Genomic DNA, 54831 nt, shown 5'->3' with positions numbered 1-54831 from the left:
GGCCGTGACGACATCGCCGACGCCCTGGACCCGGTCATCGAGAAGGCCATGGGCGCCCTGGTGAAGTCCGCCAAGACCATGGGCGACCACGTCGGTGAGACCCTGCCCAAGGCGGTCAAGCAGATATCCAAGGACCACAGGAACAACGACGACGCCATCCGCGACCGCCTCGCGCGGCAGCGCAAGGGCGACCATGACGACACCAACGGCGGGTCTCAGCAGCGCAGAGCACCGGGCCCCGACGCCCACACCAGGCCCAATTCGGTCAGCGATGCCAAGGGCGATCCCCGCGCCAACAGCGTGTCCCTGGACAAGACCGTCTGCAAAAACGATCCGGTCGACGTCGCCACGGGCAAGACGCTGCTCCCGCAGACGGACCTCGTCCTGCCCGGGGTGCTTCCGCTCACGCTGCGCCGAACCCATGTATCGACCTACCGCTACGGTCAGTGGTTCGGGCCCAGTTGGGCGTCCACCCTCGACGAGCGCATCGAGGTCGACGTGTACGGCGGCGGAGCCATCTGGGCTCGTGAGGACGGCTCTCTGCTCATCTATCCGCGGCTGCCTCGCCCCGGCGGCGAGCAGGTCTTCCCTCTGGAGGGCGACCGGCTTCCCCTGGTCCATGGCGGCGTCGACGGTGACGCGACCACGTACGAGGTGCGCGACCCTCACGGGGGTCCGGTCCGGAGCTTCACCGGCAACCCGTACCGGTCCTCGACCGCCTACTGGCTGTCTGCGGTCGAGGACCGAAATGGCAACCGCGTCGACTTCGCGCGCCGCGCCGACGGTGCCCCGACCGCCGTGACCCACTCGGGTGGATACGTCGTCCAGATCACCGCGACCGAGACCCGGGTGACGGACCTGGCTGTCCGTGGCCCTGGAGGCCCGACCACGGTCGTCGGCTACGGCTACGACCAGGCTGGGCGCCTCACCGCTCTGACCGGCCCGGATGGCACCGACGGCCCCGTCATGTACTTCACGTACGACGGTGATGGCCGCGTCACCTCGTGGACCGACCGCAATGCCTTCACCTTCCGCTACGTGTACGACGCCGAGGGCAGGGTCGCCGGCACGGTCGGCCCCGAAGGCACTCTCACGTCGACGTTCACCTACGACGTCCACCCTGAGACCGGGCACCGTACAACCCGTTACACCGACTCCACCGGCGCCACCAGCGTTCTGCACCTCAACGACCGCCTGCAGGTCGTCGCCGAGACCGACCCGCTCGGCCACACCACCTACCTGACCTGGGACGCGTACGACCGCCCGCTCACGCGCACCGACGCCCTGGGCCACACCACCGAACTCACCTGGAGTGAGGAAGGCAACCTGGTCGGGGTACGGCTGCCCGACGGCACCACGGCCACGGCCCGCTACGACGAGCGGAACATGCCCGTGGAGATCACGGGGGCGGACGGGACCGTGTGGCGGCAGACCTTCGACGGCCTGGGCAACTGCACCGGCGTCCAGGCTCCCGACGGGACGGTGAAGCGTTTCACCCACGACCGCACGGGCGCCATCGCGACCATGACCGACGCCCTGGGCGGCACAGTCCGCTTCACCTCCGACGCCGCCGGTCTCACCCTGGAGGTCAGCGACGACGAGCACGGCGTGACGCGCGTGCAGCGGGACCATCGCGGACGCCCCCTCCGCATAGTCGATCCGGTCGGCCAGGCGCAGGAGTTCGTGTGGGACAACGACGACCGCCTCCTCGCCCGAACCGCCACGGACGGAGCCCGTGAGAGCTGGGCCTGGGACGACGAGGGCAACTGCACGGCGTACACCGACGCCGCCGGCGGCGTCTGGGGCACTGCGTACGGCCCCTTCGACAAGCCTCTGGTCCGACTCGACCCGGACGGAGCCCGCCACCAACTGCGCTACGACACCGAACTACGCCTCGTCGAAGTCACCAACCCGCTCGGGCAGAGCTGGAGCTACACCTACGACGCCGCCGGCAACATGGCCGCCGAGACCGACTTCGAGGGACGCACCAGCCACTACCACTACGACGCGGCCAACCGGATCACGCGACGCGTCAACCCCGCCGGACAGACCGTCACCTACACCTGGGACGCCATGGGCCGGCTGACCTCAGACGACGCAGACGGCGCCCTCACCAACTACGTGTACGACACTGCCGGGGCGCTCGTCGAAGCCCGCACCGCGACATCCACGCTCAGTATCGTGCGCGATGTCATGGGCCGACCGCTCAGCGAAAGCATCGACGGGCGGACTCTCCGGTACGCGTACGATCCGGCCGGCCGCCGCATCGCGCGCACCACACCCACCGGCGCCGTCACCAGCCTCGCCTACGACCCCGCAGGCCGGTGCTCCTCGATGGCTGTGGACGGGAACGCCCTCACCTTCGGGCACGACCTCCTCGGTCGCGAGGTCTCCCGGGTCTGGGGCGATCCATCCACCCCGGTGAGCCTGACAACCACCTGGGACGACGCCGGCAGGCCGGCGGCGCAGAGCCTCGGCGCCGGAACTGTCCCCTCGCCCCTTGTCACGCGCGACTATTCCTACCGCGCCGACGGTTTCCCCGTCGCCATCGGCGAAAAGACCGCAGACACGGACCGACGCGTCAAGCAGATCACCATCGACCCGATGGGCCGGCCCCTCACCGTCGCCGACGACGGCTGGACGGAGCAGTACGCCTACGACCGAGCAGGCAATCAGGACGCAGCGCGGTGGCCCACCCGAGCCGGGCGTGGCGAGGCCCGCGGCCCGCGAACCTACGCCGGCACCCGTCTCCTCACCGCGGGAGCCCTCCACTACACACACGACGCAGCGGGCCGGGTCGTCGAACGCCGCCGCACCCGCCCCTCGCGCAAGCCCGACCTCTGGCGCTACACCTACGACGCACGGGACCGTCTCACCTCCTGCACCACACCCGACGGCACCCTGTGGACCTACACCTACGACCCCCTCGGCCGCCGCACCGCCAAGCACCGCATGGCAGACGACGGGCAAACCTCGGTGGAGACCATCCGCTACACCTGGGACGGAACCGTCCTCGCCGAACAGATCGACGAGGCCACCGCAACCGTTCTGACCTGGGAATACGATGGACACCGCCCGCTCGTCCAGTACGAACGCAGACTCCTCGACGACGCCGAGACCGACGCGCGTTTCTTCGCCATCGTCACCGACCTCGCCGGCACCCCCACCGAACTCGTCTCCACCACCGGCGAGACGACCTGGCGCAGCCGATCGACCACCTGGGGGACCACAGGGTGGAACCGCGACGCCACCGCCTACACCCCGCTCCGCTTCCCCGGACAGTACGCCGACCCTGAAACGGGCCTCCACTACAACTTCCACCGCCACTACGACCCCGACACCGCCCGCTACACCACCCTCGACCCCCTCGGCCTCGCGCCCGCGCCCAACCCGGCCACCTACGTCGCCAACCCCTGGGCATCCACCGACCCACTGGGCCTCGCCCCCAAGCGCTGTAGCTTCGACGCCTACGACTGGGGCGACTCGACGAGCGGGTTCGGCGGCAGCGTCCGCTACGGGCGCCTCGACCACCTGGGCCGCCCCACAGGTGTCTACGCCTCCATACGGCCCGAGATGCTCAACAAGGGAACCGAGGCCGGCACCTTGCGGACCCCCGGCTGGCGCGGCAACGGCAACGACTTCAACGAGGCCCGTGGCCACCTCTACGCCAACCGCCTCGGCGGTCACGGAACGGGGAAGTTCGCCCATCAGAATCTGGTGACCGAGACGCAGACCCCCACCAACACGCCCGAACAGCGGCTGTCGGTAGAGGCGGTGATCTATGACCAGGTCAAGAACAATGACGAGGTCGTCCAGTACAACGTGGTCCCCAAGTACGCGGGCAGCAACCCGATCCCCCACGAAATCCACTTCACGGCGTACGGCAGCAAGGGTTTCACCTTCACCTACATTCTTGAGAACCCCGCCGCGTACGTCAGAACCGGCGTCTAGCGCTCACGACGAATCGTTCCGGAGAAACGCATGCCCCGCACCACACCCTCGCGTCCAGCCGATGTCGAGGAGCTCTTTCCCGGCCTCGCCGAGTTCCGGCGGACAGCGACGCGACTTCACCCGCGCCCCGGAGACCCGAAGGCACAGGACAGCTCCGTCGCAGGCCCCATGCTGTGGCCGGCCGACGAACCCTGGCCGATGTGCACCGCCGTCCACCCCAAGGGAACCGGGCACCTGCTGGCCGACGTCCGACTCGCACGCCGTATCCATGCGGCTTCGGAGGGGCGGAAGAAGACCGAAGAGGAGATCGCTCTCCTCGCCACCCTCCGGGACGGGCTGCACGACCCCGGCATCGGCGACGCGGACCCCATCCCGATGCTGGCCGCCGCGCAGCTGTGGGCACGGGACATCCCCGACCTCACCGGGCCCCCGGGGTACGACCTCCTCCAGGTCTTCTGGTGCCCGTTCGAGGCGCACGGCCCCGACGCGAGCGTAGACGTCGTATTGAAGTGGCGCCGCAGCCAGGACATCGGTGCCGTACTCAGCGAACAGCCCGAGCCGCTTGTCGTCGGCTCACCCGAGTGCGTTCCCCAGCCCTGCGACCTCCACCCCGAGCAAATCGTCGAACACGAATACCTCGGCCTGCTCCCCGAGGATCTGCAGGAAGCCATCGCGACGTGGGAGGAGGAGCTCCTCGAAGAGGACGAGCAGGAGGCGGAAGCGGACTTCCCCACCGAGTACTCCAGCGACCTGTCCCTCGCCCCGGGCTGGAAGGTCGGCGGCTTCGCCACCTGGCACCTCACCGACCCGCGCGCCGTCGACTGCACCGTGTGCGGCACTTCCATGCCCCCGCTCCTCACCGCCCACCATGTCGAGTGGGATCCCGCCTCGGAGAGCTGGGCTCCCCTGGAAGATCGCCGCCCCGATCTGTACCGGCACGTCATCACCCCCACGGGCGTGTATCTGGGGCGCGGTTACCTGCGTGTCCACACCTGCCCCACAGACGCGTTCCACCCACATCAACTGAGCTTCCAGTAGCAGCGGGGAGAGGCCTCCCGCAGCCGCGTCAGGTGCCATGCCCGCATGCCCGATGCAGCCTTCCCACTGCAGCAACCGCCGAGCAGAAGAGCCGCGGACGCGCCGGCGGTCGTGGGTGGGGAACCCGGTGGCCCGTCCGCTTCTTCGGCCAACTCCATGGTCACCGTCGCCGTGGACGGCCTGGACCAGCAGATCGACATCCGTGCTCCCGGGCCGCTCCGGTTCCGTCCAGGCGGGAGGATCGGCATCCGCGTCACCGGCGAGGCCGGCTTGCACGAAGACAGGCCCTAGGAGAGGGCACTGTCAGGGGCGGGCAGGACCTGTTCGGCCCAGATGACCTTGCCTTCCGGTGTGTACCGGGTGCCCCAGTGCTCGCTGAGCTGGGCCACCAGGAACAGTCCGCGGCCTCCCTCGTCCGTGGTGGCGGCATACCGCAGATGCGGGGCGGTACTGCTGCCGTCCCACACCTCGCAGGTCAGAGTGCGATCGCGCAACAGGCGAACGCGAACTGGCGCGGCGGCGTACCGTATGGCGTTGGTGATGAGCTCGCTGAGGATCAGTTCTGTCGTGAAGGCGAGTTCCTGCAGGCCCCACTCCTCGAGTTGCCCGGCCGCGAGGCCGCGTATGGCGCCGACCTCGCTCGGGTCGAACGGCACATCCCACTCTGCGACCCGGCTGGGGCCCAGAGTCCGTGTCCGGGCGATGAGCAGCGCGATGTCGTCGGCCGGCCGGCCGGGGAGCAGGGCGTCGAGTACGGCGCGGCGGCTGGCTTGCGGGTCTCGGTCGGGGTGGCTCAGCGCCGTGCGCAGCTTTTCCACGCCCACTGAGATGTCCCGGCTCCGCTCCTCGACCAACCCGTCGGTGTACAGGACGAGCTGACTGCCTTCCGCCAGGTGCAGTTCCATGGTCTCGAACGGCATGCCTCCCAGCCCCAGCGGGGGGCCGGCCGGCAGCTCCGAGATCGTTGTCGTGCCGTCCGGGGCGACCACAAGCGGTGGCATGTGTCCTGCCCGCGCCATGGTGCAGTTCTGGGAGACCGGGTCGTAGACGGCGTACAGGCAGGTCGCGCCCATGACACCGGCGTCCGAGGGCGCGCTGTCGCCTTCCTGGTCCATGCGCTGGACGAGGTTGTCGAGACGGGCGAGGAGTTCGTCGGGCGGCAGATCCAAGGAGGAGAAGTTGTGCACGGCCGTGCGCAGCCGCCCCATGGTGGCCGCGGCGTGCAGGCCGTGCCCGACGACGTCTCCGACGACGAGCCCGACGCGGCTGCCCGACAGCGGGATCACGTCGAACCAGTCCCCGCCCACTCCGGACTGGGCGGGCTGGTAGAAGTGCGCGACGTCCACCGCGCTCTGCTCGGGCAGACCCTGCGGCAGCAGGCTGCGCTGGAGCGTCACGGCGAGATTGTGTTCGCGGGTGTAGCGGCGGGCGTTGTCCATGGTGACCGCGGCGCGGCCGACAAGCTCCTCGGCCAGGGACAGGTCGTCCTCGTCGAAGGGTTCCGGCTTCTGCGACCGCCAGAAGTTGACGATCCCGAGCACGACACCCCTGGCCTTCAGCGGAGCCGCGATGAGCGAGTGGATGCCGTAGTCGACGATCAGGGACGTCCGCGGCGGGTCCTGGGCGTGCCAGCCCGGCGCGTCGTGGAGATCGGGTACGAGTTCGGCCGTGCCCGTACCGTAGCCACGGGCCTGCGGTGTGGACGGCAGGAAGTCGATCAGTGCGCCGAGCGGGTACAGCGGGTGATCGGATCGGATGCCGCTGACCGCCGTGCGCCGCATGTCGGCGCCCGGGCCGGGCTCGTCGCCCTTCAGTACCGAGTCGGCCAGGTCGACCGTGACGAAGTCCGCGAACTGGGGAACGGCGACGTCGGCCAGTTCCTTCGCGGTGCGGACCACGTCGAGGGTGGTGCCGATGTCACCCCCGGCGTCGTACAGCAGCTTGAGCCGCTTGCGGGCCGTCTCCGCCCGGCTGCTCAGGAGTTGCATCTCGGTGGAGTCGCGGATGGTGACCGCCGAGCCATGCGGGCGGGTGGGCCGCTGATTGACCACGAGCAGCCGGTCCCCGGCCTCCAGCACCTCGTCGGTGGCCACCCGGCCGGACAGCAGCAGTTCCGCCATGCGGCGATCCATGCCGACCTCGTCGACGGGGCGTCCTTCGGCGTCGTCCGACAGGCCGAGCAGCCGTCCGGCCTCGTCGTTCGCCAGGAGTAGTCGTCCTTCGCCGTCCGTGATCAGCACCCCTTCGCGGACGGAGTGGAGCACCGCGTCGTGGTGCTCGTACATGCGGGTCATCTCCTGCGTGCCGAGCCCGTGGGTCTGGCGGCGCAGTCTTCGGCTGATCAGCGCCGTGCCGACGGTGGCCAGAGCCAGACCGATGGCGATGGCCAGGAGGATGACCGGGAGCTGACGGTCGGCGATGCCGGTCACGCTCTCCACCGTCAGACCTGCCGAGACGAGGGCGACCACCTCACCCTCGGGCGAGGTGACCGGGACGATCGCCTGGATCTCCTTACCGAGCGGCCCTTCCACACTCTCGGTGTACACCTCGCCGGCGAGTGAGGGCTCGATCGTGCCGACGAACCGCTCGCCGATGCGGTCGGGCTGGGGGTGGCTGTAGCGGATGCCGTTCGTGTCCATCACCACGATGAAGTCCACGCCTGCGTCCTTGCGTGTCTCCTCGGCGAGGGGCTGCAGGATCGCGGACGGGTCCGGCGAACTCAGCGCGTCCTGCAGGCCCAGGGAGTTCGCGAAGGTCTGAGCCACGGAAACCGACCGGTTGCGCGCTTCACGGTCGATGTCGTACCGCGACTGCAGCACCAGAGCCAGGAGGGCCCCGGCGGCGAGCAGCACCACGATCGCCACCTGAAGGACGAAGACCTGTCCGGCGACGCTTCCGAATCTTCTGCCTAGGTTCGACCGCACCGGTACGCCGGGCACGAGAGACGAGACGGGCTCACAACCCCAGTTGTAGCACCTCCCCGAGGCCAGGGCTCCTGGCGTTCACGGTGCGCATCTGGGCAACTGCACAAGGTTCCCTCCCTCGCGAGTCAGGGGGATGGGCGTCGATCCATGATCTGGGGGACGAGGGCGTCCAGGTCGAGGTGCGCCACGTCCAGGTCACGGCGCCGATCCGGTGTCCTCCCGTGCGATGCGGCCCAGCAGGGGGGCCGCCCAGTCCGGGAGGGCGGAAGCCGTGGGGCGGGGCGGGCGGGGGTCGGCGGTGATGCCGATGCCACCCGCCGGGTCGCCGTACACGAACCGCTGCGACCACGCGAGCCACGAACGGACGAACAGGTTCGCGCTCCACGCCAGGGCCAGCGCACCGCGCCGCTCGGGAACCTCGTACCAGTAGCTGGTGAGCACGACCGCGCGGGAGACCGCCTCGTCCGGGTCCCCCGGCCGGGAATCGGCGGTGAGCCCGGCGGCCAGCACCGACGCCGCGAACCGGTTGTCCGCGAGCAGTCCGCCGCCGTCGCAGACGACCGCGTCCAGCAGGTCCGCCGGGAGGTCCACGGCGGCCGACTCCAGCCGCGCCAGGAGTGCGGCCGACCCCGGATCACCGGCGGTCTCGGGGCCGGGCACCACCCTCAGGTCGGCCGGCAGCCGCTCGTCCGCCGTGCGGGTGGCCAGGAGGTGCACGTACGCCAGCGCGCGCAGCGTCTGCCAGCGGCAGAGCGTGTCGAGCAGGGCGATCCGGGAGCCACGGAAGGCGAGCCGCACCGGCCAGGCGACCGCCCGGACCTCGTCCCCCAGAGCCCGCAGCCCCGGCGGCACCGGGGCCGGGAAGACCCGGTTCTGACCGGGGTCGTAGGACGGCTCGGCGCGGTAGCCCGGCAGGCCGGGTACGGGGTTCGGGGGTGTACCGCTGCGGTTACCCATTCCTTCGTCGTCCTTCGGTGTCCGCCACTTCGCCGTGTCCTCGCCGTCCCGCGGAGTGATGTAGTGGGAGAGGTCCTCCGGGTCGAGGTGGTACGCGTGGATCATATGGTCCAGGCGGATGATGGCCACCGGCCTCGACGGGTCGAGGCTGCGGTCGATGATGATCCGCGCCCCCGTCGCGCCGTCGACGTAGTGGGCCGGCGACCGCGGATGGCCCCGCAGGTACTTCTGGCCCGCCGCGTCGCGCGTGAAGCCGATCCGTCGGCCGGACGTGGTCAGCGCGTCGCGGCGGCCCGCGGCGTCGTAGGTGCAGGCGAGGGTGCGGCCGTCGACCTTCTCCTCGAGGAGCCGGCCCGCCCGGTCGCGCAGCCGGGTCAGCACGCTCTCCCCGCGCACCGCGACGGCGAGCCGGTCGAACACGTCGTACTCGTGCGTCGTCACCGTGCCGCCCGCGTCCTTGCGGACGGTGTGCCCCAGTGCGTCGCGGTCGGAAGCGATCCGCTGCCCGAGGGCGTCGGTGCGGGTGACGAGCCGGCCGGCCGGGTCGTACACGTAGTCGAGCGCACGGCCGTCGAAGGAATGGACGGTCGAGGGCAAGCCGCTGCACCGGACCGGCCCGGACGGCGGCCGGCGCTCGTGGACGTACGACGGTCGTAGCCGAATCGGGTGACCGTCCCGTCGGGGCGGCTGACCGAGGTGCGGTTCCCGCGCTCGTCGTAGGTCTGGCGGACGACCGAGCCGTCCACGGCGACGACCTTGACCGGCCGGCCGAGCTCGTTGTACTCGGCTCGCGCCTCCCGGCCGTGGCGCCGGACGTACGAGACCAGGCGGCCGGCCTCGTCGTAGGCGTACCGGGTGACCGCGCCGAGCGGGTCTCGTGGACCGACACGAACGACCGCCGCTACGCGTAGGCCACGACGATCTCGACCGGTGCGTCGCGCCGGGCGGCGAGGCGGGCCACGTCGGGGACGGCACTCGGGCCCCCGACGGTTCCGGGAGGAACGAGCTGGTTCTCGCCTACTCGCCGGAGTCCGGTACGTTTTATGTACGCACCGCCTTCCCGTGCCCGCCGTAACATGCGCCACGTGATCTCGAAACACGACGAGTTCCTCACCCAAGGCGCGGTGGGGCTGCTGCTGCGTATCGCCGTGGCGTCGCGCAACCCGGGGGCCGCGCCGCTGGAGGACGAACTCCAGCGCCTGTCCCGCTTCCTGCTGGATTCCAGGGCGACGTCAGCGGCGATGCCGCCAGCGGTGCTGGCCTCCCTGCTGGACCTTCTGGCCGACGAGGTCGGCACCGAGGTGTTCGAGACCAGGCCCACCGAGTACCGCCAGGCACTGGCGTGGGCGGCCGGTGACGATCCGCCGACGGACTTCCTGCGTTCGCTGGCCGATCTCATCCGGGAACGCCAGTTCCGCTCCTACCCGGATATGACAGAGCTGCCGTTGTCCGGCTGGGAGGCGAGCGGACGGTTCTCGCTGACCTCGGCCTTCGTCTCGTCGATGGTCTCGGGGGAGTACGACAGCGTGGACGAGGCCTTGGACGAGATCCTGACCAGTGAGCACCCCGACTGCCATGAGCGACTCGGCGACCTCGCCGGGGAGTTGCAGCGCATCCTGTACCTGTTCCGCACGCGCGCCGAGTTCGACGCCGCCTTCGCCACCGTCATGCCTCACGTGACCCACGCACGCGTCCGCTACCTCCTCGACGCCGTCCACGCCCACTTCGCCGAGCAGCACTGACCCACCGCACCGACCCACCACCCCATCGCCCCGGAAGGAGCCGCCGCCATGCCCATCGATCCGAACCTCGCCGTCGCGGACGAGGACCTGAAGCGTCTCGCCGACGACCTGGACGCCATGCGGACGCACATCGACGGCCAGGTGCGCCGGATGGACGCGATCGTCGACCGGGCCGAGGCGCGGTGGCGCAGCGAGGCGGCGACGGCGTACCGGAAGCTGCACCGGGAGGCCGGTGCGGACGCCGTGCGGGTCCGGGAGATCCTGGAAGTCCTGGCGCAGGCGGTGCGGATGAGCCGGGACGGCTTCACGCGCCAAGAGCTGGACACCCTGCGGCGGTTCCGGGCCGAGATGAAGAAGGTCGACATCGACGCCGAGGTACGCGAGCTGTCCGGCGAGGGCACGGGCGGCGCAAGCCCCGGCGGCGCGGTGGCGCCGACCAGCAGGATCATCGGCATCTGAACGCGCATCCGAACATCCGTAAGGCAGGGGGAATCGTGAACGACGACGGCTCGATCACCGTCGACCTGGTCGCGCTGCGTGAGATAGCCGGCGACCTCGAGGACATCGTGAGGACGCTCAACGAGCGCCTGAGCGCGCTGTACGACCGCACGGTGCCGGTCGTCCTGGCCTGGCAGGGCGAGGCGCGCGAAGCCTTCGTGGACGAACTCGACCGCTGGGACCGGCAGATGGAGGACCTGCAGGCCGCGCAGAAGTGGCTGCACGCCGTCGTCACGACCGGGCACGCCAACTACTCCGCCGCCCAGCGGGCCACCCTGCGCGGTTGGGGCGGGGCCTGACATGACGACACCTCCCGCACCCTCCGCGACACCCGTCCTCGCCCGCGCCGACCGCGCCGCGACCTTCCCGGACCGGGCGACCGCCCAGTGGGCCACCCAGCAGGTGATCACCCTGAACGAGCAGCTCATCCACCGCTGGCTCGCCCAGTCCACCCGGCAGAGGCTCGTGATCGAGGCCGCCTGGCCCTCGCGGACCGATCCGGTGGGCACGCTGCTCACCACCGGGATGGCGCTGGCCGGCCAGGAGCCGATCCCGGTGCGCGCCGCCCGGGTCGTGCTCCGCCGGACCGTGTCCGGCGAGCCCGGCGCCCAGCCCTTCACCGTGCACTCCGCCCTGCCCGTCGACCTGTAGAGGCCACCGTGTCCCTGAACCCCGCCGAGCACGACCGCAAGTACGGCGAGCTCGACCAGGTCGTCCGCGCGCACCTGGGACTCGGACCGCACGCCCCCGAGGCGGTGGCCGGCTATCTGCGGCAGACCTGGCGCACCCGGCCCTGGGCCATCGCCGTCGCGGCCGAGCAGCTCCGCGTCTACGCCGACAATCCGCCGGGGCGGCTGCGGTTGCGGCTCGGCGAGTACTACCGGCTGCCCGACGTGGCGCTGCCGCCCGAGGAGATCCGGGACTGGCTCAGGGGCCTCGCCGACCGGCTCGACGAGAGCCTGGCGAACGGCCAGGCGCCAGCTCCTGCCGCGCCCGCGACGCCATGGGAGTGGCGGGCCCGCTTCCCCGAGCTGGCGCAACTGCTCGGCGGCTGGTTCGCGCAGGACATGCCGGACGAGTTCGGCGACCACGAGGCCGCGCTCGACGACTACCTGGCGGGCACCGACACGGGGCTCGTCGCCCAGCTGACGGGCGAGCTGCACGACCTCCTCGCCCTCGGCCTCGACGAGGACGGCCTGGCCCTGGCGCTGGTGACGCTCGGCGCGGAGGTCGAGCCCCCGGTGCCGTTCACCCCCGGCGCCTGGCTCGCCACGCTCGCCGTCCGGCTGCGCGGCTGACCGTCCGCCCGCGCTCCGGTCCCGGCGGGCAGCCGCCGGCCGGTGCGGGTACCCGCACCGGCGGACAGGGACCACGGCTGCGGTGTCGGTCCCCTGAACTATCCTTCCCGCCATCGCCCACCGACCGACTGTAGGGACCACGAGACTTGACCGGCCTGCCTGCTTTTCCGCTGCCCTTCCACGCCGCGCGTTCCCTCGCGTTCGCGACACCTCGAACGCTGCGGGAACTCCAGATGATGGAGTGCAGCGCGCACATCCGGGCGAAGCCGGGGTGGTTCGACAAGATGAACGATGCCGGCATCGTCGCCCGGTGGACGCGAGAAGCGGTCGCCCAGGGCCTCACCGAAGCACAGGTCCGTTACGTGCTCGACGAACTCGTGCACTACGCCGCGCTGCGGGACGGGCGAACCGGCATCGAGGTGTCCGCCGTCGACGGGGTGTGGCAGTCGGACACACTGGTCGACGACAAGCTCGGATCCCGGCTGCGCGAGGCGGTGCGGGTCCTGGAGCAGGTCCCCGAAGCAGAGCGGGACTGGCATCCCGGATCCGACGGCCAGGTACTGGATCTGGTTCATCCCTCGCTGTTCTGCCTGGTGAGAGAGGTGAGCGGCGCACCCGAGCGGGCGTGGCGGAACCCGACGGACCGCTACTCGAAGCACGAGTTCTCGGAGAAGTTCCAGTGGCTGCCCACGGACGTCGAGGTCGGTGACGCCGGCGATGTCGCCTTCCGCTCGTACGTCAACAACGTCCACCCCGAGACTCATCACGAACTGGCCGCCGTCCTGCCGGACCTGTTCGCGCGCATGCGCCCGCTGCTGGAGAACGTGCTCACCGATCTGCGCCACCCGCGGCCCCTGCGGATCGACGCCGATCCCTACGGGTGGTACGACTCGGAACCCGAGCATCCGGACCGGTCCTCCTACGGTGATGCCGCGGCCTACGAAGAAGCCCGCCATGCATGGGAAACGGCCATGGACGACTGGTGGGAGAACCGCCGCCCGGTCGTCCCGGACGCCCCGTCCTTCACCGCGCCCGAGGCGCCCGGCGAATCCGCCCGAGTGGACCTGCGGGGCCGCCGTCTCCAGGTCATCGTCAAGCTGGCCACCGTCCATCTCACGCCGGACAAGCCCGAGTACGCGGGTGGTTCCTGGCATGTCGAGGGGATGTTGAACGAGCGCATCGTCTCCACCGGCATCTACTACTGGGACAGCGAGAACATCACCGAGAGCCGGCTGAGTTTCCGGGCCGCACTCGACGACCCGAACTACGAACAGAACGACGACAACGGCCTGCGTGAGGTCTACGGACTGGAGGACGAGGACGCGCTGAACCAGTTGCTGGGATCGGCGTCGACGCCGGCGGGCCGCTGCCTGGCGTTCCCGAACGTCCTGCAACACCGCGTCGGCTCGTTCCGCCTCGCGGACCCCACCCGCCCGGGACACCGCAAGATCCTCGCGTTCTTCCTGGTGGACCCGTCGGAGACGATCGTCTCGACATCCGATGTGCCACCGCAGCAACCGTGGTCCGACACCTCGACCATGACGCGTGAACAGGCCGAGGAGTACCGCGAACAGCTGATGCAGGAGCGCAAGTTCTTCGTCGACGAGCACAACGAGCAGCTCTACGAACGGGAATTCTCTCTCTGCGAGCACTAGGGCCTGTCTTCAAAGTAGCGCCGGTCGGGCTCGCGGTGTCCGGTGCCGTGCATCGCAAGGCGGAGGAGCGTCCGCGTACTGGACGTACTCGGACGCTTCGACAACGCAGCGAGGCGCGGTGCCGGGCGCCGCGAGCCAGGCGGGACTTTGAAGACAGGCCCTAGGGCCGTCCGGCGAGGGGATGCCCTCGCGTCTCGGCGCGGCGGAACCTACGGTTTGTGGGTAACCCAGAGCAGTTCCGCCGGCCAGCGGTGTGCCCAGTCGGGTGGGTCGGTCTCGTTGTAGCCGTTGGGTGTTCCGAGTTCGGGGCGCGGCTCGATGAGGTCGTCGATGACGAGACCCGCGCCGCGCAGGACCTTGACCCAGCCGCCGTAGGTGAGCTGATAGCTGGTCGCGCCGTCGCCTTCGGCGATGGTGTCCAGCCCGAAGTAGTCCTGCTGCAGCGTCGTGGTCACGCGGCCGGCGGCTTCGTCGTAGCAGGCTTCGAACCATGGGCCGGCGACGTTGAACACCAGGCGCCCGCCTCGGCCCAAGACGCGCGCCGCCTGCGGGACGGCCAGGTGCGGGGGTGCCCAGCTGAGCCCACCGAAGTCGCAGAACACCAGGTCGAAGCTCTCCGCGGCGAAGGGGAGTCGTTCGGCGGCGCCTTGCACCAGCGGGTAGCGGTCCGCTCCCATCGCGCGGGCCGCTGCCGCGAGTTGGGCTTCGGACAGGTCGAGCCCGACCACGGTGGCGCCCTCGGCGGCGAGCGCCCTGGACCACTGGCCGGCGCCGCAGCCGAGTTCGAGGACGCGCTTGCCGGTGACGTCCCCCAGGGCGTGCAGGTGCGCGTCGGGGATGGAGTACATGCCCCACAGCCGCGGTGCGGCGCCGATCTGCGGGTCGTGCTCGCGCTGGTAGGAGCTGCTGATCCGGTTCCAGAGCCGCCGGTTGGCGGGGATGCTGTCCACGTGCCGACTCCAGCACTGCCTGCCGGGTGAGGTCAACCCGATGAGTGCACCGGCCGGCCCTCGCCTCGGTCCGGCCCCGGCTCGGCCCGTGGTCCGGCGGACGAGCCCTCGGGCATCTCCATCGAGGTCGGCCACGCCGGCACACTGCCGACCGTCGTCGCCGCGGACCGGATCGGCCGGCAGCAGCGGCTCGATCCGGTCCCCCGGGCGTGTGCCTACCGGGCGTCGACGAGGGCGACGGCCTCGGCGAAGTCGGCGTACGCGGGCTCGAAGGTGCGGGCGGCGACGAGGAACATCGAGCGGTCCGTCAGGGCCCGGGCGAGGCGTACGGGGTCGTCGGGCAGGCGGCGGGCGAGTGCCACGCCTTCGTCGAAGTACGGTGTGAAACGCTCCTCGAACCGATAGGGGTGGTCGCCGTCACGGATGGCCGCGCGGATGCTGATTCTGCGCTGCACGTCCACCAGTTCGGGCAGTGGGCCGGCCCCGCGCAGTGCCTCCGCCTCCGCTTCGAGCCCCGGCTGGGTGCCGAGGAAGGAGACCCGCGTGGCGCTCGACCGCCTGAGGTCGGTGCCGAACGGCGGCATCGGGGACTCGGCGCTCGCGGCCGGTTCGTCGGCCCGTCCCGACAGGGCGAACAGGGTGACCCACCACCCGAGGATGCTGCTCCATTCCTTCTGCTCGCCCGTCGTCGCCAGCTCCTCCAGGACGGTCAGGGCCTCCCGGCGGCCGGCCGCGGCCTCCGCCGCGTGCCCGGCGGCCTCGCGCATCCGGGAGTGGTGCACCAGCTCCCAGGTGAGGATGGCCGCCGCCGTGCGCTGCCCGGCGGCCTCGCGCCGGGTCCGGTCCAGGAGCTCGCCGAAGACGGCCGACGCCTCGTCGCGCAGGCCGGCGCCCTCCAGGTTCGCCGCCCACTCGACCATGTCCCAGAAGGAGTGCTCCGGTCCGCCGTTCCGGACCGCCTTCTCGTTGAGCTTCGCGGCCTCCCGGAACCGTCCCTCCTCGGCCAGGACCTCCGCCAGCCGCCGGCTCTGTCCTGCCTCGGCCATCTCCTCGCAGGCCGCGCGCCCCTCGGCTCGGCGTCCGAGAGCGAACAGGGCCCTCTGGTAGGCGTCCAGGGCCCTGCGCAGCCGTTCCGCCCGGGCCGGCGCCCCGGCGTGGATCCTCCGCGCGGCTTCGACCGCTTCGGCGGTCAGCGTCAGATCCACCTCCGGGTCCCGGCTGCGGTAGCTCATCGAGAGGAGCGCGTCGACGAGCTTCGGCAGATACGCCTTCGGGCTCACCTCCGCCAGAACCCGGTACGCGTGGACCTCTTCGAGCGGGCGCAGCCGGCCGGAACCCAGCAGCAGCACCCGTGCCCGCAGCACCGCGTCGTGATCGAACTTCCCCATGTTCCCCCTGTTCTCCGGGTGATTCACGAAGGAGATTCTGGGAGTCGGGGAGCGGACCGGACAAGCCTCGCGAACTGTGCGTTCCGTCCTACGAAAAACGGCTCTGACCTGTCATGATGGACATGCTTCGTCGCTCCGCCGAATGTCCGGCCGACAGCGACGGGAACTGCCCACGACACCTCGTCCCCTTCCGTGGACGGCCGGCAGCCCGCCCCCTGGGCCGCTCACCCGGAAGTGCCCGTCGACTCCTCCGTGGTCCCGGCCGCCGGACGGGCCGCGGTGAGCGTACAGACGCCGTCCCGGCACCGGCGCTCCAGACGGCCGCGCGAGACGGTCTGGGCCAGCCCCACCATCCAGCAGGTGGGGCAGCCGCGGAAGGCGATCAGGGCCAGCGGGGCCGCGAGCAGGGTCGCCGGGCCGGCCACGGGGACCAGGGCGATCGAGCCGATGATCAGTCCGAAGCCGAGGGCGCCGCGCGCCAGATGGCGGGGGACCGACCTGCTGGCGAAGTCCGGTCCGGGCGCCGCGGAGCGTGGGGTCGGCCGGGGTTTCGCATCCGGTGCGGGCTTCTCGGTGTGCACGCGGTTCACGGTGTTCACGGTCATGCGTCCTCTCCTCCGGGACGGTCGACGGACTCCAGCGCGTGACGCAGCGCCGCGCGCGCTCGGTGCAGCCGGGACTTCATCGCGGCGTCGCTCAGGCCGAGCGCGTGGGCGACGGTCCGGCCGGGCAGGCCCTGGACGTCCCGCATGACCAGGACCTGCCGCTGGTCGCGGGGGAGGGCGCCGACCGCGGACGCGATCCTCGCCACCTCCTGCCGGTGCAACACCGCCTCCTCGGCGGACGGTTCCGCGGGCGCCTCCTCCTCGGCCGGTGCCCGGTCGACGCGTCGCGCGACGAGCAGCCGTACCTGCCGCAGGCATTCGTTGCGCACGATCCGGAACATCCAGGAGGCGAGCGCGCCCGAGGCCCGCAGGGTGCCGATCTTCCGGTAGAGGATGATCAGCGCCTCCTGCGCCGCGTCCTCGGCGTCCTGCGGCGAGGCGCACAGCGACAGCGCGAACCTGCGCACATGGGGCTGCGATTCCAGCACCACCGTGGTGAGCGAGGTGAGGTCGCCGTCCTGGGCGGCTCTGACCAGGCGTTCGTCGGGCCAGGCGAGGTGTCGTCGTCGGTTCATTCCCTGCTCGTTCCGGAGTGCGTGCCGTCCGCGGACGCCGTTCAGTGCCGGCTCCGATAGCGCCGCGCCAGGTGCCACGCGCACGCGCCCACGAGCAGGACTCCGATCACGACGAGGCCGGTGACCATCATGAGTTTCCCTCCTGGTTCCACCGGCCCGTTCGGCCGGTACGCATACAGGAGGCGGACGGGACCGGAAAGGATTCACCGACGGCCGGACTTTCTCGAAACGTCCAGCCACCGCGTGGAGATGGCGGAACGCCGGACCCGCCTTCGTGCGCGCACGGGCGAGGCCCGGCGGGGAGGCCGCCGGGCCGCTGTGCCGGGAGGGCGCGCGGGCGGGTCAGCCCACGAGGTGCTGCTCCCGCGACGGGCGTCCCGCCGACGAGTCGCGGGGCTCCGGGAGCCGCTCGCCCTCGACGTCGATGTTCGGCAGGACCCGGTCGAGCCAACCGGGCAGCCACCAGGCGGACTTGCCGAGCAGGGCGAAGAGCGCGGGCACGACGGCCATCCGGACGACGAAGGCGTCGCAGAGGACGGCGGCGGCGAGGCCGAATCCGATCATCTTCACGAAGTCGTTGTCCTCCATGACGAAGCCGGAGAAGACGGCGGCCATGATGATCGCGGCGGCGCTGACGACCCGGCCGCCGTACCGGAAGCCGGTCACGACCGCCTCGCCGGGGCGCGCGCCGTGGGCGTACGCCTCGCGCATCCGGGAGACCAGGAAGACCTCGTAGTCCATCGCGAGACCGAAGACCACGCCGATCATGAAGATCGGCAGGGTGCTCATGACCGGGCCGGGGTGGTCCACGCCGACGAGATCGGCGAGCCAGCCCCACTGGAAGACGGCGACGACGGCGCCGAGGGCCGCACTCACCGACAGCAGGAAGCCCAGGGCCGCCTTGAGCGGGACGAGCACGGAGCGGAAGACCAGCATCAGCAGCAGGAACGCGAGCCCGACGACCAGCCCCAGGTACGGGAGCAGCGCGTCGTCCAGGGTCCGGGAGAAGTCGATGAACATCGCCGTCTGCCCCGCGACCATGATCGCGGACGCGCCGGTCCGCGTCTCGAGTCCGTCCGCCCTGTCCCGCAGGGAGCGCACCAGGTCCTCGGTCCTGGCGTCCGTCGGGCCGAAGTCGGGGACGAGGGTGACGAGGGCGGTGTCCGCGGCCGGGTTGACCGTGACGGGGGAGACGGTCGCGACTCCGGGAACCGTCTGCAGTGCGGCACGCACCCGCTCCGCCGCCGTCTTCGCGTCCTCCGCCTCGACGGTGATGGTCAGCGGCCCGTTGAAGCCGGGCCCGAAGGAGTCCGACAGGAGGTCGTACGCCTTGCGCTGGGTGGTGTCCGGGGCCATCGTGCCCTCGCCGGGCAGGCCCAGTTCGAGGCTCGCGGCGGGGACGGCGAGGGCGCCGAGGCCGAGGACGCCGGTCAGCAGGACCGCGACGGGACGGCGCAGCACGAATCCGGCCCAGCGTGCGCCCAGGTTCGGTTTCGCGCGGGCCGCGCGCTTGGCCGCCCGGCGCTCCTGACGCTTCGACAGCGGCTTGCCGGTGTGCTGCCTGCGGTCCCTGCGGGCGAGGACCTTGACGGGGGCGAACCCGAGGAGTGCGGGTACGAAGGTGATCGCGACGAGTACGGCCACGGCGACGGTGCCGGCCGCGGTGAGGCCCATCGTGGTGAGCATCGGGACGTTCACCACGGCGAGCCCGGCCAGGGCGATGATCACGGTGAGCCCGGCGAAGACGACGGCCGAACCCGCGGTGCCGACCGCGCGGGAGGCGGCGTCCACCCGTTGCCTCCCCTCGGCGATCTCGGAGCGGTAGCGGGAGACGATGAAGAGGGCGTAGTCGATGCCGACGGCGAGGCCGATCATCATGGCGAGGGTCGAGGTCGTGGACGACAGCCCGAGGGTGCTGCCGAGCGCGGTGATGGCGCCGATGCCGATGCCGACACCGAGCACGGCCGTCAGCAGGGGCATCCCGGCGGCGACCAGGGAGCCGAAGGTGAGCAGCAGGACGACGGCGGAGACGAGGATGCCGAGCTTCTCGCCGGTGCCGTTCATCGCCTGCTCGATCTCGACGGCGTCGCCGCCCGCCTCGACGACCAGACCCGTGGCCCGGGCCCGCTCCATCGTCGAGGTCAGACCGTCGTGCGCCGCGTCGGTGAGTTCGGTGGCCCGCGCCCCGTACGTGACGTAGGCGTAGGCGGTCGTACGGTCGCCGCTGACGGCGTTCGTCTTGAACGGGTCGGCGACGGCGACCACTTGAGGTGCCTTTGACAGGCCGGCGACGAGCGCTTCGACCTGGGCGGTGCGGCGGGGCGAGGTGATCTTCTCGGAACCGGGGGCGCGGATGACGACGCGGGCGGCGGCGCCGTCCGCGCGGGCCGCGGGGAACTTCTCCTGGAGGAGGTCGAACGCCTTCTGCGACTCCGTACCCGGCATGGAGAACGTGTCGGCGGGAGGCGGCGGGGCGGTGGAGGCCGCGAAGCCGACACCGACCAGGGCGAGGAGCCACAGCAGGACGACCAGACCTCGCCTTCGGAAGGCGAAGCGGCCTAGTGCGGAGAGGAAGGTAGCCACGGTGAGCGAGTCCTGTCGGGTGAGGTCGGGCGGTGGTCACGGGGCGCGGCGGTGGCGTCCGCGGGATGCGGTCGCGCAGGTCTTCGCGGGGTTCCGTCGGCGAAGGTGCGGGTCCGCAGGCGGGGCTGACGGTGCCTCACGGCTCCACTGCCGCACGGCTGGATGGCTTCACGGCTTCACGGGGCGGCCGAAGGCGGAACGCGCCCACAGGTAGCCGACGAGGCCGAGGCCGGTGCACCAGGCGAGCGACACGTATCCGCTGGTGCCGATCCCGGTACCGGTCAGCAGGCCGCGCAGGGTCTCGATGACGGGCGTGAACGGCTGGTGGTCGGCGAAGAGGCGCATCCCTGTCGGCATCGAGTCGGTCGGCACGATGGCGCTGCCGAGGAAGGGGAGGAAGGTCACCGGAAGCGGCAGGTTGCTCGCCGACTCCGGAGTCCTGGCCACCAGGCCGACGCCGGCCGACAACCAGGTCAGCGCGAGCGTGAGCAGGGCCAGCAGGCCGGCCGCCGCGAGCCACTCGACGAGGGAGGCGTCGGGGCGGAAGCCGATGGCGAGGGCGACGGCGGTCACCAGGACGACACCCAGCATCGTCTGGACGAGGCTGCCGACGACGTGTCCGGTCAGGAACGCGGCGCGCGAGATCGACATCGTGCGGAAACGGTTGACGATCCCCTCGGTCTTGTCGACGCAGACGCCGACGGCCGTCATCACGGCCCCGCCGGTCGCGGCCATCAGGATGATGCCGGGCGCGACGTAGTCGATGTACGCGCCGCCACCGGCGGGAGCACCGGAGATCCCGGCGCCGATGGCACCGCCGAAGGCGTAGGTGAAGAGCAGCAGCATCATCACCGGCATGAGGACGACGGAGAAGGTCATCGCGGGATAGCGGAGCGCGTGCTTGAGGTTGCGCCGCAGCATCGTCAGGGAGTCGGCGACGGCGTACGTGAGCGTGCTCATCGGGTCATCTCCGTGGTGGTGCCGGGCGTGCCGTGGCCGGTGAGGGTCAGGAAGACGTCGTCGAGGTCGGGTGTGTGCACCGTCAGCGACTCGGCCCGCAGCCCCGCGCCGTCCAGGACGGCGAGTACGGCCCGCAGGGCGGGGATGCCGCCGTCGCCGGGGACGCGGAGCGTGAGCTCCTCGGGGTCGCGGGCGGCGCCGGCGAAGTGGCGGGCGGCGCTGTCGAGTGCGGCGAGGTCCGGGAAGCGCAGGCGGATGTGGCCGCCGGGGATGAGCCGCTTGAGCTCGTCCGCGGTTCCCTCGGCGACCAGCCGGCCCTGGTCGAGGACGGCGATGCGGTCGGCGAGCCGGTCGGCTTCCTCCAGGTACTGCGTCGTGAGGAGGACGGTGATGCCGTCGTCGGCGACGAGTCCGCGGATGATCTCCCACATGGTGCGGCGGCTGCGGGGGTCGAGGCCCGTGGTCGGCTCGTCGAGGAAGAGGATCCGCGGGTCGCCGACCAGGGTCATCGCCAGGTCGAGCTTGCGGCGCATGCCGCCGGAGAGGGCGGAGGCCGGCATGCGGGCCGCCTCGGAGAGTTCGAACCGCCGCAGGAGACCGGCCGCGCGGCGCCGGCCCTCGGGCCGCGGCAGATGGTGGAGGTCGGCCATGAGGAGCAGGTTCTCCTCGGCGGTGAGGAGCTGGTCGACGGCGGCGAACTGGCCGGTGACACCGATCGTGCCGCGCACGCCCTCGGGCCGCCGGGCGAGGTCGTGACCGCCGACCCGCGCCTCCCCGGCGTCGGGTGCGACGAGCGTCGTCAGGATCTCGACGGTGGTGGTCTTGCCGGCCCCGTTGGGACCCAGCAGGGCGAAGACGGTGCCCTCGGGGATGTCCAGGTCGATGCCGTCCAGGACGACCTTGTCGCCGTACGACTTGCGCAGGCCGCGGGCGGAGACGGCGGGCGGGGCCGCGGCGACGGCCGGCGCGGCGGGCCGCTCCGTCAGGGGTTCGGGGGATTCGTACGCAGGCATGGGTGTCCCGTCTTCGTGGCGCTGGAATGCGTTTCCGCAGGTGGGGCGGTCGCTGGTGAGGGTGGGGCGGTGGTGCGTGACAGGCCCTGGCGGGGGAGCCTCAGGACGCCGGGAGCCGGAAGTCGATCCGTGCCGTTCCGCCCGCCTCGCCGTCCGGCGGGAATGGCGCCACCGGCGCCACAGGTGGCGCCATGGGGGCTGCCGCTCCGGCGGAGGTCTTGGCGGGGGGTGCGGTGGCAGGCTGCGCCGTCGCCCAGGACTCGGGGTCGATCCCCCGCAGTCCCCCGCTCACCACGGTCGGGGCGGGCGCCTGGGTGAGTGCGTCCGCTGCGGTGGAGAAGGCGTTCGGGAGGATCGGCCGGGCGGCCGGGTCCAAGGGTGCGGCGAGTCGTTCGGCGACGGCGCGCGCCTCCTCCCCACCGGCGTTCGCGGCGACCGCGGGCTCATGCCGGAGGCGGTCGACGCAGGGCGTCAGGTCCATGTGCGCCATAGTGGCACCGCTGTGGCGCCATGGCAAGTAGTCATGGCGCCATGTGGCACCTGATGGTGTCGCCGTGGTGTCGCGAGGGTGTGGCCCGCTTCCCGGAGGGGCTCCGGCTCCGTCCCGCGGGCCCGACCGGCTTCGAGGGCCGGTGTCTCCGTCTCGGGGGCGCGACGCGGCGCCCGGCGTGGATGGCCGTGGCGCTCCGGAGCCGGGGGTGCGTCCCCGGCGGGACGCGGAGGGGGTGGTGGTCGGCAGGGCCTCGCGCCGCACGGGGCGCCGGGGGCGGGCCGGGTGTGACGGCCGGGGGCGCCGGGCGAGGAAGGGTGCCGGCGCGTTGCCGGCCCGCGGCGGGTGGCCGCGGGCCGGTCGCGGTCCGATGCGGTGTCCCCGGCGAATGCCCGGCCGGTCGCGGTGTTCTCGGCGGAACGCCCGGTCGCACGGTACGGGAGAACGTACCGCCGGCCGACCGGGGCCGACTCGCGCCGCGGCGCGCATATGTGATCTTCGCGACGTCAGGACGGTGACATCGCAAGACGCGTATTTTGGTGAAAAGACGCGGGAAGATCCGTCAGATGTCCATTCTCTGAAATTCGCTTGCGCCTCAGAGTGGAGAGGGACGCGTTCGCGACGAGGACGGAGTCGACGCCGGTGCGGGAATCAGGCCGGCCGCCACCGCCTTGTTCGTCGCGTCCACCCGGGAAGTCGCCCCGAGTTTCGCGAAGATATTGCGCAAATGGCGCTTCACCGTGCCTTCTGTAAGGCCCAGTTGGGTCGCCGTACGGCGATTACTGAGGCCCGCCGCCACCAGCGCGATCACCTCCAGTTCGCGCGGGCTGAGGACCTCGCGGTCGGGCTCCGGCTCGGGGTCCGGCGTCGGGCGGGTGCGCGGCGGCAGGGACACCGTCAGGCCGTCCTGCGTGCACGCGTCCCGCAGCGCGGCCGTCAGCGAGCGGTGGGTGGCCGTCTTGTGCAGGTAGCCGCGAATGCCCAACGGCAGCAGCACCTGCAGGAGCCTGGGGTCGTCGTGCATCGAGAGCACCATGATCTTGGTGTTCGGCGAGGCGGCCTGGAGGGCGCGGACCGTGCGTGCCGGGTCCTCGTTGCCCGGCATCTCGATGTCCATCAGGACGACGTCGGGGCGGTGCCCGCCGACCGCGGCCACCATGCCGGGCGCGTCCCCGACGGCCGCGACGACGTCGAAGTCGCCCATGCCGCGGATGAGTTCGGCCAGCGCGTCTCTCAGCAAGGTGTGGTCGTCGGCGATGATGACGCGGTACTGACTCATGAAGTGACCCGCTCCCGGACGGGCTTCGCATCCTGGGGGATCGGCAGCGACATGCGCATACCGGTGCCCACCCCGGGCGTACTGGTGAGGAAGAACACGCCGTCCAGCGCGTGGGTCCGCTCCCGCATGGACATCAGGCCGCTGCCGCGCCCGCCGGGTGTACACGAGGGGTCGAAGCCGTCCCCGTCGTCGTGGGCGAAGCAGTCCACCCGGTGCGGGGCGACGTCCACTTCGAGGGCGACCGTCCGGGGTCTGGCGTGCGTCAGCGAGTTGCGCAGGAACTCGCGCAGGACCAGGAACAGCTCCTCCGCGTGCGCCTCGGGCAGCCAGCTCTCGTCGCCGTTCACCTCGATGTGCAGTTCCACACCGGTCGACTGGTGCTGCTCGGCGTACTCCCGCAGGGCCTCGGCCAGGCGGCGGGAGCCGTTGTCGACCCGCAGATCGGAGATCAGGCCCCGGGTGTAGTCGCCGGCCTCGTCCAGCGCCTGCCTGATCCGGCGCAGGAAGCGGCCGCTCTGCTCGGCCGGCTGGTTCTGCTCCACGGCGAGTTCGTGCAGGTCGAGGTAGCGGTGGGCCATCGCCAGGCTGTTGCCCAGGTGGTCGTGGAGGTCGCGGCCGAGCCGCTTGCGGTGGTCGCTGGCGCGCTCCTCCACCCGGTTGAGGAGGTACGCGTCGTAGCCCGCGGCCGAGACCTGGAGACAGGTCGCGAGGCTGTGGTTGAGGGCCGAGACGGCGCGGCCGAGGCACTCGGACGACTGCTCCATCGGCAGGTCCGCGGCGGCACCGATCAGGTACTGCAGGGTGATCTGGAACAGCAGGCCGGACGAGCGCAGCGTGTCCGCGGGGTGCACCGTCTGCAGGATGCCGCGGGTGCTCAGACCCACCGACAGGCTCAGCGCCATGTTGGCTCGAACCGTCGCCTCGTCGGTGTCGTTCCGCAGGGACTCGCAGCACTCCTCGAGCACGAGCCGGGCGTGTTCCCGCGCCTCGCTCCAGAGCTCGTCGGTGGAGACGAGAGGGCTGGAGACGCTGATGAGGGATTCGCGGAAGCGGTCGATGATTTCTTCTCTGCCGGCGGCCAGTCTGATCTCGAGCTGGCGTGCCGCCGAACCGATGATCTCGTCCTGCTGTGTCTGTGCCATGGCTGGAACCCTTCCCCCTTGTGTTGCCGAGAGGGAGTCTACGCGAACCAATCAGGCTGAAGATCGGTCAGAATTCAATATGTAACGAGGCATTATCGTCCGGTGGCCTGCGGAATCGGCGAAATTTGTCAGGTCGGCGGTGGATACCGCGTGGTGGCGCAGACGGATCCGTACCCGGAATCGATCGGCGCGGTCCGTGGCCACCGCGGCGGCGTAGTCCCCGAAAGGGTGAGGAAGCGTCACCGACAGGGCGGGCCACGGGGAGAGGTCCCGGCCCGCGGCGGCGGAGAGGCCCAGACCCGACGCCTTCACCGAGGCCTCCAGCCGGGTCCAGGCACGGAAGCCCGAGGTGGTCTCGCGCTGCGGACCGCCGAGCACCCGGGCCCAGTCGATGCCGGCCCGGATCCGTTCGACGTCCACCCCGACCGTGGTCCCCGGAGCGCGCACCGCGAGGAGGGCGAGTCCGTCGGAGCGGGACAGACTGATCGCCGGCCCGGGGCACCAGCCCAGGTTGTAGCCGGGCTTGCCGTGCTGGGCGTGACGGACGTGGGTGAGATCGGCCGGCCGGCAGCCCAGGTAGCCCGAGACGATGTCGCGCGAGGCGAGATGGGCCGTCAGATACCGGTGGCGGGCCTTCGGGTTGCGCTCGCCCAGCCGCTGCAGCCGTTGCCGCTCGTACGGGCTGAGCTCTCCCGCACGCTCCTCGTGGGTGCCGGGGGCGGTGTCGTCGAGCGGGACGACCCACAGGTCGACGGTGTCGGGGTCGATCATGCCTGGCTTTCCTTTCGACGCCGGCCGGGTCCCCGCCGCACGTATACGGCGGGGACCCGGCTGGGAGGGGGCGACGGATCAGTCGTCGACGAGGGAGGGCTCGCGCGACTCCACGGGGGCGGAGCCGGCCGGAGCGGCCTCCTCGGGCTGGGTGAGCATGAGGTGGACCACCACGGCGGTCAGCGCGCACAGGACCGCGGAGGCCCACAGGATGACGCGCAGCGCGTCCGTGTGCCCCTGCGACAGGAAGTCCAGGAACGAGTCCCGCAGCCGTGCGGGCGCGTCCGCGACCACACCGGCCGCGTCACCACTGGCCACCCGGTCGGCCGCCGGACCGGCCGAGGTGCCGGAACCGAGGTACGTGGACAGTCCGTCGGAGATCCGGGACCGGACCATGGAGGCCAGCGCCGCGACCATGATCACGGCCGCGATGGCCTCGCTGGCGAGGCGGATGGTGTTGAACATGCCGGCCGCCATGCCCGCGCGCTCCGGCGGCACCGTGCTGACCGCCGCGCCGTCCAGGACACCCATGATCAGGCCCACGCCGACGCCCGCGACGAGCAGCGGACCGGCGAGACCGGCCACACTGATGCCCGGGTGAGCGACCGTCAGCCACGCGCAGCCCGCGGCGATCAGGAGCAGGCCGAGCCCCAGCACGGCCCGCACCTGCACACCGGCCGCGACCATCTTGCCGCCGATGAGCGGGCAGAACAGCACGGGCCCGGTCAGCAGCAGCATGATCAGACCGGCGCCCTCGCTGCTCGCCCCGTTCGCGCCGATCAGATAGGAGGGCAGCACGAGCAGCAGGCCGATGAAGCCGAACGAGAACGCGACGTTGAGCAGGTTCACCGCGAGGAAGCGGCGCTCCTTGAAGAGGGAGAGGTCGAACATCGGGGCCGGGTGGCGCCGTTCGACCACGGCGAAGATCGCGACCAGCACGAGCGAACCGGCGAACAGACCGAGCACGGTGCCGCTCAGCCAGCCGTTCTGCGGGCCCTGGATGATGCCCAGGGTGAACAGGACCAGCGCCAGGCTGAAGGTGATCGTGCCGGGCCAGTCGATCCGTCCGGCGTCGGGGTTGCGGGACTCCGGCAGGAAGGGGAGGCCCAGCATCGACAGGACCACGAGCGCGAGGTGCGCGTAGAACACCGACTCCCAGCCGAGCGCGCCGACCAGCAGGCCGCTGGTCGTCGGGCCGAGGGCGAGACCGGCGCCGAGTGTCATGCCGGCCACGGCGAACGCCTTGGCACGGGCGGCGCCGTCGAAGGTGGTGGCCACGATCGCGGTGGCCGACGTCATCAGCGCGGCGGCGCCGACACCGGCCACACCGCGGGCGATGTCGACGACCAGGACGCTGGGCGCGAGCACGGTCGCGACGAGCGACACCGCGTACAGCCCGGTGCCGAACGCGAACATCCGCTTGCGGCCCAGCAGGTCGGCGAGCGAACCCGCGACCATCATCAGACTGGCCGCCATGACGTTGTAGGCGTTGACCACCCACTGCAGGGAGGCCAGGCTGCCGCCGAGTTCGCGCCCGATGTCGGGGAGGGCGACGGGGGTGCCGCTCACTCCGAGCGGCACGATCAGTACGCCGAGACACACCACGAGCAGGGTGAGTCCCGTACGGTTCCCGGCAGCGGGCCGGGCGTCGGGGGTGGACATGAGGTCGTGCTCCTTCAGTCGAGCGGATCCTGTACGGGGTGCGGGTGGGGACGGGTCACGAGGTCGCGGACCAGGCGCAGGTCGCCCAGCCGGCTGACCGTCGAGACCACCGCGTCGGGCCGGACCAGGCAGGCGAGCGGCCCGCGGACGCCCAGCGCGGCATGGAGGGCGGCGCCCGGGTCGGCCAGTACCTGCGGACCGCCGGCCGGCCGGTCCTCCGAACGGGGCCGGGGGACGCTGGAGACGACCACGGTCCGGTGACCGGGGCCGGCCAGTGCCGAGGCCGCGGCGACGGCCTCGGCGGTGCGGCCCGCGGCACGGCCGTCCGCGGCGAACACCAGCAGCAGCGGCTTGCCGTCCGCCAGCAGGTCGTGCAGCCGGTCGCCGGGCAGCCGGTCCGCGGGCCGGGTGGCGGAGAGGGGGACGTCCGGCAGCCGGGCCCCCTCGCGCAGCCGCCCGAAGGACCGGCGGGGGCCGGCGTGGACCAGCGAGAGCTGGGTCTGGCGCGGGGTCACGAACCGGTCGAGTACCCCGGTGCGTTCGCCGGCCCGGAGGGCCGCGTCGCGCACGGTGCGCCTCCAGCCCTTCATCATCCACAGCCGCGTCTGCAGGTCGGTGTCGCCGAGTACGCCGCGGGCGACCTGCCGCCGCTCGTCCTCCCAGCGGTCGAGGAAGGACTCGGGGGCGTCGCCGCGCACCACCGCGGCGAGCCGCCACGCCAGCGTCGTGCCGTCCTCGATCCCGGTGTTCAGGCCCTGACCGCCCGCCGGACTGTGGATGTGCGCCGCGTCCCCGGCCAGCAGCACCCGGCGGTCCCGGAACCGGTCGGCGACCTTCCGGTGCACCCGGAAGACACCGGTCCGGTGCTCGCCGGTCAGCTCGATCGGCACCGGGCAGCGCTCCGACGCCGCGCGCTGCACCTCGGACCGGACGTCCTCGGCGATCTCGGCGTCCGGCGGCAGACTGGTGAACACCCGGAAGTTCCCGCCCGGCAGACCCACCACGACCAGGACACCCTTGGCGGTCATGAAGTAGTGGGCCTCGTCCTGCGCGAGCGGGGTGTCGCAGGGCCCGTCCGACAGCAGGAACTGCTGCGGGTACGTCTCGCCCTCGTAGCCCGTGCCGATCGCGTCGCGGACGGTGCTGTGGGCGCCGTCGGCACCGATCAGCCAGGCGGCGCGCACCTCCTCGCCGGTCTCGCCGGCCTTGCCGCCCGAGAGCACGGCGGTCACCCCGTCCGCGTCCTGGCTCAGCGAGGTGAGCCGGACGCCGAACTCGGTCTTGCCGCCGAGCGCCTCGAACCGGTGACGCAGCGCCTCCTCGGTCTCCTGCTGGGGCAGCGAGACCGCGAACGGGAAGCGGGTGTCGCCGACCCGGTCGAAGGTGAGCCGGGCGACCTTCCTTCCGGCCGAGTGGTAGTTCTGCGCGTGCAGCGGGAGACCCCGGTCCAGGATCTCGTCCGCCGCGCCGAGCCGGTGCAGCGCCTCCAGCGCCCGCGGCCACAGCGTGATCGCCTTGGCGTGCGGGTTGGGCCGCTCCGCCCGGTCGATCAGGCGGACCGCCACGCCCTGCTGGAGCAGCCCCGTCGCGGCGGCGAGCCCGACCGGCCCGGCGCCGACGACGATGACGCCGCCGGCGGCCGTTCCGGCGCTCATCGCCCGGCTCCGTCGCGCACCACGAGGCAGGCGACCTGGCCGTCGTGCCCGAGACCGGTGACCAGCGCGACCCGCCGGCCGCCGGCGGCCGGCTCGTCCTGCCAGCGCGCCAGCACCGCCGCCAGCTGCAGGGCGCCGTCCGCGCTGTACGCCTCGCCCACGACGTCCTTGACCCGGACCTCGGCGACCTCACGACCGCCCAGGGCACGTGCCACGGCACGCCGCTCCACGCCCTCCAGGGAGACGAGGCCGGTACCGCCGGGAGCCACCAGCGTGACCTCGGACGCCTCGACGCCGCTGCGCTCCAGCGCCCGGGTGACGCACCGGGCGAGCGCGCCGCCGAGCCCCGGACGGACACCCTCCGGGACGAACGCCGTCTCGCAGGCGAGGATCTCGGCCAGTACCGGCGTGCCCGCCGCGTGCGCGGCCTCGGCGTCCTGGAGGTCGAACAGGGCGCAGCCCTCGCCGACCGGGGTGTCCTGGGTGAGGGCACCCGTCGCCGCCCAGCCCCACGCGGTCTGCGGGCACAGCTCCTCGACCCCGCCGACCAGCAGCCGGGCGGCGTGACCCTGCGAGAAGGCGTTGCGCGCGTACCGGAACGCGGCCAGTGCGGCCGTGGTCCCGCCGGACAGCGTCGCGTTGATGCCCCGCAGACCGTGCCAGATGGCGACCTGGCCGGTGACCGAGTTCATCACCGTGTTGGGGAACGCGGCGGCGTTCACCAGGTACGGGCGATCCTGGACATGGGTGTCCCGGGCGAACTCGCTGCTGCTGCGGACGCTGCCCGAGGTGGTGCCCAGCACCACCCCGGTCGCCGCCCACGCGGGATCGCCCTCCTCGACGGCCGCGCCCGAGCGCAGCACCGCGGCGGCGGCCAGTCCCAGCGCGGTCGTACGGTCCAGGTGGCGAGTGCCCTTGCGGCCCACGTGGTCCGCGATGCGGAACTCGGGGACCACCCGCACGTCGTCGGGCAGACCGTCGGCGGCCGCCTCGCCGAGCGGGAGCTCGGCTCCGTCGGCGCACGGCTGCCGTTCGCCGCGCAGCGCCTCGGCGAGCGCGTCGAGCCCGACACCGGCCGGTGAGACGACACCGTGGGCGGTGACGGCCAGCGGCCGGACACGGGGGAGCGGCGCGGCCGCCGCGACGTCCGTCGTGGACGCGAGAGTGGTCGTCATGACACCTTCCCGAGGATGGTGATGGCGTTGTTGCCGCCGAACGCGAAGCCGTGGTTCTGCGCGATGCGGACCTCGGCGGGACGGGCCCTGTTCGGGACGGGGTCGAGCCCCGGGCCGAGCGCCGCGTCCGTCTCGCGCAGGTTCGCCGTGGGAGGCAGGAACCCCTGCTGGATCGCCTTGCAGCAGATCAGCGCCCCGAAGCCGCTGGCCGCGCCCATGGTGTGACCGAGCATCGACTTCACGGAGCTGACCGGCGGGAGCCGGTCGCCGAAGACCTCGCGGATCGCGGTGACCTCGGTGATGTCGTTGGTCGGCGTGCCGGTGCCGTGGGCGCTGATGTAGTCCACCTGGTCCGGGGTGACGCCCGCGTTGCGGTGCGCCCTGCGGACGCACTCCGCGATGCTTCCGGAGTCCGGGTGCACCATGTGCTTCGCGTCGCAGCTGAGCCCGTACCCGAGCACCTCGGCGTAGATCGTGGCGCCGCGGGCCACGGCCCTCTCCAGCGGTTCGAGCAGCAGCGCGACACCGCCCTCGGCGGTCAGGATGCCGGTGCGGTCCTTGTCGAACGGTCGGCACACCTCCTCGGCGAGCGCCCCCAGACGCAGGAAGCCCGCGTGGGTGTAGCGGTTCACCGAATCGGCGCCGCCGGCCAGCATGTAGTCGGCCTCGCCGGTGCGCACCAGGTCGGCCGCGTAGCCGATGGCGTAGTTGCTGGCCGAGCAGGCCGTGGGAAGCGTCTGGGCCTCGCCGGTGAGACCCAGCTCGGTGTTGACGGCGGCGGCGATCCGGCCGGCCGGCACCTGGCGGACCAGGTCGGGCGACAGGCTCTTGAGACCACCGCCCACCCACTCCTGCGTGAGCCGGTCCACGACCGGGGCCTCACCGCTGGTGGTGCCCATGGCGGAGCCGGCGCGGGCCCGGGCCAGCTGCTCCCGGTCCAGGCCGGCGTCCTCGACGGCCTGGGCCGCGGCGGCCGCCGCGAGCTGGGCGGAACGGCCCCAGCGCGCCGGGTCGAGCGTCCGCAGCGCGGCACGCGGATCGAAGTCGTGCACCTCGCCGGCCATCACGCTGGGAAAGCCGGCCGTGTCGAACGAACGGATCGGGGAGATGCCGCTGCGGCCTTCCCGGACCGACGCGGTGAGGGCCTCGGCACTCATGCCGAGACTGCTCACCGCGCCGAGCCCGGTCACCACGACGCGGCGTGCGGTGGGTTCAGGCACGCTCGGTCCCCGCGGCCAGGGCGACGACGTGGCCGGCCAGGGTGCCCAGGTCGGTGAGCTTCTCGGCCTCCTCGACCGGGACGGAGATGCCGAGCTCCTTGTCTATGCGGGCGAGTATCTGGATCAGCGCGAGCGAGTCCGCGTCGAAGTCCTCGACGAACTGGGCCGCCGGATCGAGTGCCGTGGGCTCCTCCTCGAGCTCCAGTTCCTCGGCGACGATGACCTGGATGCGCGCCAGGATCTCGTCGGACGTGAGAGCGACAGCGTTGTTCGACATGGTGGATTCCCCTCCTGGGCCGACGACCACCGCCGGCCGGTGATGAGGAATCTGGCAGGTCACGGCCGCCGTCAGAAGGCTTTTGCTCCCAAGGCGCCGGTCGGTGCGCCGCAAGTGGCAGGACCGCTGTGTCGATGGGGGAATGCCTGGTGGGAGGGGGTGACTACCTCTCGATGTCACTTTGGAGGCAGTGCCGTGCCCCTTGGTGGTACGGCCGTTGAGGAGGGCCTAGAGAGCCGCCCATGCTGATTCCCGCAGACGCCCCGAGAGGCGTGGCCGAGAAAGGGAATCCCATGCCCTCAGCAACCAGCCCCCGTACCGGAGCGGACCCGCGGACGTCCCGGGCCGAACCCGCCACGGCACGTCCGACCGTGCACCGGCCCCTGGCCTTCTTCTCCCTGTCGATGGGAGCCCTCACCCTGGCCACCCTGATCGGCGTGGCCGCCGACGACCGGGTCCTCAACGGCGCGCCGATCTGGCTGAAGCCGCTGCACTTCGCCTTCTCGCTCGCCGTCTACGGAGCGACCCTCGCCTGGCTGCTCCCGCGCATCGAGCGCTTCCCGCGCGCCGCCTGGTGGGCCGGCACCCTGATCGCCGTGAGTTCCTTCGCGGAGGCGTTCATCATCTCCGTGCAGGCGGGACGCGGCACCTACAGCCACTTCAACATGACCACGCCGGTGAACACCGCGTTCATGCACAGCATGACCGTCGCCGTGATCGTGCTGTGGACCTCCAACTTCGTCGCCGCGATCCTGGTACTGCGCGACCGCTCGCTCGCCCCCGCCCTGCGCTGGGCGGTACGCCTGGGCCTCGCGCTCGCCGTCGTCGGCATGGCGCTCGGCATGCTGATGAACACGCCGACCGCCGAACAGCAGCAGGCCCTCGACGCCGGACTGCCGACCCTCGTCGGCGCGCACAACGTCGGTGTGGCCGACGGCGGCGCCGGCATGCCGCTGACCAACTGGAGCACGCAGGGCGGCGACCTGCGCATCCCGCACTTCGTCGGCATCCACGCACTGCAGGTGCTGCCGCTGGCGGCCCTCGGCCTCGCCGCGCTCGCCCGCCGGCGCCCCGGCTCACCCCTCGCCGACGAGTCCGCCCGCGCCCGGCTCGTCATCGTCCTGGGCGCCTTCTGGACCGGACTGCTCGCGATCGTCACCTGGCAGGCGCTCCGCGGCCAGGCCCTGATCCACCCGGACACCGCCACCCTCGCCGCCACGGGCCTGGTGGTCCTGGCCGGCGCCGTCGCCTCCGCCGCGGCCCTGCGCCTCCGCCGCTGAGGACCGCACCTCGGCCGGCCCCGCGCCCACGCCGCCGAAGGCCGTCACCCGGCCGGGCGCCCGACCCCACGAAGCACGGAGAGAACCCCTACATGTCCGAGACCCTCGCGGCCACGACCGCCGAACCCGCCTTCCACATACGTTTCGCGCACACCGTCGACCGGCATCTGGTGCACCGCGCCGCCGTGGCCGAGGTGTTCGTCACCGACGCCCGGCAGATCGGCGACTCCGTGTACCTCGCCGGCGCCCAGACCCCGCTGTCGCACGGCTACTACAACGACCACCTCCAGCAGCCCGCCCTCACCGACGTGCTCCTGGTCCTGGAGGCGTGCCGGCAGGCGGCGGTGTGCGCGGCCCACACCTTCCTCGACATCCCGATGGACACCTCCTTCCTCGTCAACGAGGTGTCCGTACAGCTCGACCACCCCGAGGCGCTGCGCACCGGCAGCGACCCGGGCGAGCTCCAGCTCCTCACCGAGTACCCCACCGTGCGGATGAAGGCCGACCGCGCCCGCAAGGTCGGCGTCGCCCAGGAACTGACCTTCAACGGAAGGCCCGTGGGTCTGGCGTCCATGCAGGTCAGTGCCCTGACCAAGACCGAGTACGCGGCGCTGCGGACGTACCAGCGCGGCGGCGTGGCACCCTCCACCCGTGAGGTGCCGCGTCCCGACCGCTCGACGGTCCTCGCCCCCGAGCAGGTGGGCCGCTCCTCGCGCGGCAACGTCGTCCTCGCCTCGCCCGCCTTCGAGGAGGGGCGCCTGACGGCGCAGCTCGTCCCCGACTTCGACAACCGCAGCCTCTTCGACCACGAGTACGACCACTTCCCGGCCATGACCCTGCTCGAAGGGGCCCGTCAGCTCGGTCTGCTGGCCGCCTACTGGGGCGGCAGGCCGCTGAACCGGACCCATGTGACGGGCGTCGACGCGGCCTTCCTCCGGTTCGCCGAACTCGACGCTCCCGTCGTGGTCAGCGCCGAGATGCCGCAGGGCGGGAAGGACACCCTGGACGTCGTCTTCGAGCAGTCGGGCCGCACCGTCGCCACCGCGTCGATCCGGCTCCACGAGGAGCCCGCCCGACCGGTCGCCGGCCCGGCGGAGAGCGCCGCGTGACCGGCCGCGTCCAGGCGGTGTGGACCGATTTCCGCGGCGTCCTCACCCCGCCGCTGCCCTGGGCGGTGGAGTCCTTCTGCGGGCCGCTCGGCCTCGAACCGCGGCTGCTCCACGCGGCGATGCGCACGGTCGGCAGGGCGTACGGCGCCGGCTCGATGGAGGTGCTCGACACCCCGCTGGCCACCGAGGAGGAGTGGGGACGGCAGGTCGAGGCGGCGCTGCTGGACGAGTTCGGTGTCAGGGCCGACATGTCGGGCTTCGCGGAACGCTGGTTCGCCGACCGCCGCGTCAACCAGCCCTGGATCGACGAGCTGCGGCGGCTGCGGGCCGCCGGGATCTTCGTGGGACTGCTGTCGAACATGCCGCCCGGTTGGGACCGGTACTGGCGCCTGATGGTGCCGCCGGAGGACTTCGACGCCCTCGTGATGTCATTCGAGACCGGCTGCCGCAAGCCGGACCGGGAAGTCTTCGACCTGGCCGTCGGCCGCTCGGGGATCCCCGCGGAGCGGAGCCTGCTCGCCGACGACCTCGCCGAGAACTGCGAGGGAGCGGTCCGCGCCGGCTGGCACGGACTGCACTTCACCGACACCGACGACGCCGTGCGCGCGGTCCGGGAGGCCTGCGGGCTCCCGCAGGCCGGCCCGGTGGTCGCCACGCACACCGAAAGGATTCCGACATGAGCCGCACCGTTCTGATCAGCGGAGGCAACCGGGGCATCGGCCTCGCCGTGGCGCGCGCCTTCACCGAGGCCGGTGACAAAGTGGCGGTGACCTACCGCACCGGCGAGCCGCCCGAGGGCCTGTTCGGCGTCGCCTGCGACGTCACCGACGAGGAGTCCGTCAAGCGGGCCGTGGCCGAGGTCGAGGCGCAGTACGGCCCCGTCCAGGTCCTCGTCGCCAACGCGGGCATCACCCGGGACGGCCTCCTGCCGATGATGAGCGAGGCCGACTTCCGCGACGTGATCGACACCAACGTCCTCGGGGCCTTCCGGCTGGCCAAGCACGCCACCGGCGGGATGCTGCGCAAGCGGTGGGGCCGGCTGGTCTTCATGTCCTCGGTGATGGGCACCCTCGGCTCGCCCGGCCAGACCAACTACGCGGCCTCCAAGAGCGGCCTCGTGGGCCTCGCCCGCTCGCTGGCCTGGGAGCTCGGCAGCCGCAACATCACCGCGAACGTGGTGACCCCGGGGCTCATCGAGACCGACATGATCCAGCACGTCACGGACCGGCGGCGGGCCGAACTCATCGCCAACACCCCGCTCAGGCGCACCGGAACGGCCCAGGAGGTCGCCGCGGTGGTGCGATTCCTGGCCAGTGAGGAGGCGGCCTTCGTGACCGGCGCCGTCGTCCCGGTCAGCGGTGGCATCGGCATGGGGCACTGACCCCGACCCCTGATCGAGGATGGGAGAGATCGGCGTGCACCGTACTGGTGGGGAGGGACGCCCCGCCGTCACCGTCGACTGCACACCCCGCTCCGGGCCTTCCCGGGAGGACCTCGAGATCCTCGACCGGTGGATGCCCCTGGCCGAGGAGCCGGGACCCGCGGACTGCGGCGGCGCGGGCTGTCGCGCCGCCGAACGGCTGGCCGGCCAGCTGGCGGTGGCCGCCCGGGGCAAGGGCGGACGGCTCCGGCACGTCGCGCGGACCCTCCACGAGTCGTGGCTGCGGCCCCACGGCGTCCGGCTCAGGGAGGAGGCCGGCCGGCTGACCTTCAGCCATCCGGACCTCGGCCGGACCGAGCTCGTCCTGTGCCCGATGCACACCCTCCACACCGACGTGTGGGACACCTGCGTCCGCCTGCGGGAACTCACCGCCCGGAACGGCCCCGCCCAGCCCGGGTGCTGAGCCGTCTCCCCCCGTGGGCCCGGGCCCACGGACCCCGCCCCCTCAACTCCCGAGTCGTCGAACCGCGGAAAGGAACCGGCGTGCGCATCGTCCGCCATCACGAATACGGCCCACCCGGAGTCCTGCGTACCGAGGAGGCCGAACTCCCGGCCGTCGGGCCGCGCGACGTGCTCGTCCGGTCCGCGGCGATCGGAGTGGACCACGCCGACGTACAGCGCCGCGGCGGCACCTTCCCCCTCGGCGCGACCCCCCTGCCGTACTGCCCCTCGACCGACGTCGCCGGCACCGTCGTCCGGGTCGGCGCCGAGGTCGAGGACATCCCGCCCGGCACCCGCGTGGTCGTGTGGAAGGCGCCGGACGCCTACGCCGACCACGTGGCGGCCCCCGTCGAACGCGTCCTGCCGCTGCCGTCCGGAATCGATTTCGCCGAGGCGACGCTCCTCGGCGGCCCCGGCCGGGTCGCGGTCAACCTGCTGCGCACCGCCCGGCTCGCGGCCGGCGAGACCGTCCTCGTCCACGCGGGCGCCGGAGCCGTCGGCCACCTGGCCGTCCAGGCGGCCAGGGCGCTGGGCGCGGGCCGGGTGATCGCCACCGCGGGCTCTGCGGCCAAGCTGGACTTCGTCCGCGCGCTGGGCGTGGACGAAGCCGTCGACTACTCCCTCCCCGACTGGCCCGAGCGGGTCGCTGCGGCCGCCGGCGGCGGGGGCGTCGACGTCGCCCTCAACGGCATCGGAGGCAAGCGCCTCCTCGACGACGTCCGGCTCCTGGCCCCGTACGGACGGCTCGTCTCCTTCGGCGGGTCGGGCGGGGACGCCGCGCATCCGGACATCCCCGTCCTGGACCTCCTCGGCATGCGCCAGGTCATGGGCTTCAGCATGCCCGTGGTGCTCCGGCACCGGCCGGAGCAGGCCGAGCAGGCGGTACGGGACCTCGTCCGCATGGTCACGGACGGCTCGGTGCGCCCGGTGGTCCACGCCCGGATCCCGCTCGCCGAGGCGGCCCGCGCCCACGAACTCCTGGAACAGCGAAGGAGCCTGGGCCGCGTGGTCCTGGTCCCGTGAGCAAGCCGCCCCCGGGCCACGGCTGAACCGCTCCGGTTTCCCGGCGCGTCGGCCGGTCCTGCGCAAGGATGCCGGGAGAGGGCGGACCGGCCGGGCTCGATCCCCGGCGAAGGCCGGAGCGCGGCAAGGATCCCGTGGCGCGCGGGGGAGCCGTCCGGCGCTCCGCAGGGAAGAACCCCCTTCGTGTCCGGGCCGCCTCGGCCGGACCCGCCGCGGGGCCGCGAGAGAAGGGTGACGAACGATGACAGAGACCCGCCGGGACGCCGGGGCGTGGATCCGACGGCTCCTCCCGTCGGACGCCCCCGTCCGTCTCGTGTGCTTCCCCCACGCGGGCGGCGCGGCGAGCTACTACCACCGCATGGCGCGGAAGCTGTCCGGCGAGGCGGAGGTCCTCGCCGTCCAGTACCCGGGGCGGCAGGACCGGCGCCGGGAGCCGTGCGTCGACGATCTGGCCGAGCTGGCGGACCTGGTCCTCGCGGAGATCCGCCCCTGGACCGACCGCCCGCTGGCCTTCTTCGGGCACAGCATGGGTGCGCTCCTGAGCTTCGAGGTCGCCCGGCGGCTGGAGGGCGACGGGGGCACCCTGACCGCGCTCTTCGTCTCGGGCCGCCGCGCGCCCCGCCTCACCAGACCCGGGGAGGTCCGTCCGCGCTCCGACGACGAACTGGTCGCCGCCGTGCGGAAGCTGAACGAGGCCGAACTCCCGCTGCTCGACGAGCCCGCGGTCCGCGACTTCGTGCTGCCCCCGCTCCGCGGCGACTACCGGGCCGTCGAGGCCTACCGGTACGAACCGGGACCGCCCCTGGCCTGCCCCGTCGTGATGCTCACCGGTGACCAGGACCCGCAGGTGACGTGGGACGAGGCCCGGGCGTGGCGGGAGCACACCACCGGGGCGTTCGAGCTGCGGAGCTTCGCCGGCGGGCACTTCTACCTCGACACGCACACCGCGGACGTCGCCGGGCTCGTCGCCGCCCACCTGAGGAACCTCCGGAGCCCTCGGTACGGGACGGGAGCGGCGTGAACGGCGGCCGGCTGCTCGCCGTCAGCGACCTGCACGTCGCGCACGCGGACAACCGCAAGCTCGTGGAGGACCTCCGGCCCGGGTCCGACGACGACTGGCTCCTCGTCGCCGGCGACGTCGGCGAGCTCTCCGAGGACATCGAATGGGCCCTGGCGACGCTGAGCGCCCGGTTCGCCCGGGTGGTGTGGGCCCCGGGGAACCACGAGCTGTGGACACCCCGTCAGGACCCCCTGCGGCTGCGCGGTGTGCGGCGCTACGAGCACCTCGTCGCCCTGTGCCAGGGGCTGGGCGTCCTCACCCCGGAGGACCCGTACGCGGTGTGGGACGGGCCCGGCGGGCCGGTCACCGTGGCCCCGCTCTTCGTCCTCTACGACTACACCTTCCGCGTGCCCGGCGCCGGGACCAAGGAGCAGTCCCTGGCCATCGCCCGGGAGAACGGCATCGTCTGCACGGACGAGTACTTCCTCCACCCCGACCCCCATCCGAGCCGGGACGCGTGGTGCGAGGCCAGGGTCGCCCTGACCGAACGGCGCCTCGACGCCTGCGACCCGGAGCTTCCGACCGTGCTGGTCAACCACTTCCCACTGGTCCGCGAGCCCACCCGGATCCTGCGGTACCCCGACTTCGCGCAGTGGTGCGGCACCGTGCGGACGGCCGACTGGCACCGCCGCTACCGGGCCCGCGCGGTCGTCTACGGGCACCTCCACATCCCCCGGACGACCTGGCACGACGGCGTGCGCTTCGAGGAGGTCTCCGTCGGCTACCCGCGCGAGTGGCGCCGGGAGAGCCATCCCCGTGTCGGGCTGCGGCAGATCCTGCCCGAGGCACCGCCGGGATGACCCGGGCACGGCGCCGTCCGGCTCCCGGGTCCCTCGGAAGTGCCGGGAACCGGACGGGCCGCCCCGCGCGTGCGGGGCGGCACCTCAGCCCAGCGGCCGCGCCGGCTCCGCCACCGTCCGCCGCAGCTCGCCGACGGTGCGCCGCGGATCGCCGACGCCGGCGGTGAGCACGGCGCGGAACTCCTCGGAGATCCGCCGCGCCGTCGCCTCCTCGAACAGCTTCGTGCTGTACTCCAGCCGCCCGGTGCAGCGCCCTTCCGTCCGGGTGAGGGACAGCGACAGGTCGTGCTTGGCCGTCGCCGTGTCGCCGTACTCGGTGGTGACGGAGCAGCCCGGCAGGTCCAGTCCGGCCGGTCCGCCCTCCTGGTACGTGAGCATCAGCTGGTAGAGCGGGTTGAAGCCCGGATCCCGCACCGGGTTCAGCTCGTCGACCACCGTCTCGAACGGCAGCTCCCCGTGAGCGAGGGCGCTCCGGCTCTCGTCCCGCGCGCCGAGCACCAGATCCCGGAACGTCGCCTCCGGCGGCACGGCGACCCGCTGCACGACCGTGTTCACGAACATGCCGATCATCCGGTGGTGGCCCTCCGTGCGCCGGTGCGTGACGGGCGAGCCGATCACCGCCTCCGGGCGGCCCCCGCGGGCGGCGGCCACCAGGGCGAAGGCGGCGAGGAAGACCGCGTACGGCGTCGCCCGGCAGGCACGGGCCAGCAGCCCGGCCCGCTCCGCCGCCGACGGGTCCACGTCGAAGCGCACATGGGCGCCGGAGAAGTCCCACACCGGCGGACGCGGCCGGTCACCGGGCACGGTCGCGGGCGCCGGCACGTCCGCGAGCCGGCGCCGCCAGTGGTCGAGCGCCGGATGGCCCGAGAGGTCCGCGAGACGCCCGGCCTGGTGCGTGGCGAACGCGGCGTACTGCTCCGCCGGCGGCTCCGGAAGCGCCTCGGCGCCCTTCCCGAAAACCCGGTAGCCGTCGGAAAGTTCCCGCTGGAGGATCTGCACCGACCAGCCGTCGCACGCGATGTGATGCAACGTCAGGCAGAGTAGGTGTCGCCGCGGGCCCTGCCGGATCAGCAGGGCCCGGATCATCGGATCGGCGGCCAGGTCGAAAGGCCGTCGGACCTCCGCCGAGGCGAGCCGCTCCGCCTCCGCCGCGGGATCGGGATGGGCCGAGACGTCCAGGACCGGGATCCGGACCGGCTCCGCGGGCCGCACCGTCTGGCGCGGCGCGCCCGCCCGGAGCCGGAACACGGTGCGCAGCACCTCGTGCCGGCGGACCACCTCGCTCAGCGACCACTCCAGGGCGGCGACGTCGGGCTCGCCCTCGATCCGGTGCAGCAGCGGCACCGCGTACGCCGGTGAGCCGGGGTGGAACCGGTCGAGGATCCACAGCCCCTTCTGCGCGCGCGAGACCGGATGGTCACCGGCCACGGGCCACCTCGGCGGCCAGGCGGTCCACGGTCGGGTCGTAGAGGAACTCGCCCAGCGGGACCTCCGCGGAGAACCGGTCGTTGATCCGCGCCACCAGGCGCATCGCGAGCAGCGAGTGGCCGCCCAGCGCGAAGAAGTCGTCCGTGACGCCCACGGAGGCGAGCCCCAGCAGGTCGGCGGTGATGCCGGCGATCTCCCGTTCCAGCTCGGTGCGCGGTGCCACCGCCCCCGCGTCCAGGGCCTCCGCGGCGACCGGCGGCAGCGCCGCCCGGTCGACCTTGCCGCTCGCCGCCAGGGGGAGGTCGGCGCGGACCGCGAAGGCGGCCGGCACCATCCATTCGGGCAGCCGCCCGGCGAGGAACTCCCGCAGCCCTTCGGGCGCCACACCGGGCACGGCGGGGACGACGTGCGCCACCAGACGGCGTTCGCCGGTGGACTCGTCCACGACGACGGCGGCCTGCCGCAGGTCGGGATGGAGCCCCAGCGCGGCCTCGACCTCGCCCGGCTCCACCCGGTAGCCGCGGATCTTGACCTGGTCGTCGGCCCGGCCCAGGAAGGTGATCACCCCGTCGGCGTCCGCGCGCACCAGGTCGCCGGTGCGGTACATGCGGGCCCCTTCCTCCTCGGCGAAGGGGTCGGGCAGGAACCGTTCCCGGGTCTGCTCGGGCTGACCCGCGTATCCCCGGGCCACGCCCGGACCGCCGACGAAGAGCTCGCCCGTCCCGCCCTCGGCCACCGGGGCGAGGGACGCGTCGAGGACGTAGCAGGAGGTGTTCGCGATGGGCCGGCCGAGAGGGATCGACACGGCGTCCTCGGGCACCGACCCGATCGGCCCGCAGACGGCGAACGTCGTGGTCTCGGTCGGCCCGTAGCCGTTCACCAGCACCTCCGGCCGGTCGGCCGGGGTGTTGGCGAGAAGCCGGCGGGCCGGGGCGATCCCGACGACGTCGCCGCCCACCAGCAGGGTGCGCAACCCGCCGAAGCTGTCCGGCCGGTCGGCCATGACGGCCGTGAACAGCGGAGAGGTGAGGAACATCGTCGTGATCCGGTGCTCGGCCAGCGCCCGGCCCAGGGCGCCCGGGTCGAGGACCGTCTCGGTCGGGACGACACAGAGGGTGCCGCCGTGCAGCAGCGCCCCCCACAGCTCGAAGGTGAAGGCGTCGAAGGAGGAGTCGGCCACCTGCGCCATCCGCACGTCCGGGCCGAGCGCCACGTAGTCGGTGTCGAGGACCAGCCGCAGCACCGACCGGTGCTCGACCATCACGCCCTTCGGCCGGCCGGTCGAGCCGGAGGTGAAGAGCACGTACGCGAGCGAGCGCGGCCCGATGGCCACCGGCGGGAGCGGAACGGCGCCGGCGGCCGCGGTCGCCGCCGCGACGTCCTCGGGCGTGACCACCACCGACGCCTCCGCGTCGTCGAGCATCCGCCGCTGCCGCTCCCTCGGGTACCCGGGGCTGACGGGGACGTAGGCGCCGCCCGCCTTCAGCACGGCGAGGACGGCCGTGACCAGAGCGTGGCCACGGTCGAGGAGCACACCCACCCGCGCCTCGGCGGTCACGCCCCGGTCGTGCAGGAGGAGCGCGAGCCGGTCGGAGCGCGCGTCCAGCTCGGCGTACGTGAGGGAGTGCTCGCCGTCGACGACCGCGACGGCCTCGGGGCGCGCCTTCGCCTGGGCGGCGAAGAGCTCGGTCAGGGTCGCGTCGGCCGGGTAGGGCGTGAGGGGGCCCCGCAGGATACCCAAGGCGGTGTCTCCAGTTCCTTCGGAGGGACGGGGAAGGGGAATGCGTCGGAGGGGAGCGACGGCGAGCGGCGGAAGGGACGGGGCCCGGGGTCAGGGCGGGGGAGTCCCGGTCCCGGCCTGGTCGCGGGCCGACTCCCGGAGGGCGCCGTCGTACCGGATGCGGCCGCCGGGTCCCGCGTACCGGGGGTGCGGGCCGACCGAACGGCGGATCATGGTGACGCTGTTCTGCCGCAGCTTGTGGGGTTCGAGGAGGTTCAGGACCTCCAGCTCTCCCGGGCGCGCGCGCTGGAGCCCGGCGAGGTACCGCAGGATGGCCTCGCCCTCCGGGTACGTCATCAGGTAGTGCAGGACGATGACGCCGCCGTCCGGGTTGATCCGGTCGAGGAAGTGGTCGAGGAAGTACAGGCAGTCCCAGGCGTCCACCCAGGCCAGGTCGATGGGGGCGAAGTCCGGCGGGAGCGCGGCGTCGCAGTCCCGCAGCGCCGCGTCGACCGTCGTCACCCGCTCCGCGAGACCGAGCGCGGTCAGGACCTCGGCGACCCGGCCCGCGGACGACTCCGGGATCGAGTGGTCGTCGACGGCGACGAACACCGGCCGGTACGGCTCCAGATAGCTCGCGGGTGCGGCCAGCGGCGGTTCGGCGCGGAGCCAGTCGTCGTCCAGCGGGGTGCCGTCGTCCAGGTACCGCCGGGTCTTGGCGGCGAGTGCCGCGGACTCGCGGGCGGCCAGCTCCTCGACCTCGGCGAGGGCGGCGGCGAGGAACGGGGTGGTGTAGCCCGTCCCCACCTCCAGCACCCGGCGGGGCCGGGTGAGACGGATCAGGTTCGCCAGGAACGGGGCGACCGCCTCCGTTCCCATCCCGGGCACCCGGAGCCCGGCGACGGCGGTCTCGAAGTCAGTCACGGTGCGGTCCTCCGGTGCGCAGGTCGCCGAGCAGGTCGAGACCGGCGAGGACGGTCTCGGCGGGCAGGCCGAAGTCGATCAGGCAGGCGATCTCGTCGACCCCGATGCCGCGCAGCCGCTCCACCACGCGGCGGGCCTCGGCGGGGGTGCCGAGGAGCGCGCCGTCGTCGTAGTACCGGTCGAAGGAGCGCCGGACGAGGAAGTCCACGTCGTCGGGCCGGAGCCGGGCCGGGTCGATGCCGCGCCGTCCCTCGAACCGGGAGCCGAGGAGCAGCCCGAGGGAGTCGCGCAGATAGGCGCAGAGCGGTTCCCTGACGAGCTCCCTGACCGCGTCGCCGTCCTCGCCGAGGAAGGCGTGGACCATCACGACCACGTGACCGCCGTCCGGGCCGGCGGCCGTCCGGTAGGCGGCGATCTTGCGGGCGAGGTCGTCGAGCGACTGGCCCAGCAGATGGGTGAGCACGCCGGCACCCATGGCGCCGGCCCGCCGGAAGGTCTCCACCCCGCCCGCGCTGGTGATCCAGGTCGGCAACTCCGGCTGGACGGGCCGGGGATGGATCCGCACCCGGCGCTCGGCGCCGACGCCGTCGCGGACCGTCAGCTCCTCGCCGCGCCAGAGCCTGCGGACCTCCTCGGCGTGGTCCAGCGCCAGCGCGCGCCGGTTCCCGTACGCCTCGGGGGCCAGCGCGAAGTCGGCGGCGTGCCAGCCGGAGGCGAAGGAGATCCCGGCCCGGCCGCCGGAGAGGTTGTCGACCACCGACCAGTCCTCGGCCAGGCGCAGCGGATGGTGCAGCGGCGCGACGACGCTGCCGGCCCGGATCGCCACCCGTTCGGTGACCGCTGCCACCGCGGCGCCGGTCACGGCCGGGTTGGGGTACAGCCCGCCGAAGGAGTGGAAGTGGCGCTCGGGCGTCCAGACGGCGGCGAAGCCGTGGGTGTCGGCCCAGCGCGCCCCGTCGAGGAGCAGGCGGTAGCGGTCGCCCTTGAGGCCGGCGTCGTCGTCGCCGTCGTCGCTGGCGAAGTAGAAGAGGCTGAAGTCCATGGGGGCCGTGGGGTCGGAGGCGGGGGGCGGTTCAGGAGCGGGTGGCATCGACGGCCTCTCCGGCGAGCAGCCGGAGCGCGTTCCGGTCCACCTTGCCGTTCGCGTTCAGGGGCAGGGTGTCCCGGTGCAGGAAGCGGCGGGGCACCAGGTGGATCGGCAGCGTGCCGCGCAGGGAGTTCAGCAGGTCGCGCCGGGGGACCGGGTCCCCGGTGTAGCAGGCGGCGAGTTCGCGTACGCCGTCGTGCCCGGCGGCGGCGACGTCGACGACGACGCAGTGGTCGACCTGCGGCAGCCGCCGCAACGCCGCCTCGACCTCGCCGAGTTCGACCCGGAAGCCGCGGATCTTCACCTGGTCGTCGAGCCGGCCGAGGTGCACCAGCCGGCCGTCCTCGTACCGCACCCGGTCGCCCGTGCGGTAGTAGCGCCCCGCCCCGGCGAAGGGCCCGTCCCGCTCCGTCGAGGCGCGGAAGCGGTCCGCGTCGTCGGCCGGGTCGAGGTAGCCGTCGAACCGCTGGGGTCCCCGTACGCACAGCTCGCCGGTCTCCGGGTCGACGAGGTGGTCCAGCGAGTCGTGGATCCGGCCGATGGGGACGGTGCCGTTGGAGGTCCGGGGCCAGGCCGCCGGGTCGCGCGGCAGCCGGTACGCCGAGCAGGCGACGGTCAGTTCGGTGGGGCCGTAGAGGTTGTCGACGACGGACCCCGGGGCCACGGCCCGCCACGCGGCCGCCTGCTCGTAGGTGAGCTGCTCACCGCAGAAGGCGCTGTACCGCAGCCCGGTGGCGCGTCCGGCGGGCAGCTGCCCGAGCCCCGCGCCCACCGAGACCGCCGACGGCACGGAGAACCAGTGGGTGAGCCGCCGGCCGGTCACGTAGTCCACGGGGGAGAACGACTCCGCCGGCGCCGGCTCGACCAGCGTCGCGCCGCCGCCCCAGGTCACGAACAGGTCGAAGACGGAGAGGTCGAAGGTCAGGTCGAAGGTGTGCGACATCCGGCAGCCGGGCCCCACGTCGTAGCGCGCCGCCGCCTGCCGCAGGAAGGCCAGCGCCTGGCGGTGCCGGATGGGGATGCCCTTGGGGCGGCCCGTCGTCCCCGAGGTGAACAGCAGGTAGGCGGTCCGGTCCGGATCCGGGCGGTAGGGGCCGAGCGACCCCGCGGGCACCCCGGACCGCACCTCGGCCGCGGTGAGGGCCAGGACGGGCAGGCCCGCCGCCCAGCTCCCGTCGCCCCGCTCCCACGCCTCCGCGTCGGCCAGCACCACGTCCGGGCGGGCCTGCTCGCACATCCGGCGGGTTCGGGCGGCGGGAAAACCGGGGTGCAGCGGGACGACGGCGGCACCGAGGCGCAGGGCCGCCAGGTATCCCGCGTACGCCGACGGCCCGCGGGCGGCGAACAGGCCGACCCGGGAGACCGTGCCGTACGCGTCCCGTACGCGCTCCGCGAGCGCCTCCGCGGCGCGGAGCAGCTCGCGGTACGTCAGGGAGCCGTCGGGGAACTCGACGGCGACGCCGTCCGGATGGCGCGCGGCGCTGTCGGCGCACAGCCGGTACAGGCTCTCGGTCACGTCCGCTTCACACCTCGCCCGCGAGCAGCTTCACCTGCGCGCCGACGGTCGGGTGCCGGAAGAGGTCCGTGGCCCGCAGCTCCAGGGCGGTCAGCTCGTTGAGCTGCTCCCACAGCAGCAGGAGCAGCAGCGAGTTGCCGCCGGCGTCGAAGAAGCCCTGGTCGACCGGGACGTCCTCGGCGTCGATGCCCAGCGTCTCGGCCCAGGCGTCCCGCACCGCCTCCAGCAGCTCGTCCTCGTCCGTCACCTCAGGTCCTCCCCAGCGCCGACCAGCTCCGACACCCGGACCTGCGGGTCGGCCACCACGGCGGCGAGCAGCCGCTCGTAGTCGGCCGCCGCCCGTGCCACGGTCGTGGCGTCGAACAGGTCCCGGTCGTACTCCCAGATGAACTCCACGCCGCCGGGCACGTCCCGGCCGCGCTGCCCGACGGCCTGCTCGGCGACGGGGATCGCGATCACGTTCAGGTCGAACTTGGCGCTGCCGTTGCTGATGCCGGGTGTCACCTCGACGTCCAGGCCCGGCATGCGGACGGCGCGCATCGGAGCGTCGTGGAACGCGAACAGCACCTCGCACAGGGCCTGTCGCCCGGGCACCCGGGGCGGGCGAAGCGCCGCGATCACCCGGTCGAAGGGCAGGTCCTGGTGCTCCAGCGCGCCGAAGACGGTGGCGCGGACCCGTCCGAGCAGCTCCCGGAAGGTCGGGTCGCCGCGCAGATCGGCGTCCAGGGCGACCGTGTTGACCACCATGCCCAGCATCCGGTCGGTCTCCGACCGGCCGCGCCCGGCCAGCCCGGAGGCCACCGAGAAGCGGTCCTGCTCCGACCAGCCGTGGAGGAGGACCTGGAAGGCGGCGAGCATCACGGCGAAGAGCGAGACCCGTTCGTGCCGGGCGAGCGATCGGACCCGGTCGGTGAGGTGCGCGGGCACGGCGAACCGGGGCGCGTCCCCGGCGAAGCGGCGGGCGGCCGTCCGCGGCCGGTCGGTGGCCAGCTCCAGGAAGGGCGGGACGTCCGCGAGCCGGTCGCGCCAGTAGGCGAGCTGGCGTTCGGCCGCCGGGCTGTCGAGCCAGGCGTGCTGCCATGCCGCGAAGTCGGCGAACTGGAGCCCGGGTTCGGGCAGCGGTGAGGGGCGGCCTTCGGCGAACGCCTCGTACAGGGCGCAGAGTTCGTCGATGAAGACGTTGAAGGCCCAGCCGTCGTGGATCAGATGGTGCTCCAGGTGGAGCAGGACGTGCCGGTCGTCGGCCGTCCGCAGCAGACGCCAGTGGACCAGCGGGAGCCGGTCGACCGGGAGTTCCTCGTCGACGGCGTCGCCGACGGCCCGCCGGACCGCCGCCTCGGGGTCCGGGGAGTCGCGCAGATCGACCACCGGGACCGAGACCTCGTACGGCGGGTGGACCACCTGCCGGGGGCCGTCGGGGCCGTGGGCGAAGGTGGTGCGGTAGACCTCGTGCCGTCGGACGACCTCGGTGAGCGCGGCCGCCAGGGCACGCGTGTTGAGGGTTCCGGCCAGGGTCAGGACGGCCTGGAACTGGTAGGCCCGGATGCCGGGATGGAGCTGGAGCAGGAACCAGAGCCGCTCCTGCGAGCAGGACAGCGGCAGGTGTCCGTCACGCGGCACCGGCCGGATGTCCGGAACCGACCCCGTGGCGTGCGCGCTCCCGTCCCTCATGCGTGACCCCCGGTTATGGTGATCGTGACCACATCAAGTAGAGATCAACAGCAACCCGCTGTCAATGATTTCTGTGTCCATGACATGCGCGTCCATCAGCTCTATGGTGGGGCCTCCGTTCGCGACGCGCCGACGCATCGAGGGAAGGTGGCAACCCCATGACCGTGATGGCCTGGTGACCCGCAAAGGCCTCTGGCTCTCACCGGACTTCATGCGCTTGTGGGCCGCGCAGTCGATCAGCGAGACCGGCACCCAGATCGGTCAGCTCGCCGTACCGCTGCTCGCCATCGGGACGCTGCACGCCTCCGCGACCGAACTGGGATTCCTCACCAGCGCCCGCATGCTGCCGTTCCTGCTCCTCGCCCTGCCCGCCGGGGCGCTCCTCGACCGCATGCGCCGCCTGCCGGTCCTCGTCACCTCGGACCTGCTCCGCGCGCTCCTGCTCGGCAGCGTGCCCGTGGCGTACGCCCTCGACGTGCTGACCCTGGCCCAGCTCTACGTCGCGGTCCTCCTGGTCGGCGTCTTCACGGTGGCCTTCGACATCTCGTACCAGAGCTATCTGCCCACCCTGGTACGGCGCGAGGAACTCGCCGACGCCAACGCCAAGCTCACCGCCAGCAGTTCGGCGGCCGAGATGGCCGGCCCCGCCGCGGCCGGCATCCTGGCCGGGGTCATCGGCGCCGCCGCCACCGTCCTCCTCGACGCGCTCAGCTTCCTCGCCTCCGGCCTCTTCTGTCGGGCCATCCGTCAGCCGGAACCCGAGCCCGAGGTGCCCGCCGACCAGGGGACGCGCTCCCTGCGCAAGGAGATCGGCGAGGGCCTCGGCTTCGTCCTGCGGCAGAGCATGCTGCGGGCCGTCGCCGCCTGCGCCAGCCTCCTCAACCTCGGCTCCTCGATGCTGACGGTCCTCCTCACCCTCTACATGGTGCGGACCCTCGACTACGCCTCCGCCATGGTGGGCGTGGTCTTCTCGCTCGCCGGCGTCGGCCTGGTCGGCGGCGCGCTCCTGGCGAGCCGGGCCATCGAGCGACTCGGCTACGGCCGCTCGATCACCTGGGGAGCGGTGACCTGCGGGGTCGGGCTCGCGCTGATGCTGATGCCGGCCGTCGAACCCGGCCTCTCCTTCCCGTTCCTCGCCGCCGGCCACCTGCTCTTCGGCTTCGGCGTGCCGCTGTTCAACATCGCGCAGGTGACGCTGCGGCAGGCGATCACGCCCGACCGGCTGCGGGGTCGGATGAACGCCTCCATGCGCTTCGTCATCTGGAGCACGATCGCGATCGGCGGCCCCCTGTCCGGACTCCTCGCCGAACTCCTGGGCATGCGGGGCGCGATCATCGCCTCCGCCGTCATCGGAGCCGTCTCCTGGCTGCCGCTCCTCTGGTCGCCGGTCCCGGCCCTGCGCGAACTCCCCGAGGAGGAGGCGGCGGCCGTCAAGGACTGACGCGAGGGGCGTCGACGCGGGCGCCCGAGGCCGTCGAGGCGGTCGGGCCGGGACCCGGCCACGACCCCGTGGCCGGTCACGATCCGACGGCGGCCTCCGGGCTCACGGCAGCCGCAGCGCCGTCCAGTCCGGCTCCACCCCGGTCACCCAGAACCGCCCCAGCGCGGCCAGCAGCAGTTCGTGCTCCGAGCGGCTGTCGAACCCGCCGGGCAGGGACTGCACCACCGCCCCGACCGCGCCCACCGGGCGGCCGGGATGCTGGAGCGCCAGCCGGGTCAACGGCTGCCCCGGACCCAGCTCGACCAGGAGCGGGTCGGGCAGCCGCCAGATCTCGGCCAGTTCCTCCGCGAACCGGATCGTCCGGGACAGCTGCCGGGCCCAGTACGCCGGACTGGTCGCCTCCTCGTCCCGCAGCCACGTCCCGGTCGCGTTCGACAGGACCGGCAGCTCCGGCGGCCGCAGCGGCAGCGTGCCGAGCAGCTCCTCCAACGGCCCCGTCAGCGGTTCCGTCATCCAGGAATGGAAGGCGTGCGAGGTGGCCAGCCGCCGACAGGCGTGACCGTCGTCCGTCAGCAGGCCGGCCGCCTTCTCCACGGCCTCGACCGGCCCCGAGAGCACCGTCTGCTGGGGCCCGTTGAAGGCCGCCGCCGACAACTCCCCGCCGACGTGGGGAAGCACCGCCTCGGGCCCGGCCATGACGGCGAGCATGGCGCCCTCGGGCAGCCCGTCCACCAGCCGGGCCCGGTGGCCGACCAGCCGCAGCGCGTCCGGCAACGGGAGGACGCCGGCGACGCACGCCGCCGCGTACTCGCCCACGCTGTAACCCGCGAGGGCCGTGGGCCCCGCGCCGAGCGCGGTCAGCGCCCGGGCCATCGCGTACTGCACCGCGAACATCAGCGGCTGGGCGACGACCGTACGGTGGATCTCCTGCACGGTCTCGCGCCGGTCGAACAGGGCGGCCAGGTCGGGGCGGGCGGCGGCGTCCGCGCCCGGCCCGGTGCCGTCGTCCGGTGCGGCGGGGAAGAGGACCGGCAGCAGGTCGAGACCGTGTTCGGCGGCGAGCAGCCCGAAGCAGCGGTCGAGCTCCTCACGGAACACCGGCAGGCACCGGTACAGGCCCGAGCCGAGCCCCGCGTACTGGTCGCCGACCCCGGAGAACAGGAACACCCGTGACGCTCCGGGACCGGCACCGCCGCCGTCCGCCTCCGGACCGCCGCCGGTGGACACCCGCCGCGGATCACGCTTGCGCAGCCTCCGGGCCGCGTCCGCCGCCCCGCTCGCCGCGAGCGCCCGCCGGTGGATGCCGGGCGGGGACGTCGTCCTCGCGGCCTCGGACACGGCCGGCAGGGCCGCGAACTCCGCCTCGTCCATCCGGTCCAGACGGTCCGCCATTGCGTCCGTCGCGTCCTCGAGGGCCTCGGCCGTCCGCGCCGTCAGCGCCAGCAGCCGTGCCTCCCCGCTCACGGTGACACCGCCTTGCGGACCGCCTCGGGCCAGCCGGCCGGATCCACGCCGTGCCGGCAGAGGAACGCGTACGCGAGCCGTTCGAGCCCGAAGCCGACGCAGCCCGAGTACACCGGGTCGCCGGCCTCGTCCCGGATGCCGAACGACGAACCGAAGAGCCTCTCGTGGTAGTTGAAGGAGGCGACGGCGACATCCCGCTCCCCGTCGAGCGGCAGGCGCAGCTCGTACTTGAGCTGGAGCAGACGCTGCGACCAGGCGCGCGCCGCCGTCGCCTCGTTCAGGAAGAAGGGGTCGCCCGCGACCTCGCACCGGCCGCCGAGACCGAGCGACTCCATCAGCGCGTACGAGCGCTCCATCACCCGCGCCCGCGCGCCCAGCACGAACTCGGGGGTCCCCATGAAGACGATCTCCCGGATCGTGAAGTCCCACAGCCGCTCCAGCGACCGGCGGTAACGGGACTCGTGCCGGAAGGACTTGCCCCGCGCGGTCACCACCGTCGACGGCGCCGGCAGCGGCCCGTCCGCGTACTGGTGGTAGGTGTGGAAGCACATCGTCGGCGGCAGGGAGTGGTCGAACCCGCCGGTGTGCGCGCGCAGCCCCTCGGCGAGGTCGCCGCCGTCCGCGAGGGAGTCGAGGAACCCGCGGTAGCTGTCGACGTCCCCGTGCAGCCGCGTGACGAACATCAGCATGTGCGGGAAGGAGTCGAAGTAGCCCGTGCGGCGCAGCGCCGCCGATGTGATGAGCGTCGGATACCGGAACTCGCGCGCGTCGAACTCGTCCATGACCAGGGACCGGAGCTCGGCGTCGAGATGGTCCATGAGGGACAGGACGGGCTCGCCGACCGCGATCTGCCCCTCGCCCAGCTCGGCCGCGGCGCCCCGGGCGACCAGCTCCTCGAAGACGTCCCGGGGCGGCTCGGCGACGGAGCCGCGCCAGACGACCTTGGGTTCCACGGGCCGCTGGGCGAGGACGTCGTGGGCGACGACGTGGCGCAGCTTGCGGGTGAGCCCCGCGACGTCGACGGGCTCCTCGGCGGGCGGCGTGGCGGTGACGTCCACGGCGGTGACCGGCGGCCCGTACGGGTCGGCCGTGGCCAGGGAGCCGACCTCATCGGAGCCGGAACCGGAGCCGGAGCCGGCCTCCGGCGCGGTCGCCGTCGGCGTCCTGACCAGCGTGAAATCGGTGATCGTCGACGAGACGAAGTAGACGCGCCGCGCCAGCTCCTCGGCGAGCGCGCCGGGCACCGGCGGGTCGAGCGGGATCCGGAACGTGCTCATCGCGATCCGCCCCCGCCCCCGGACAGGGCCCCGCGCACGCCGACCAGTTCGGCGAGGATGCCGCGCTGGACGGCGTTCGTCCCGGCGTAGATGGGACCGGCGAGCGCGTCCCGCAGCTCGCGCTCGACACCGTCGTCCGCCACGTAGCCGCGCGCGCCGTGGAGGTCCATCGACGCCTGGGCCGTCTGGACCAGGCTCTCGCTGATGAAGATCTTCGCCATGGTGGCCTCGACGAGGGCCATCCGGCCCTCCCGCTTCAGCCAGCCCACCTTGTACAGCAGGTTCCGCGCGAGTTCGAGCCGGATCTTCATGTCGGCGACCGGGTGCGAGACGGCCTGGAAGGTGCCGATCGAACGGCCGAACTGGCGGCGCGCGTTGGCGTGGGCGACCGAGTTCTCCAGGATCCGCTCCATCGCCCCCACCTGCGCGGCGAACATGAACGAGCGCTCCCACTCGATCGCCGACGTGAACACCTGGTAGCCGGCGCCCTCACGGCCGAGCAGGTTGGCGGCGGGGACCGGGGTGCCGTCGAACTCCAGCACGCCCATGGGCGTGGTCCGCAGCCCCATCTTCGGCAGCTCGCGCTTCTTCACCACGCCCGGCATGTCGGCGGTGACCACGAACGCCGACAACCGGTTCTGCGTCCCGACCCCGTCACCGGTCCGGGCGAACGTGACGAAGACGTCGGCGACCGGCCCGTTGCTGATGAAGCACTTGGTCCCGTGCAGCCGGTAGCCGTCGCCGTCCCGCACGGCCGTGGTGGACATGCTGAGGATGTCGGTGCCCGCCTCCGGCTCCGACAGTGCGTGCGCGCCGACCAGGGTGCCCGCCGACAACGGCGGGAGGAAGCGCCGCTTCTGCTCCTCCGTACCGTGCAGCAGCAGATGGACGACACAGGCCCACAGGTGGTTGTTGACGGCGAAGACGAGTCCGTTGTCGCGGCAGCCGTAGCCGAGCGCCTCCAGGGCGATCATCGTCGTCAGCGGGTCGAGGCCGCCGCCTCCGTACTCCCGCGGCACCGGCCAGCCCAGCACGCCGAACTCGGCGCAGCGGTTCCAGTCCTCCCGGGGGAAGCGTCCCGTACGGTCGTCCTCCGCGACGTCGCGGCCGAGCTCGGCCCGGGCGAACGCGACGATCTCCTTACGGAGCCGCCGCTGCTCGTCGGTCAGTTCGAAGTCCACGCGCCGCCTCCGGCCGGAGCCAGCTTGCCGCCGACGAACCCCGCGATGGCGTCGACCGAGGCGAAGTGCGCGAAGTCCAGGTCCGCGCCCTCCACCCGCAGGTCGAACGTGCGCTCCACCCAGACCACGAGCTGGACCGCGAAGAGCGAGTTCACCAGCCCGCCGGCGAACAGGTCCTCGTCGTCGTCCACCTCGGTGTCCGGCACGTGCTGCGCGATGAAGTCGCGGATCAGTTCCTTGTGCTGCTCAACCACGCCGCTGTTCTCCCGACTCGTAGGAATGGAAGCCCTGTCCCGTCTTCCTGCCGTGGAGTCCGGCGTCGACCAGCCTCCGCAGCAGCGGGCACGGGCGGTACTTGGGGTCGCCGAAGTTCTCGTACAGGACCTGGAGCGACAGGTACACGGTGTCCAGGCCGATCAGGTCCGCCGTCTCCAGCGGGCCCATCGCGTGGCCGAAGCACTCCTTGAACAGCCGGTCGATGTCCTTGGCCGTGGAGACGCCCTCGTGCAGGGTGAAGATCGCCTCGTTGAGCGTCAGCATCAGCACCCGGTTGGTGACGAAGCCGGGCGAGTCCTCCACCACCACGTGCCGCCGGCCCGCGCCCTCGAGCAGGGCCCGGGTGCGGGCCAGGGTCGCGTCCGAGGTGTGGTGGCCGCGGATCAGCTCCACCGTCGGCTTCAGCTGGGCCGGGTTCATGAAGTGCGTGCCGAGCACGCGGTCCGGGCGGCCGGTGACGCCGGCCACCCGGGTGACGGGGATCGCCGAGGTGTTCACGCCGAAGACGACCTCGGGCGCGCAGATCGCGTCGAGCTCGCGGTGGAGGGCGCGCTTGACGTCCCAGTCCTCCGTGACGTTCTCGACCAGGAAGTCGATCTCGCGCAGGTCCTTGAGGTCCGTGGTGAACCGGATGCGCGGGAGCACCTCCTCCGGCGGCCGGACGGGCGCGCCGCGCCGGATGAGCGGTGCGAGCCGCAGGTGACGGGTGATGTCCGCCCGCGCGGAGTCGAGGATGTCCTCCGCGACGTCCACGAGCACGATCTCGTGCCCGTGCTCCGCGAAGAGCTGCGCGACGCCCCGGCCCATGGTGCCCGCGCCGACCACGCCTATCCGGTCCACTCGGTGTCTCCTTTCGTCGTGCTGACGGTCTCCCGCAGGACGCTCAGCGTCTGAGGCCGGGCCGTACGGAAGTAGAAGTGCCCACCCGGCAGCAGCCGCCGCTCGACCGCGCCGCCGGTGTACGCGGCCCACGCGTCCGGGTCCGGCAGCAGGCGTTCGTCCGCGCCCGCCAGGAGGGTGACCGGGCAGTCGAGCGGCGGGCCCGGGACGTGGACGTGGTTCTCCAGGAGGGCGAAGTCGGCGCGGTAGCAGGCCAGGGCGGCCGCCCGCAGGACGGGGTCGTCCCGCAGGTGGTCCATCCGGTCACCGGAGCGTCGCTCGATCTCGGCGAGGAGGTCGTCGTCGGACAGGGTGTGGACCGGTCGCGACGGAGCGGGGAAGGGCGGGGCGGGGCAGGAGGAGAGGATCAGCCGCTCGGGCGCGGGCAGGTCCCGCCGCCGCAGCTCCCGTGCCACCTCGAAGACCACCAGCGCGCCGAGACTGTGCCCGAAGAGGGTGAACGGCGGCGTGAAGCGGACGGCGGAGAGGACGGCGTCGACGAGCGGCGCCACGCGGGTGAAGGCGGGTTCGGCGGAGCGGGTGGTCCGGCCGGGCAGGTGCATGCCCCACAGCTGGACGTCGGGCAGCTCGTCGGACCAGCGCACGTACTCGCCCGGCGAACCCCCCGCGTGCGGGAAGCAGTAGAGCGAGGAACCCGCCCCGGGCCGCCGGATCCTGCGGACGGTCCAGCCCGTCACCGCTCCCTCCCCGCAGCCGCCAGCCCGTCGACCAGCGCGGCCAGTTCCTCCGGGGTGGGCGCCTCGAACAGCGAACGCGGGACCAGCCGGACGGACAGCACCTCCTCGGCCCGGGCCACGAAACGGGTCGCGATGAGGGAGTCCCCGCCGAGGTCGAAGAAGCTGTCGTCCGGTTCGACGTCGGGCAGGTCGAGGATCTCGGCGAAGAGGCCGGTGACGAGGGTGAGCGTGGAGTGGCCCCCGGTGCTGGACGCGGCCGCCGGCGGCGGTGCGGCCGGCGCCGCCGCCTCGGAGCGGACCGCCGTGC

Annotated in this window: 49 protein-coding genes and 1 pseudogene (1 of these 50 running past the window's edge); 17 read left to right on the top strand and 33 right to left on the bottom strand. The window is 72.7% G+C overall.

Features of this window, described 5'->3' with window-relative positions:
• Together ACGFZF_RS17405 and ACGFZF_RS17400 are read left to right on the top strand one after the other, a co-directional pair.
• Positions 1-3951 (top strand): DUF6531 domain-containing protein (locus ACGFZF_RS17405; RefSeq protein WP_393554906.1); only part of this gene is annotated, 3951 nt, incomplete at its 5' end.
• 30 nt (positions 3952-3981) lie between these two features.
• Positions 3982-4989 (top strand): hypothetical protein, encoded by a 1008-nt coding sequence (locus ACGFZF_RS17400; RefSeq protein WP_393554904.1) that lies wholly within the window; start codon positions 3982-3984, stop codon positions 4987-4989.
• 287 nt (positions 4990-5276) lie between these two features.
• On the opposite strand, the gene ACGFZF_RS17395 is transcribed toward ACGFZF_RS17400, so the two are convergent.
• The 3 genes and pseudogenes from ACGFZF_RS17395 to ACGFZF_RS17385 all read right to left on the bottom strand — a co-directional run.
• On the bottom strand, positions 5277-7853 hold the full coding sequence (locus tag ACGFZF_RS17395) for a SpoIIE family protein phosphatase (protein ID WP_393554902.1): 2577 nt from the start codon (positions 7851-7853) through the stop codon (positions 5277-5279).
• 255 nt (positions 7854-8108) lie between these two features.
• Entirely contained in the window at positions 8109-9467 is a 1359-nt protein-coding gene (locus ACGFZF_RS17390; RefSeq protein ID WP_393554900.1) for a hypothetical protein, read from the bottom strand.
• A 56-nt stretch (positions 9468-9523) separates the two neighbouring features.
• Positions 9524-9955, bottom strand: a pseudogene (locus ACGFZF_RS17385) (hypothetical protein); the annotation flags it as partial.
• On the opposite strand from ACGFZF_RS17385, the gene ACGFZF_RS17380 reads away from it, so the two are divergent.
• The 6 genes from ACGFZF_RS17380 (at position 9956) to ACGFZF_RS17355 (ending at position 14063) form a co-directional block, all read left to right on the top strand.
• Entirely contained in the window at positions 9956-10612 is a 657-nt protein-coding gene (locus ACGFZF_RS17380; protein ID WP_393554898.1) for a hypothetical protein, read from the top strand. It begins immediately after the preceding pseudogene.
• 48 nt (positions 10613-10660) lie between these two features.
• A complete protein-coding gene (locus ACGFZF_RS17375) occupies positions 10661-11071 on the top strand; it encodes a WXG100 family type VII secretion target (protein WP_393554896.1) in 411 nt (136 codons plus the stop codon).
• A 35-nt stretch (positions 11072-11106) separates the two neighbouring features.
• Entirely contained in the window at positions 11107-11409 is a 303-nt protein-coding gene (locus ACGFZF_RS17370; RefSeq protein ID WP_356600268.1) for a WXG100 family type VII secretion target, read from the top strand.
• Position 11410: 1 nt separating this feature from the next.
• Positions 11411-11761 (top strand): RNase A-like domain-containing protein, encoded by a 351-nt coding sequence (locus ACGFZF_RS17365; protein WP_393554894.1) that lies wholly within the window; start codon positions 11411-11413, stop codon positions 11759-11761.
• Positions 11762-11769: 8 nt separating this feature from the next.
• Positions 11770-12408 (top strand): contact-dependent growth inhibition system immunity protein, encoded by a 639-nt coding sequence (locus tag ACGFZF_RS17360; protein WP_384866411.1) that lies wholly within the window; start codon positions 11770-11772, stop codon positions 12406-12408.
• A 146-nt stretch (positions 12409-12554) separates the two neighbouring features.
• Positions 12555-14063 carry a DUF4246 domain-containing protein gene (locus ACGFZF_RS17355; protein ID WP_393554891.1) on the top strand — a complete coding sequence of 503 codons (1509 nt, stop codon included), beginning with the start codon at positions 12555-12557 and terminating at the stop codon, positions 14061-14063.
• Positions 14064-14272: 209 nt separating this feature from the next.
• On the opposite strand, the gene ACGFZF_RS17350 is transcribed toward ACGFZF_RS17355, so the two are convergent.
• The 16 genes from ACGFZF_RS17350 to ACGFZF_RS17275 all read right to left on the bottom strand — a co-directional run bounded on the left by ACGFZF_RS17350 (position 14273) and on the right by ACGFZF_RS17275 (position 31808).
• Entirely contained in the window at positions 14273-15013 is a 741-nt protein-coding gene (locus ACGFZF_RS17350; protein ID WP_393554889.1) for a class I SAM-dependent methyltransferase, read from the bottom strand.
• 215 nt (positions 15014-15228) lie between these two features.
• Entirely contained in the window at positions 15229-16401 is a 1173-nt protein-coding gene (locus ACGFZF_RS17345) for a hypothetical protein (protein ID WP_393554887.1), read from the bottom strand.
• A gap of 224 nt (positions 16402-16625) precedes the next feature.
• Positions 16626-17006, bottom strand: a complete 381-nt coding sequence (locus ACGFZF_RS17340; RefSeq protein WP_393554885.1) for a hypothetical protein — start codon at positions 17004-17006, stop codon at positions 16626-16628.
• Complete coding sequence (locus ACGFZF_RS17335) at positions 17003-17581, bottom strand: RNA polymerase sigma factor (RefSeq protein ID WP_393554884.1); 579 nt, start codon at positions 17579-17581, stop codon at positions 17003-17005. Before ACGFZF_RS17335 ends, ACGFZF_RS17340 begins: the two co-directional genes overlap by 4 nt.
• A 342-nt stretch (positions 17582-17923) precedes the next feature.
• Complete coding sequence (locus ACGFZF_RS17330; protein WP_393554882.1) at positions 17924-20164, bottom strand: MMPL family transporter; 2241 nt, start codon at positions 20162-20164, stop codon at positions 17924-17926.
• A gap of 168 nt (positions 20165-20332) precedes the next feature.
• Positions 20333-21124: an ABC transporter permease gene (locus tag ACGFZF_RS17325; RefSeq protein WP_393554880.1), complete on the bottom strand. Its 792-nt coding sequence runs from the start codon at positions 21122-21124 to the stop codon at positions 20333-20335.
• The gene (locus tag ACGFZF_RS17320; protein WP_393554878.1) at positions 21121-22137 is read right to left on the bottom strand and encodes an ATP-binding cassette domain-containing protein; all 1017 of its coding nucleotides are present in this window, start codon (positions 22135-22137) and stop codon (positions 21121-21123) included. The genes ACGFZF_RS17325 and ACGFZF_RS17320 overlap by 4 nt, the downstream gene beginning before the upstream one ends.
• Positions 22138-22237: 100 nt before the next feature.
• Positions 22238-22618 (bottom strand): hypothetical protein, encoded by a 381-nt coding sequence (locus ACGFZF_RS17315; protein ID WP_393554876.1) that lies wholly within the window; start codon positions 22616-22618, stop codon positions 22238-22240.
• Between the two features lie 604 nt (positions 22619-23222).
• Positions 23223-23906, bottom strand: a complete 684-nt coding sequence (locus tag ACGFZF_RS17310; RefSeq protein WP_393554874.1) for a response regulator — start codon at positions 23904-23906, stop codon at positions 23223-23225.
• Entirely contained in the window at positions 23903-25048 is a 1146-nt protein-coding gene (locus ACGFZF_RS17305; protein WP_393554872.1) for a sensor histidine kinase, read from the bottom strand. The genes ACGFZF_RS17310 and ACGFZF_RS17305 overlap by 4 nt, the downstream gene beginning before the upstream one ends.
• Positions 25049-25099: 51 nt before the next feature.
• The gene (locus ACGFZF_RS17300; RefSeq protein WP_393554870.1) at positions 25100-25819 is read right to left on the bottom strand and encodes a 4'-phosphopantetheinyl transferase family protein; all 720 of its coding nucleotides are present in this window, start codon (positions 25817-25819) and stop codon (positions 25100-25102) included.
• 78 nt (positions 25820-25897) lie between these two features.
• On the bottom strand, positions 25898-27481 hold the full coding sequence (locus ACGFZF_RS17295; RefSeq protein ID WP_393554868.1) for an MFS transporter: 1584 nt from the start codon (positions 27479-27481) through the stop codon (positions 25898-25900).
• Between the two features lie 14 nt (positions 27482-27495).
• On the bottom strand, positions 27496-29136 hold the full coding sequence (locus ACGFZF_RS17290) for an FAD-dependent monooxygenase (protein ID WP_393554866.1): 1641 nt from the start codon (positions 29134-29136) through the stop codon (positions 27496-27498).
• Positions 29133-30311 carry a beta-ketoacyl synthase N-terminal-like domain-containing protein gene (locus ACGFZF_RS17285; protein ID WP_393554864.1) on the bottom strand — a complete coding sequence of 393 codons (1179 nt, stop codon included), beginning with the start codon at positions 30309-30311 and terminating at the stop codon, positions 29133-29135. Before ACGFZF_RS17285 ends, ACGFZF_RS17290 begins: the two co-directional genes overlap by 4 nt.
• Positions 30308-31531 (bottom strand): beta-ketoacyl-[acyl-carrier-protein] synthase family protein, encoded by a 1224-nt coding sequence (locus tag ACGFZF_RS17280; RefSeq protein ID WP_393554862.1) that lies wholly within the window; start codon positions 31529-31531, stop codon positions 30308-30310. The genes ACGFZF_RS17285 and ACGFZF_RS17280 overlap by 4 nt, the downstream gene beginning before the upstream one ends.
• Positions 31524-31808: an acyl carrier protein gene (locus ACGFZF_RS17275; RefSeq protein ID WP_147976850.1), complete on the bottom strand. Its 285-nt coding sequence runs from the start codon at positions 31806-31808 to the stop codon at positions 31524-31526. Before ACGFZF_RS17275 ends, ACGFZF_RS17280 begins: the two co-directional genes overlap by 8 nt.
• 293 nt (positions 31809-32101) lie before the next feature.
• On the opposite strand from ACGFZF_RS17275, the gene ACGFZF_RS17270 reads away from it, so the two are divergent.
• From ACGFZF_RS17270 to ACGFZF_RS17235, 8 genes are all read left to right on the top strand, one after another.
• A complete protein-coding gene (locus ACGFZF_RS17270) occupies positions 32102-33088 on the top strand; it encodes a hypothetical protein (protein ID WP_393554860.1) in 987 nt (328 codons plus the stop codon).
• 92 nt (positions 33089-33180) lie between these two features.
• Entirely contained in the window at positions 33181-34197 is a 1017-nt protein-coding gene (locus tag ACGFZF_RS17265) for a ScbA/BarX family gamma-butyrolactone biosynthesis protein (protein WP_393554858.1), read from the top strand.
• The gene (locus ACGFZF_RS17260) at positions 34194-34877 is read left to right on the top strand and encodes an HAD-IA family hydrolase (RefSeq protein ID WP_393554856.1); all 684 of its coding nucleotides are present in this window, start codon (positions 34194-34196) and stop codon (positions 34875-34877) included. The genes ACGFZF_RS17265 and ACGFZF_RS17260 overlap by 4 nt, the downstream gene beginning before the upstream one ends.
• Positions 34874-35578 (top strand): 3-oxoacyl-ACP reductase FabG, encoded by a 705-nt coding sequence (gene fabG, locus ACGFZF_RS17255; protein WP_356600229.1) that lies wholly within the window; start codon positions 34874-34876, stop codon positions 35576-35578. Before ACGFZF_RS17260 ends, fabG begins: the two co-directional genes overlap by 4 nt.
• Before the next feature lie 34 nt (positions 35579-35612).
• Positions 35613-36041, top strand: a complete 429-nt coding sequence (locus ACGFZF_RS17250; protein ID WP_393554853.1) for a hypothetical protein — start codon at positions 35613-35615, stop codon at positions 36039-36041.
• An 80-nt stretch (positions 36042-36121) separates the two neighbouring features.
• Positions 36122-37102 (top strand): zinc-binding alcohol dehydrogenase family protein, encoded by a 981-nt coding sequence (locus ACGFZF_RS17245; RefSeq protein WP_393554852.1) that lies wholly within the window; start codon positions 36122-36124, stop codon positions 37100-37102.
• 241 nt (positions 37103-37343) lie between these two features.
• Positions 37344-38123, top strand: a complete 780-nt coding sequence (locus ACGFZF_RS17240; protein WP_393554850.1) for a thioesterase II family protein — start codon at positions 37344-37346, stop codon at positions 38121-38123.
• Entirely contained in the window at positions 38120-38962 is an 843-nt protein-coding gene (locus ACGFZF_RS17235; RefSeq protein ID WP_393554849.1) for a metallophosphoesterase family protein, read from the top strand. The genes ACGFZF_RS17240 and ACGFZF_RS17235 overlap by 4 nt, the downstream gene beginning before the upstream one ends.
• An 84-nt stretch (positions 38963-39046) precedes the next feature.
• Here the strand turns inward: ACGFZF_RS17235 and ACGFZF_RS17230 are convergent, their stop codons facing one another.
• The 7 genes from ACGFZF_RS17230 to ACGFZF_RS17200 form a co-directional block, all read right to left on the bottom strand.
• Positions 39047-40390: a condensation domain-containing protein gene (locus tag ACGFZF_RS17230; protein ID WP_393554847.1), complete on the bottom strand. Its 1344-nt coding sequence runs from the start codon at positions 40388-40390 to the stop codon at positions 39047-39049.
• Entirely contained in the window at positions 40380-42131 is a 1752-nt protein-coding gene (locus tag ACGFZF_RS17225) for an amino acid adenylation domain-containing protein (protein WP_393554845.1), read from the bottom strand. Before ACGFZF_RS17225 ends, ACGFZF_RS17230 begins: the two co-directional genes overlap by 11 nt.
• Before the next feature lie 90 nt (positions 42132-42221).
• Positions 42222-43034 carry a hypothetical protein gene (locus ACGFZF_RS17220; protein ID WP_393554843.1) on the bottom strand — a complete coding sequence of 271 codons (813 nt, stop codon included), beginning with the start codon at positions 43032-43034 and terminating at the stop codon, positions 42222-42224.
• On the bottom strand, positions 43027-44076 hold the full coding sequence (locus tag ACGFZF_RS17215) for a MupA/Atu3671 family FMN-dependent luciferase-like monooxygenase (protein ID WP_393554841.1): 1050 nt from the start codon (positions 44074-44076) through the stop codon (positions 43027-43029). Before ACGFZF_RS17215 ends, ACGFZF_RS17220 begins: the two co-directional genes overlap by 8 nt.
• A gap of 31 nt (positions 44077-44107) precedes the next feature.
• Positions 44108-45637: an AMP-binding protein gene (locus tag ACGFZF_RS17210; RefSeq protein ID WP_393554839.1), complete on the bottom strand. Its 1530-nt coding sequence runs from the start codon at positions 45635-45637 to the stop codon at positions 44108-44110.
• A 7-nt stretch (positions 45638-45644) separates the two neighbouring features.
• Positions 45645-45884: an acyl carrier protein gene (locus ACGFZF_RS17205; protein WP_393554837.1), complete on the bottom strand. Its 240-nt coding sequence runs from the start codon at positions 45882-45884 to the stop codon at positions 45645-45647.
• The gene (locus tag ACGFZF_RS17200; RefSeq protein ID WP_393554836.1) at positions 45881-47308 is read right to left on the bottom strand and encodes a condensation domain-containing protein; all 1428 of its coding nucleotides are present in this window, start codon (positions 47306-47308) and stop codon (positions 45881-45883) included. Before ACGFZF_RS17200 ends, ACGFZF_RS17205 begins: the two co-directional genes overlap by 4 nt.
• Positions 47309-47483: 175 nt before the next feature.
• Between ACGFZF_RS17200 and ACGFZF_RS17195 the strand changes: the two genes are divergently transcribed.
• Complete coding sequence (locus ACGFZF_RS17195) at positions 47484-48749, top strand: MFS transporter (RefSeq protein ID WP_393554834.1); 1266 nt, start codon at positions 47484-47486, stop codon at positions 48747-48749.
• A 102-nt stretch (positions 48750-48851) separates the two neighbouring features.
• On the opposite strand, the gene ACGFZF_RS17190 is transcribed toward ACGFZF_RS17195, so the two are convergent.
• The 7 genes in view from ACGFZF_RS17190 to ACGFZF_RS17160 are tightly spaced (each overlapping or abutting the next) and all read right to left on the bottom strand, a layout consistent with a single transcriptional unit that may run on beyond the window.
• The gene (locus ACGFZF_RS17190) at positions 48852-50213 is read right to left on the bottom strand and encodes an acyltransferase domain-containing protein (RefSeq protein ID WP_393554832.1); all 1362 of its coding nucleotides are present in this window, start codon (positions 50211-50213) and stop codon (positions 48852-48854) included.
• Entirely contained in the window at positions 50210-51490 is a 1281-nt protein-coding gene (locus tag ACGFZF_RS17185) for a hypothetical protein (protein ID WP_393554830.1), read from the bottom strand. The genes ACGFZF_RS17190 and ACGFZF_RS17185 overlap by 4 nt, the downstream gene beginning before the upstream one ends.
• Complete coding sequence (locus ACGFZF_RS17180; RefSeq protein WP_393554828.1) at positions 51487-52671, bottom strand: acyl-CoA dehydrogenase family protein; 1185 nt, start codon at positions 52669-52671, stop codon at positions 51487-51489. Before ACGFZF_RS17180 ends, ACGFZF_RS17185 begins: the two co-directional genes overlap by 4 nt.
• Positions 52656-52925, bottom strand: a complete 270-nt coding sequence (locus tag ACGFZF_RS17175; RefSeq protein WP_393554826.1) for a phosphopantetheine-binding protein — start codon at positions 52923-52925, stop codon at positions 52656-52658. The genes ACGFZF_RS17180 and ACGFZF_RS17175 overlap by 16 nt, the downstream gene beginning before the upstream one ends.
• Positions 52918-53787, bottom strand: a complete 870-nt coding sequence (locus ACGFZF_RS17170; protein ID WP_393554824.1) for a 3-hydroxyacyl-CoA dehydrogenase family protein — start codon at positions 53785-53787, stop codon at positions 52918-52920. Before ACGFZF_RS17170 ends, ACGFZF_RS17175 begins: the two co-directional genes overlap by 8 nt.
• Positions 53775-54524, bottom strand: a complete 750-nt coding sequence (locus tag ACGFZF_RS17165) for a thioesterase II family protein (RefSeq protein WP_393554822.1) — start codon at positions 54522-54524, stop codon at positions 53775-53777. The genes ACGFZF_RS17170 and ACGFZF_RS17165 overlap by 13 nt, the downstream gene beginning before the upstream one ends.
• Positions 54521-54831, bottom strand: the final stretch of a protein-coding gene (locus tag ACGFZF_RS17160) for a beta-ketoacyl synthase N-terminal-like domain-containing protein (RefSeq protein WP_393554820.1). The gene runs 2311 nt beyond the window's last position; the window shows 311 of its 2622 coding nt (coding positions 2312-2622); its start codon lies beyond the right edge, outside the window; the stop codon is at positions 54521-54523. Before ACGFZF_RS17160 ends, ACGFZF_RS17165 begins: the two co-directional genes overlap by 4 nt.

The sequence above is a fragment of the Streptomyces sp. NPDC048338 genome (genome assembly GCF_043201055.1).
Lineage (GTDB): Bacteria > Actinomycetota > Actinomycetes > Streptomycetales > Streptomycetaceae > Streptomyces.
Note: the sequence above shows the minus strand (reverse complement) of the source record. Positions and strands in the feature narration are given on the sequence as shown.

What these genes read in the sequence shown, in the direction of transcription:
- ACGFZF_RS17340 (WP_393554885.1), bottom strand. Translation starts at nt 17,006, where the DNA reads ATGACCGTGAACACCGTGAACCGCGTGCACACCGAGAAGCCCGCACCG.
- ACGFZF_RS17315 (WP_393554876.1), bottom strand. Translation starts at nt 22,618, where the DNA reads ATGGACCTGACGCCCTGCGTCGACCGCCTCCGGCATGAGCCCGCGGTC.
- ACGFZF_RS17295 (WP_393554868.1), bottom strand. Translation starts at nt 27,481, where the DNA reads ATGTCCACCCCCGACGCCCGGCCCGCTGCCGGGAACCGTACGGGACTC.
- ACGFZF_RS17305 (WP_393554872.1), bottom strand. Translation starts at nt 25,048, where the DNA reads ATGGCACAGACACAGCAGGACGAGATCATCGGTTCGGCGGCACGCCAG.
- ACGFZF_RS17325 (WP_393554880.1), bottom strand. Translation starts at nt 21,124, where the DNA reads ATGAGCACGCTCACGTACGCCGTCGCCGACTCCCTGACGATGCTGCGG.
- ACGFZF_RS17265 (WP_393554858.1), top strand. Translation starts at nt 33,181, where the DNA reads ATGTCCGAGACCCTCGCGGCCACGACCGCCGAACCCGCCTTCCACATA.
- ACGFZF_RS17275 (WP_147976850.1), bottom strand. Translation starts at nt 31,808, where the DNA reads ATGTCGAACAACGCTGTCGCTCTCACGTCCGACGAGATCCTGGCGCGC.
- ACGFZF_RS17375 (WP_393554896.1), top strand. Translation starts at nt 10,661, where the DNA reads ATGCCCATCGATCCGAACCTCGCCGTCGCGGACGAGGACCTGAAGCGT.
- fabG (WP_356600229.1), top strand. Translation starts at nt 34,874, where the DNA reads ATGAGCCGCACCGTTCTGATCAGCGGAGGCAACCGGGGCATCGGCCTC.
- ACGFZF_RS17365 (WP_393554894.1), top strand. Translation starts at nt 11,411, where the DNA reads ATGACGACACCTCCCGCACCCTCCGCGACACCCGTCCTCGCCCGCGCC.
- ACGFZF_RS17270 (WP_393554860.1), top strand. Translation starts at nt 32,102, where the DNA reads ATGCCCTCAGCAACCAGCCCCCGTACCGGAGCGGACCCGCGGACGTCC.
- ACGFZF_RS17285 (WP_393554864.1), bottom strand. Translation starts at nt 30,311, where the DNA reads ATGACGACCACTCTCGCGTCCACGACGGACGTCGCGGCGGCCGCGCCG.
- ACGFZF_RS17310 (WP_393554874.1), bottom strand. Translation starts at nt 23,906, where the DNA reads ATGAGTCAGTACCGCGTCATCATCGCCGACGACCACACCTTGCTGAGA.
- ACGFZF_RS17400 (WP_393554904.1), top strand. Translation starts at nt 3,982, where the DNA reads ATGCCCCGCACCACACCCTCGCGTCCAGCCGATGTCGAGGAGCTCTTT.
- ACGFZF_RS17290 (WP_393554866.1), bottom strand. Translation starts at nt 29,136, where the DNA reads ATGAGCGCCGGAACGGCCGCCGGCGGCGTCATCGTCGTCGGCGCCGGG.
- ACGFZF_RS17240 (WP_393554850.1), top strand. Translation starts at nt 37,344, where the DNA reads ATGACAGAGACCCGCCGGGACGCCGGGGCGTGGATCCGACGGCTCCTC.
- ACGFZF_RS17215 (WP_393554841.1), bottom strand. Translation starts at nt 44,076, where the DNA reads ATGGACTTCAGCCTCTTCTACTTCGCCAGCGACGACGGCGACGACGAC.
- ACGFZF_RS17300 (WP_393554870.1), bottom strand. Translation starts at nt 25,819, where the DNA reads ATGATCGACCCCGACACCGTCGACCTGTGGGTCGTCCCGCTCGACGAC.
- ACGFZF_RS17335 (WP_393554884.1), bottom strand. Translation starts at nt 17,581, where the DNA reads ATGAACCGACGACGACACCTCGCCTGGCCCGACGAACGCCTGGTCAGA.
- ACGFZF_RS17200 (WP_393554836.1), bottom strand. Translation starts at nt 47,308, where the DNA reads ATGAGGGACGGGAGCGCGCACGCCACGGGGTCGGTTCCGGACATCCGG.
- ACGFZF_RS17345 (WP_393554887.1), bottom strand. Translation starts at nt 16,401, where the DNA reads ATGGGGAAGTTCGATCACGACGCGGTGCTGCGGGCACGGGTGCTGCTG.
- ACGFZF_RS17320 (WP_393554878.1), bottom strand. Translation starts at nt 22,137, where the DNA reads ATGCCTGCGTACGAATCCCCCGAACCCCTGACGGAGCGGCCCGCCGCG.
- ACGFZF_RS17185 (WP_393554830.1), bottom strand. Translation starts at nt 51,490, where the DNA reads ATGAGCACGTTCCGGATCCCGCTCGACCCGCCGGTGCCCGGCGCGCTC.